At 73.5% G+C, this 54,237-nt stretch carries 59 protein-coding genes (2 of these 59 cut by a window edge); 34 read left to right on the plus strand and 25 right to left on the minus strand.

Annotated features, from left to right (window positions below; genetic code table 11):
* Together ABD979_RS04065 and ABD979_RS04070 are read right to left on the minus strand one after the other, a co-directional pair.
* Positions 1-181: the beginning of a hypothetical protein gene (locus tag ABD979_RS04065; protein ID WP_345506162.1), read on the minus strand. It extends 533 nt beyond the left edge of the window; only the first 181 of its 714 coding nucleotides appear in the window; it begins with the start codon at positions 179-181; the stop codon falls past the left edge of the window.
* Complete coding sequence (locus ABD979_RS04070) at positions 178-471, minus strand: DUF1905 domain-containing protein (protein ID WP_345506163.1); 294 nt, start codon at positions 469-471, stop codon at positions 178-180. The genes ABD979_RS04065 and ABD979_RS04070 overlap by 4 nt, the downstream gene beginning before the upstream one ends.
* Positions 472-549: 78 nt before the next feature.
* Between ABD979_RS04070 and ABD979_RS04075 the strand changes: the two genes are divergently transcribed.
* A complete protein-coding gene (locus tag ABD979_RS04075; RefSeq protein WP_345506164.1) occupies positions 550-1,272 on the plus strand; it encodes a LemA family protein in 723 nt (240 codons plus the stop codon).
* Between the two features lie 33 nt (positions 1,273-1,305).
* Here ABD979_RS04075 and ABD979_RS04080 read toward each other — a convergent pair whose 3' ends face one another.
* Positions 1,306-2,031 carry a DedA family protein gene (locus tag ABD979_RS04080; RefSeq protein WP_345506165.1) on the minus strand — a complete coding sequence of 242 codons (726 nt, stop codon included), beginning with the start codon at positions 2,029-2,031 and terminating at the stop codon, positions 1,306-1,308.
* Between the two features lie 156 nt (positions 2,032-2,187).
* Here ABD979_RS04080 and ABD979_RS04085 point away from each other — a divergent pair, with 156 nt between their 5' ends.
* From ABD979_RS04085 to ABD979_RS04100, 4 genes are read left to right on the plus strand one after another with little or no spacing between them, the layout of a single operon-like run.
* Positions 2,188-3,066 (plus strand): ABC transporter substrate-binding protein, encoded by an 879-nt coding sequence (locus tag ABD979_RS04085; protein ID WP_345506166.1) that lies wholly within the window; start codon positions 2,188-2,190, stop codon positions 3,064-3,066.
* A complete protein-coding gene (locus tag ABD979_RS04090; protein ID WP_345506167.1) occupies positions 3,063-3,917 on the plus strand; it encodes an amino acid ABC transporter permease in 855 nt (284 codons plus the stop codon). The genes ABD979_RS04085 and ABD979_RS04090 overlap by 4 nt, the downstream gene beginning before the upstream one ends.
* Positions 3,914-4,657 (plus strand): amino acid ABC transporter ATP-binding protein, encoded by a 744-nt coding sequence (locus tag ABD979_RS04095; RefSeq protein WP_345506168.1) that lies wholly within the window; start codon positions 3,914-3,916, stop codon positions 4,655-4,657. Before ABD979_RS04090 ends, ABD979_RS04095 begins: the two co-directional genes overlap by 4 nt.
* A gap of 53 nt (positions 4,658-4,710) precedes the next feature.
* Complete coding sequence (locus tag ABD979_RS04100) at positions 4,711-5,328, plus strand: TrmH family RNA methyltransferase (protein ID WP_345506169.1); 618 nt, start codon at positions 4,711-4,713, stop codon at positions 5,326-5,328.
* Positions 5,329-5,421: 93 nt separating this feature from the next.
* Here the strand turns inward: ABD979_RS04100 and ABD979_RS04105 are convergent, their stop codons facing one another.
* The gene (locus ABD979_RS04105; protein WP_345506170.1) at positions 5,422-6,021 is read right to left on the minus strand and encodes a maleylpyruvate isomerase family mycothiol-dependent enzyme; all 600 of its coding nucleotides are present in this window, start codon (positions 6,019-6,021) and stop codon (positions 5,422-5,424) included.
* Positions 6,022-6,075: 54 nt separating this feature from the next.
* On the opposite strand from ABD979_RS04105, the gene ABD979_RS04110 reads away from it, so the two are divergent.
* Complete coding sequence (locus ABD979_RS04110) at positions 6,076-6,525, plus strand: MarR family winged helix-turn-helix transcriptional regulator (RefSeq protein ID WP_345506171.1); 450 nt, start codon at positions 6,076-6,078, stop codon at positions 6,523-6,525.
* Here the strand turns inward: ABD979_RS04110 and ABD979_RS04115 are convergent.
* A complete protein-coding gene (locus ABD979_RS04115; RefSeq protein WP_345506172.1) occupies positions 6,522-6,986 on the minus strand; it encodes an NUDIX domain-containing protein in 465 nt (154 codons plus the stop codon). The two genes, ABD979_RS04110 and ABD979_RS04115, sit on opposite strands and share 4 nt — an antisense overlap.
* A 114-nt stretch (positions 6,987-7,100) precedes the next feature.
* On the opposite strand from ABD979_RS04115, the gene ABD979_RS04120 reads away from it, so the two are divergent.
* Positions 7,101-7,487 (plus strand): hypothetical protein, encoded by a 387-nt coding sequence (locus tag ABD979_RS04120; RefSeq protein ID WP_345506173.1) that lies wholly within the window; start codon positions 7,101-7,103, stop codon positions 7,485-7,487.
* Between the two features lie 65 nt (positions 7,488-7,552).
* Here ABD979_RS04120 and ABD979_RS04125 read toward each other — a convergent pair whose 3' ends face one another.
* Entirely contained in the window at positions 7,553-8,161 is a 609-nt protein-coding gene (locus tag ABD979_RS04125; protein ID WP_345506174.1) for a LysE family translocator, read from the minus strand.
* An 84-nt stretch (positions 8,162-8,245) separates the two neighbouring features.
* Here ABD979_RS04125 and ABD979_RS04130 point away from each other — a divergent pair, with 84 nt between their 5' ends.
* The gene (locus tag ABD979_RS04130; protein ID WP_345506175.1) at positions 8,246-9,172 is read left to right on the plus strand and encodes a LysR family transcriptional regulator; all 927 of its coding nucleotides are present in this window, start codon (positions 8,246-8,248) and stop codon (positions 9,170-9,172) included.
* 44 nt (positions 9,173-9,216) lie between these two features.
* On the opposite strand, the gene ABD979_RS04135 is transcribed toward ABD979_RS04130, so the two are convergent.
* Positions 9,217-10,374, minus strand: coding sequence for a citrate/2-methylcitrate synthase (locus ABD979_RS04135; protein ID WP_345506176.1), 1,158 nt, complete (start codon positions 10,372-10,374; stop codon positions 9,217-9,219).
* 101 nt (positions 10,375-10,475) lie between these two features.
* Between ABD979_RS04135 and ABD979_RS04140 the strand changes: the two genes are divergently transcribed.
* The gene (locus tag ABD979_RS04140; RefSeq protein ID WP_345506177.1) at positions 10,476-11,639 is read left to right on the plus strand and encodes a citrate/2-methylcitrate synthase; all 1,164 of its coding nucleotides are present in this window, start codon (positions 10,476-10,478) and stop codon (positions 11,637-11,639) included.
* A gap of 213 nt (positions 11,640-11,852) precedes the next feature.
* Here the strand turns inward: ABD979_RS04140 and ABD979_RS04145 are convergent, their stop codons facing one another.
* Genes ABD979_RS04145 through ABD979_RS04160 form a run of 4 tightly spaced genes read right to left on the minus strand, consistent with a single transcriptional unit; the run spans position 11,853 to position 16,209 of the window.
* Positions 11,853-13,082 (minus strand): ABC transporter permease, encoded by a 1,230-nt coding sequence (locus ABD979_RS04145; RefSeq protein WP_345506178.1) that lies wholly within the window; start codon positions 13,080-13,082, stop codon positions 11,853-11,855.
* Positions 13,079-14,029: an ABC transporter ATP-binding protein gene (locus ABD979_RS04150; protein ID WP_345506179.1), complete on the minus strand. Its 951-nt coding sequence runs from the start codon at positions 14,027-14,029 to the stop codon at positions 13,079-13,081. The genes ABD979_RS04145 and ABD979_RS04150 overlap by 4 nt, the downstream gene beginning before the upstream one ends.
* 36 nt (positions 14,030-14,065) lie before the next feature.
* Positions 14,066-14,812: a response regulator gene (locus tag ABD979_RS04155; RefSeq protein WP_345506180.1), complete on the minus strand. Its 747-nt coding sequence runs from the start codon at positions 14,810-14,812 to the stop codon at positions 14,066-14,068.
* Entirely contained in the window at positions 14,809-16,209 is a 1,401-nt protein-coding gene (locus tag ABD979_RS04160; protein ID WP_345506181.1) for a sensor histidine kinase, read from the minus strand. Before ABD979_RS04160 ends, ABD979_RS04155 begins: the two co-directional genes overlap by 4 nt.
* A gap of 72 nt (positions 16,210-16,281) precedes the next feature.
* Here ABD979_RS04160 and ABD979_RS04165 point away from each other — a divergent pair, with 72 nt between their 5' ends.
* Positions 16,282-17,409 carry a M24 family metallopeptidase gene (locus ABD979_RS04165; protein WP_345506182.1) on the plus strand — a complete coding sequence of 376 codons (1,128 nt, stop codon included), beginning with the start codon at positions 16,282-16,284 and terminating at the stop codon, positions 17,407-17,409.
* A 32-nt stretch (positions 17,410-17,441) separates the two neighbouring features.
* On the opposite strand, the gene ABD979_RS04170 is transcribed toward ABD979_RS04165, so the two are convergent.
* Positions 17,442-18,854, minus strand: a complete 1,413-nt coding sequence (locus ABD979_RS04170; protein WP_345506183.1) for an NAD(P)/FAD-dependent oxidoreductase — start codon at positions 18,852-18,854, stop codon at positions 17,442-17,444.
* Positions 18,855-18,888: 34 nt separating this feature from the next.
* On the opposite strand from ABD979_RS04170, the gene ABD979_RS04175 reads away from it, so the two are divergent.
* Positions 18,889-19,728, plus strand: coding sequence for a GNAT family N-acetyltransferase (locus tag ABD979_RS04175; RefSeq protein WP_345506184.1), 840 nt, complete (start codon positions 18,889-18,891; stop codon positions 19,726-19,728).
* Here ABD979_RS04175 and ABD979_RS04180 read toward each other — a convergent pair.
* Positions 19,715-20,389 (minus strand): hypothetical protein, encoded by a 675-nt coding sequence (locus ABD979_RS04180; protein WP_345506185.1) that lies wholly within the window; start codon positions 20,387-20,389, stop codon positions 19,715-19,717. The two genes, ABD979_RS04175 and ABD979_RS04180, sit on opposite strands and share 14 nt — an antisense overlap.
* Before the next feature lie 192 nt (positions 20,390-20,581).
* On the opposite strand from ABD979_RS04180, the gene fbaA reads away from it, so the two are divergent.
* The 4 genes from fbaA (at position 20,582) to ABD979_RS04200 (ending at position 25,839) form a co-directional block, all read left to right on the plus strand.
* Entirely contained in the window at positions 20,582-21,610 is a 1,029-nt protein-coding gene (gene fbaA / locus ABD979_RS04185) for a class II fructose-bisphosphate aldolase (protein ID WP_345506186.1), read from the plus strand.
* A complete protein-coding gene (locus ABD979_RS04190) occupies positions 21,607-22,014 on the plus strand; it encodes a DUF3151 domain-containing protein (RefSeq protein WP_345506342.1) in 408 nt (135 codons plus the stop codon). Before fbaA ends, ABD979_RS04190 begins: the two co-directional genes overlap by 4 nt.
* A gap of 16 nt (positions 22,015-22,030) precedes the next feature.
* The gene (locus ABD979_RS04195) at positions 22,031-22,834 is read left to right on the plus strand and encodes a Cof-type HAD-IIB family hydrolase (RefSeq protein ID WP_345506187.1); all 804 of its coding nucleotides are present in this window, start codon (positions 22,031-22,033) and stop codon (positions 22,832-22,834) included.
* Between the two features lie 83 nt (positions 22,835-22,917).
* Positions 22,918-25,839 (plus strand): AfsR/SARP family transcriptional regulator, encoded by a 2,922-nt coding sequence (locus ABD979_RS04200; protein WP_345506188.1) that lies wholly within the window; start codon positions 22,918-22,920, stop codon positions 25,837-25,839.
* A 48-nt stretch (positions 25,840-25,887) separates the two neighbouring features.
* Here ABD979_RS04200 and ABD979_RS04205 read toward each other — a convergent pair whose 3' ends face one another.
* Positions 25,888-26,496: a hypothetical protein gene (locus ABD979_RS04205; protein WP_345506189.1), complete on the minus strand. Its 609-nt coding sequence runs from the start codon at positions 26,494-26,496 to the stop codon at positions 25,888-25,890.
* Between the two features lie 166 nt (positions 26,497-26,662).
* Between ABD979_RS04205 and ABD979_RS04210 the strand changes: the two genes are divergently transcribed.
* Together ABD979_RS04210 and lysS are read left to right on the plus strand one after the other, a co-directional pair.
* Entirely contained in the window at positions 26,663-27,976 is a 1,314-nt protein-coding gene (locus ABD979_RS04210) for an adenylosuccinate synthase (protein ID WP_345506190.1), read from the plus strand.
* A gap of 14 nt (positions 27,977-27,990) precedes the next feature.
* Entirely contained in the window at positions 27,991-29,775 is a 1,785-nt protein-coding gene (gene lysS, locus ABD979_RS04215) for a lysine--tRNA ligase (RefSeq protein ID WP_345506191.1), read from the plus strand.
* A gap of 78 nt (positions 29,776-29,853) precedes the next feature.
* Here lysS and ABD979_RS04220 read toward each other — a convergent pair whose 3' ends face one another.
* Positions 29,854-30,531 carry a M4 family metallopeptidase gene (locus tag ABD979_RS04220; protein WP_345506192.1) on the minus strand — a complete coding sequence of 226 codons (678 nt, stop codon included), beginning with the start codon at positions 30,529-30,531 and terminating at the stop codon, positions 29,854-29,856.
* Here ABD979_RS04220 and ABD979_RS04225 point away from each other — a divergent pair.
* On the plus strand, positions 30,476-31,021 hold the full coding sequence (locus ABD979_RS04225; RefSeq protein WP_345506193.1) for an adenosine deaminase family protein: 546 nt from the start codon (positions 30,476-30,478) through the stop codon (positions 31,019-31,021). The genes ABD979_RS04220 and ABD979_RS04225 overlap by 56 nt on opposite strands.
* A gap of 848 nt (positions 31,022-31,869) precedes the next feature.
* Here ABD979_RS04225 and ABD979_RS04230 read toward each other — a convergent pair.
* Entirely contained in the window at positions 31,870-34,191 is a 2,322-nt protein-coding gene (locus ABD979_RS04230) for a HelD family protein (RefSeq protein WP_345506194.1), read from the minus strand.
* A 59-nt stretch (positions 34,192-34,250) separates the two neighbouring features.
* On the opposite strand from ABD979_RS04230, the gene ABD979_RS04235 reads away from it, so the two are divergent.
* The 3 genes from ABD979_RS04235 to ABD979_RS04245 are packed head-to-tail and all read left to right on the plus strand — an operon-like array spanning position 34,251 to position 37,067.
* Positions 34,251-34,880: a GNAT family N-acetyltransferase gene (locus ABD979_RS04235; RefSeq protein WP_345506195.1), complete on the plus strand. Its 630-nt coding sequence runs from the start codon at positions 34,251-34,253 to the stop codon at positions 34,878-34,880.
* 10 nt (positions 34,881-34,890) lie between these two features.
* Complete coding sequence (purD, locus tag ABD979_RS04240) at positions 34,891-36,177, plus strand: phosphoribosylamine--glycine ligase (RefSeq protein WP_345506196.1); 1,287 nt, start codon at positions 34,891-34,893, stop codon at positions 36,175-36,177.
* Positions 36,174-37,067, plus strand: a complete 894-nt coding sequence (locus ABD979_RS04245; RefSeq protein ID WP_345506197.1) for a phosphoribosylaminoimidazolesuccinocarboxamide synthase — start codon at positions 36,174-36,176, stop codon at positions 37,065-37,067. The genes purD and ABD979_RS04245 overlap by 4 nt, the downstream gene beginning before the upstream one ends.
* On the opposite strand, the gene ABD979_RS04250 is transcribed toward ABD979_RS04245, so the two are convergent.
* Positions 37,048-37,200, minus strand: coding sequence for a hypothetical protein (locus ABD979_RS04250; RefSeq protein WP_345506198.1), 153 nt, complete (start codon positions 37,198-37,200; stop codon positions 37,048-37,050). The two genes, ABD979_RS04245 and ABD979_RS04250, sit on opposite strands and share 20 nt — an antisense overlap.
* On the opposite strand from ABD979_RS04250, the gene ABD979_RS04255 reads away from it, so the two are divergent.
* From ABD979_RS04255 to purL, 4 genes are all read left to right on the plus strand, one after another.
* Entirely contained in the window at positions 37,199-37,828 is a 630-nt protein-coding gene (locus tag ABD979_RS04255) for an LURP-one-related family protein (protein WP_345506199.1), read from the plus strand. The two genes, ABD979_RS04250 and ABD979_RS04255, sit on opposite strands and share 2 nt — an antisense overlap.
* A gap of 116 nt (positions 37,829-37,944) precedes the next feature.
* Entirely contained in the window at positions 37,945-38,226 is a 282-nt protein-coding gene (gene purS / locus ABD979_RS04260) for a phosphoribosylformylglycinamidine synthase subunit PurS (RefSeq protein WP_345506200.1), read from the plus strand.
* Positions 38,223-38,918 carry a phosphoribosylformylglycinamidine synthase subunit PurQ gene (gene purQ / locus ABD979_RS04265; RefSeq protein ID WP_345506201.1) on the plus strand — a complete coding sequence of 232 codons (696 nt, stop codon included), beginning with the start codon at positions 38,223-38,225 and terminating at the stop codon, positions 38,916-38,918. The genes purS and purQ overlap by 4 nt, the downstream gene beginning before the upstream one ends.
* Positions 38,915-41,233 (plus strand): phosphoribosylformylglycinamidine synthase subunit PurL, encoded by a 2,319-nt coding sequence (purL, locus tag ABD979_RS04270; protein ID WP_345506202.1) that lies wholly within the window; start codon positions 38,915-38,917, stop codon positions 41,231-41,233. Before purQ ends, purL begins: the two co-directional genes overlap by 4 nt.
* Before the next feature lie 94 nt (positions 41,234-41,327).
* Here the strand turns inward: purL and ABD979_RS04275 are convergent, their stop codons facing one another.
* Genes ABD979_RS04275 through ABD979_RS04290 form a run of 4 tightly spaced genes read right to left on the minus strand, consistent with a single transcriptional unit; the run spans position 41,328 to position 44,249 of the window.
* Positions 41,328-42,344 (minus strand): LLM class flavin-dependent oxidoreductase, encoded by a 1,017-nt coding sequence (locus ABD979_RS04275; protein WP_345506203.1) that lies wholly within the window; start codon positions 42,342-42,344, stop codon positions 41,328-41,330.
* On the minus strand, positions 42,341-42,610 hold the full coding sequence (locus tag ABD979_RS04280; protein ID WP_345506204.1) for a hypothetical protein: 270 nt from the start codon (positions 42,608-42,610) through the stop codon (positions 42,341-42,343). The genes ABD979_RS04275 and ABD979_RS04280 overlap by 4 nt, the downstream gene beginning before the upstream one ends.
* Positions 42,611-42,657: 47 nt before the next feature.
* Positions 42,658-43,461, minus strand: a complete 804-nt coding sequence (locus ABD979_RS04285) for a spermidine synthase (protein ID WP_345506205.1) — start codon at positions 43,459-43,461, stop codon at positions 42,658-42,660.
* A complete protein-coding gene (locus tag ABD979_RS04290; RefSeq protein WP_345506206.1) occupies positions 43,458-44,249 on the minus strand; it encodes a hypothetical protein in 792 nt (263 codons plus the stop codon). Before ABD979_RS04290 ends, ABD979_RS04285 begins: the two co-directional genes overlap by 4 nt.
* 22 nt (positions 44,250-44,271) lie before the next feature.
* Here ABD979_RS04290 and ABD979_RS04295 point away from each other — a divergent pair, with 22 nt between their 5' ends.
* From ABD979_RS04295 to purF, 6 genes are read left to right on the plus strand one after another with little or no spacing between them, the layout of a single operon-like run.
* Complete coding sequence (locus ABD979_RS04295; protein ID WP_345506207.1) at positions 44,272-45,162, plus strand: LLM class flavin-dependent oxidoreductase; 891 nt, start codon at positions 44,272-44,274, stop codon at positions 45,160-45,162.
* Between the two features lie 50 nt (positions 45,163-45,212).
* On the plus strand, positions 45,213-45,593 hold the full coding sequence (locus tag ABD979_RS04300) for a sterol carrier family protein (protein ID WP_345506208.1): 381 nt from the start codon (positions 45,213-45,215) through the stop codon (positions 45,591-45,593).
* 2 nt (positions 45,594-45,595) lie between these two features.
* Positions 45,596-45,838, plus strand: a complete 243-nt coding sequence (locus ABD979_RS04305) for a hypothetical protein (protein WP_345506343.1) — start codon at positions 45,596-45,598, stop codon at positions 45,836-45,838.
* Complete coding sequence (locus ABD979_RS04310; RefSeq protein WP_345506209.1) at positions 45,835-47,049, plus strand: CaiB/BaiF CoA transferase family protein; 1,215 nt, start codon at positions 45,835-45,837, stop codon at positions 47,047-47,049. Before ABD979_RS04305 ends, ABD979_RS04310 begins: the two co-directional genes overlap by 4 nt.
* Positions 47,046-47,606 (plus strand): RNA 2',3'-cyclic phosphodiesterase, encoded by a 561-nt coding sequence (gene thpR, locus ABD979_RS04315; protein ID WP_345506210.1) that lies wholly within the window; start codon positions 47,046-47,048, stop codon positions 47,604-47,606. The genes ABD979_RS04310 and thpR overlap by 4 nt, the downstream gene beginning before the upstream one ends.
* 52 nt (positions 47,607-47,658) lie before the next feature.
* A complete protein-coding gene (purF, locus tag ABD979_RS04320; RefSeq protein WP_345506211.1) occupies positions 47,659-49,221 on the plus strand; it encodes an amidophosphoribosyltransferase in 1,563 nt (520 codons plus the stop codon).
* 43 nt (positions 49,222-49,264) lie between these two features.
* Here purF and ABD979_RS04325 read toward each other — a convergent pair whose 3' ends face one another.
* Entirely contained in the window at positions 49,265-50,113 is an 849-nt protein-coding gene (locus tag ABD979_RS04325; RefSeq protein WP_345506212.1) for a hypothetical protein, read from the minus strand.
* Between the two features lie 179 nt (positions 50,114-50,292).
* Here ABD979_RS04325 and purM point away from each other — a divergent pair, with 179 nt between their 5' ends.
* On the plus strand, positions 50,293-51,423 hold the full coding sequence (gene purM / locus ABD979_RS04330) for a phosphoribosylformylglycinamidine cyclo-ligase (protein ID WP_345506213.1): 1,131 nt from the start codon (positions 50,293-50,295) through the stop codon (positions 51,421-51,423).
* Between the two features lie 217 nt (positions 51,424-51,640).
* On the opposite strand, the gene ABD979_RS04335 is transcribed toward purM, so the two are convergent.
* Positions 51,641-51,832: a DUF3073 domain-containing protein gene (locus ABD979_RS04335; protein WP_345506214.1), complete on the minus strand. Its 192-nt coding sequence runs from the start codon at positions 51,830-51,832 to the stop codon at positions 51,641-51,643.
* 520 nt (positions 51,833-52,352) lie between these two features.
* On the opposite strand from ABD979_RS04335, the gene ABD979_RS04340 reads away from it, so the two are divergent.
* Both ABD979_RS04340 and ABD979_RS04345 read left to right on the plus strand, forming a co-directional pair.
* Complete coding sequence (locus ABD979_RS04340; protein ID WP_045191048.1) at positions 52,353-52,544, plus strand: BldC family transcriptional regulator; 192 nt, start codon at positions 52,353-52,355, stop codon at positions 52,542-52,544.
* A 148-nt stretch (positions 52,545-52,692) separates the two neighbouring features.
* Positions 52,693-53,175, plus strand: a complete 483-nt coding sequence (locus ABD979_RS04345; RefSeq protein WP_345506215.1) for a VOC family protein — start codon at positions 52,693-52,695, stop codon at positions 53,173-53,175.
* Here the strand turns inward: ABD979_RS04345 and ABD979_RS04350 are convergent.
* Positions 53,172-53,828, minus strand: coding sequence for a nucleotidyltransferase domain-containing protein (locus tag ABD979_RS04350; RefSeq protein WP_345506216.1), 657 nt, complete (start codon positions 53,826-53,828; stop codon positions 53,172-53,174). The genes ABD979_RS04345 and ABD979_RS04350 overlap by 4 nt on opposite strands.
* Before the next feature lie 29 nt (positions 53,829-53,857).
* Positions 53,858-54,237, minus strand: partial view of a PucR family transcriptional regulator gene (locus ABD979_RS04355; RefSeq protein ID WP_345506217.1) — the 3' portion only. 1,288 nt of this gene lie beyond the right edge of the window; the window shows 380 of its 1,668 coding nt (coding positions 1,289-1,668); its start codon lies beyond the right edge, outside the window — the gene reads right to left on this strand; the stop codon is at positions 53,858-53,860.

Raw genomic sequence — 54,237 nt, forward strand, 5'->3', positions numbered from 1 at the left:
CGCGGAACTCCAGCAGGCAGGTGATCCACGCACGGCCGACGTGGTGCCGGCGCACCTCGCGCGTGCCCGCCCCGTCGTGGAGGCGGCCGCGGTTGCCCATCAGCGTCCCCCGTCCCGACGAGGCGACGACCTCGCCGAAGGGGTCGACCCGGTTGGGGGCGGGGCCGGGGCGCCCGGTCACTCGAGCACCTCGAGGACGACGTCGGCGGGGTCTCCCTCGTCCAGGTCCTCGGCCACGCGCACCGACCTCTTGACCGGCAGGACGTAGGCACCCCGGGTGGCGTCGGGGAAGACCGACGTCGTCCACGACGTGCCGCCGACGGTGGCACGCACGCGCACGGACCCGAAGCCGCGTGGCGGGCGCGGGACCTCGCGGATGCGGGCGGAGGCGTCGGCGTCGACCGTGACGAAGAACCACTCGGCCCGGGCCTCCCAGCGCCACAGCTCGGCCGTGAAACGGAGCGTCCTCATGCGCCCACGCTAGGGCCGGGTGCCGACACCACCGCACTAGGATCGGCTCACTGACCGCCTGCTCCCGGGAGAAACCCCATGATCATCGTCTGGATCCTGCTCGGCCTCGTCGTGCTGCTCGCCGTCGTGGGCGTCATCTCCTACAACGGCCTCATCGGCCTGCGCAACAAGGTCGAGGAGGGCTGGCGCCAGATCGACGTCGAGCTGAAGCGCCGCCACGACCTCATCCCCAACCTCGTCGAGACCGTCAAGGGCTACGCGTCCCACGAGCGCGGCACGCTGGAGGAGGTCATGGCGGCCCGCTCCGCCGCGATGTCGGGCGCGCCGACGCCGGCCGCCGCCGCGCAGGCGGAGGGCCAGCTGAGCCAGGCCCTCGGCCGGCTCATGGCCGTCGCCGAGGCCTACCCCGACCTCAAGGCCAACCAGAACTTCCTCGCCCTCCAGCAGGAGCTGACGAGCACCGAGGACCGCATCGCGAGCTCGCGCCGCTACTACAACGCGCTCGTGCGCGACCTCAACACGAAGGTCGAGAGCGTGCCCTCGAACATCGTGGCCAACGTGGCCGGCGTCAAGCGGGCCGAGTACTTCGAGACCCCGGCCGTCGAGGCCGCCGCCCCGACGATCTCGTTCGGGGGCGCCGCCGGCGGTGGCGCGGGCGGCGTGTCGGCCTCGACCCAGCCGGGCGCGCTCGGCGGGCCGTCGACCCAGCCCGGCGCGGCTCCCGGGGCCCTGCCGCAGGCGCAGGCACCCGGAGCGGGGGCGCCCGACCCGACCCGCGACGCGGGCACGCCGAACGCCTGAGGTCGCCGCCGGCATCCGGCCGCGGTGGCGGGCTCAGCTCGAGCGGTCGGGGCCCGTCGCGCTCTCGGCGATGTCGGAGGCCGCCTCGCCCACCTCGGCCGCGACGGCCTTGGCGCGCTGGCGGTGCTGCACGAACTCGATGACCATGGGCACCAGCGACACCGCGACGATGAGCAGGATCGCGACCTCGAGCTTGTCCGTGATCCACGGGAACGCCTGCCCGAGGAAGTAGCCGAGCAGGGTGATGCCGGCCGCCCACAGCACGGCGCCCACGGCGCTCCACGTGAAGAAGCGACGCCGTTCCATGCGGCTCACGCCGGCCACCACGGTGATGAAGGTGCGCACGATCGGCACGAACCGGCCGATGACGAGGGCCTTGTTGCCGTGCTGGTCGAAGAAGGCGGTCGTCTGGTCGAAGTACTTCTTCTTGAGCACCCGGCCGTCGCGCGCGTAGAGCGGCGTGCCGATGGCCCGGCCGATCTCGTAGCCGACGACGTTGCCGAGGAAGGCCGCCGCGCAGAGCGCGAGGACCGCGACGGCGAGGTTGACGTGCACCTGCCCGGTCGCGACGAAGAGGCCCACGGCGAAGAGCAGCGAGTCGCCCGGCAGGATCGGGAAGAGCAGCCCGCACTCGATGAAGACGATGGCGACGGCGATCCAGAAGAAGGCGCCGCCGTACTGCTCGAGGAGGTACGTGGGGTCCATCCACTGCGGGCCGAGGGCGGGCGCGACGGCCGGCAGGGCGGCGAGAGCGTGCATGGGTCACAGGGTATGCCGTGTGCCCGGGCGTGCCTGAATCCCCGCTGTCGCGACGCTGTGGGTGCGGCCGGCGCCCGGATCGCGGAACGGGCCGGACCGCACACGCCCCGCTCGTAGACTCGGCACGTCGCCATCCGCTTGTCCGCAGGAGCCCCCATGCCCCGTCCCCGCCCCGCCCTCGCCGTCGCCAGCGTGCTGGCGGTCGCCGCCCTCGCCGCGTGCGGGTCGTCCACCCCCGAGCCCGGCGCGTCGGCCCCGGCCGGGACGTCGGGCACGGCCGGTGCCGACGCCTGCGCCAAGGGGTCGCTGACGCTCGTGAAGCCGGGCACGCTGACGGTCGGCACCGACAAGCCGGCCTACGAGCCGTGGTTCAGCGGTGACGACCCGAGCAACGGCAAGGGCTACGAGTCCGCGGTCGCCTACGCGATCGCCGACGAGCTGGGGTTCGCCAAGGGCGAGGTCACGTGGGCCGTCGTGCCGTTCAACACCGCGATCTCCCCGGCGCCCAAGGACTTCGACCTCGACCTCAACCAGATCTCGATCTCCGACGACCGCCGCAAGGCCGTCGACTTCAGCTCGGGCTACTACGACGTGCGCCAGGCGGTCGTCACCTACACGGGCAGCCCGATCGACGGGAAGACCACCGTGGCCGACCTCAAGGGCGCCAACCTCGGCGCGCAGGTCGGCACCACGTCGTACAAGGCCATCACCGACCAGGTGCAGCCGAGCAACGACCCGAAGGTCTTCGACACCAACGACGTCGCCGTGCAGGCCCTGAAGAACAAGCAGATCGACGGCATCGTCGTCGACGTCCCGACGGCCTTCTACATGACCGCGGCCCAGCTCGACGACGGCGTCATCGTCGGCCAGCTGCCCGCCGCGGGCACGCCGGAGCAGTTCGGCGCGGTGCTCGACAAGGGCTCGGCCCTGACGCCGTGCGTCACCAAGGCGGTCGACGCGCTCCGGGCCGACGGCACGCTCGAGAAGCTCCAGCAGCAGTACCTCGCCAACGCGGGCGCCCCCGAGCTGAAGTGAGCGAGCGCACCTGGTCTCCCTCGGCCGTCGAGCTCGAGCGCCGCGACTTCCGACGCGCACGCACGGTGCGGTCGGCGGCGCTGTCGGCCGTCAGCACGGTCGTCGTCCTCGGCGTGCTCGCCTGGCTCATCACGCACTCGGCGGGCTGGCCGCGGGTGCAGGAGACGTTCTTCAGCTGGGACAAGGCGGTCGACTCGTTCCCGGCCGTGCTCAAGGGCCTGTGGCTCAACATCCGGCTCATGCTCATCTGCGGCGTCTCGATCCTCGTGCTCGGGCTGACCCTCGCGATCATGCGGACCCTGCGGGGGCCGATCTTCTTCCCCCTGCGCCTGCTCGCGACGGTCTACGTCGACCTCTTCCGCGGCCTGCCGCTGCTGCTCCTGCTGCTCCTGCTCGGGCTCGGCGTGCCGGCGCTGCGCCTGCCCAACGTGCCCATCGAGCTGGCCTTCTGGGGAGCCGTCGCGATCGTGCTGTCCTACTCCGCCTACGTCGCGGAGGTGTTCCGCGCCGGCATCGAGTCGGTGCACCCGTCGCAGCGGGCGGCCTCGCGCGCCCTCGGCCTCTCGAGCGGCCAGACGCTGCGCCACGTCGTGCTGCCGCAGGCCGTGCGCCGGGTCACCCCGCCGCTCATGAACGACTTCGTCTCGCTCCAGAAGGACTCGGGCCTCATCGCCGTGCTCGGGGCCGTCGACGCGATCCAGGCGGCACGCATCGAGACCGCGAGCGACTTCAACTACACGCCCTACGTCGTCGCGGGCGTGCTCTTCCTCTGTCTGACGATCCCGATGGCGCGCCTCACCGACCACGTGGCGAGGCGGCAGGGCTGGCACGGGTCGGGAGGCACGCTGTGAACGGGGACACGTCGCTGCTCTCGGTGCGCGGCCTGCGCAAGAGCTTCGGCGAGAACGTCGTGCTCGACGACGTCACCCTCGACGTCGCGGCGGGGGAGTGCGTCGTGCTCATCGGCGCCTCGGGCTCCGGCAAGTCGACGCTGCTGCGCTGCATCAACCTCCTCGAGCAGGTGGACGACGGCGTCATCACCCTCGCGGGCCTCGACATCACCGACCCGAGGGTCGACGCGGACGAGGTGCGCTCGCGCACCGGCATCGTCTTCCAGGCCTACAACCTCTTCCCGCACCTCTCGGTGCTCGACAACGTGACGCTCGCCCCGCGCCGCGTGCACAGGGTCGCGCGCGCCGAGGCCGAGAGCCGGGCCATGGCGATGCTCGAGCGGGTCGGCCTCGCCGAGAAGGCGCGCGCCCGCCCCGACGACCTGTCGGGCGGCCAGCAGCAGCGCGTCGCCATCGCGCGCGCCATGGTCAACTCACCGCAGCTGCTGCTGCTCGACGAGGTGACGAGCGCGCTCGACCCGGAGCTCGTCGGTGAGGTGCTCGACCTGCTCCGCGAGCTGCGCGAGGAGGGCATGACGATGATCCTCTCGACGCACGAGATGGGCTTCGCCCGCAACGTCGCCGACACCGTCTGCTTCCTCGACGGCGGCCGCGTGCTCGAGCAGGGGCCGCCCGCCGAGGTGCTCGGCGCGCCGCGCGAGGTCCGCACCCGGCAGTTCCTCTCGCGGCTCGTCTCGTGAGTCGGGGCGAGGACGCGACGACCCGACGGGGTGGGCGGGCGACCGACGGGGACGTGGCAGCGCCGGAGGTCGGCGTCGGCCCGTGGGAGGGGCCGTGGCCGGACGGGGACCACTGGGACCCGGAGCTGCTCGCGGAGGGCGACCGCCGCAACGTCGTGGACGACTACCGCTACTGGCGTCACGACGCGATCGTCGCCGACCTCGACGCGCACCGGCACGACTTCCACGTCGCGGTCGAGAACTGGGGCCATGACTTCAACATCGGCTCGGTCATCCGCACCGCGAACGCCATGGGGGCCAAGGCGTTCCACATCGTCGGCAAGCGGCGGTGGAACCGGCGCGGAGCCATGGTGACGGACCGCTACCAGCACGAGCACCACCACCCGGATGCCGCCTCGCTCGCCGCCTGGGCCCGCGGGGAGGGGGTGACCCTGCTCGGGGTCGACAACCTGCCGGGTTCGGTGCCGCTCGAGACCTTCGACCTGCCGCGACGCTGCGTGCTCGTCTTCGGGCAGGAGGGTCCCGGGCTCTCCGAGCCGATGCGGGCCGAGTGCGCCGGGGTGCTGCACATCGAGCAGTTCGGCTCGACGCGCTCGATCAACGCCGGGGCGGCGGCGGCCATCGCCATGCACGCCTGGGTGCGCCGCCACGTCTTCGACCAGCAGCCGTAGGGTCGGGGGCCGGCTGGTCCGGGCCCGGGCGGGGCCGGGCGGGGCGGGGTGGGGCGGGGTGGTCCGGCATCCGGCAACGGTGGCGCTCGTGCGTCAGGCGGGGGAGCTCGGCCCGCGGGGAAGCGGGAGGCGCCCGGTCAGGGTCAGCAGGTGGTCGCCCATCGGCGCGGGCACCTCGCGGCCGGCACCGAAGGTCCAGTCGGTGTCGGTCGCCACGAGGTGGACGGCGCTCGGTGGCTTCCAGCGTCGGAGCGGAGCCGGGGTGGTGAGCAGGCGGTCTGCGGCGGCCGCCGCCGCGTCGGGCGGGATCGGGTGGTCGATGCCGAGAGGGCGGGCGACGTCCTGGTTGTGCACGAGGATGTCGAGAAGCGGCTCGAGGTCGCTGATGAAGGCGACGCGTCGCCGCGAGCCGAGGAAGCCGCGCAGCGTGGCCACGATCTCCTCGTGGCCGAGCGGACTGCGCCGAGCCGTGTCACGCACGAAGACGTCGTACCGCAGGCCCGCGCGAAGGGCCGGCCACGCCAGGTCCCGCACGCGGGCCTGGGCGAAGGTCAGGTGGGCGCCGACGTCGCGCACGGACCACGCAGCGCACAGGCTCGGGTGCTCCCAGTCGGCGGCGGGGAGCGACTCCAGGAGGTCGGCCAGCCAGGCCCGTTCCGAGTCGATGTGCTGCCACACGGCGTCACTGTCCATGGGAGGTCACCTCTCCGCCGCCAACTAGACAGGTTTCCTGTCTAAAGTGACACCATGGAAGGTCGACGTCAACAGCGAGAGCTCGGCGTCCTGCTCTTCGTCGCCTCCCGGGCCCTGGAGCAGCGGGCGTTCGACGCCGTCGTCGCCGCCGGCAGCACCGACATCACGCCCGCCCAGGCGCGGATCGCGGCGCGCATCGGCCCGCACGGATCGCGGGTCTCCGACCTCGCCGAGCAGGCCCGGGTCACCAAGCAGAGCGCGGCATCGCTCGTCGAGCAGCTCGAGGAGGCCGGGTACGTCGAACGGGTGCCCGATCCCACCGACGGGCGCGCCCGGCTCGTTCGCCTGACCCCGCGGCTGCGACGGGTCGCCGAGGTGGCGGACGCCGAGGTCGAACGGGTGCTCGCCGAGTGGGCGGACCACGTGGGGCAGGACCGTCTGCAGCAGCTGCACGAGATCCTGCGCGACCTCCGCGGGGTCACCGACCCGTGGTGGAAGCCCTAGGGAGGCGGCCGCGGGGGGCGCGGAGCCCGGCATACGGCGGCGGTGGAGACCGAGCCTCGGGGACGACGCCCGCGCACGGCTGCCACGAGCGCGGCACGCACGGCCTCGTGCGCCGGGGGAGGGAGGTCATCGAGCTCGAACCACCGGAGCTCGTCGTGCTCCTCGGGGGCGAGGTTCGTCGGCGTCCCCTCCCACTCGGGCACGAGCCAGGCGCTCAGCCGGGCCGGCGCCTTCGAGGTGCCGACGGCGAGCCGGCACAGGTGGGACGCCGAGCCGGCCGCCACCTGCACGCCGAGCTCCTCGCGCAGCTCCCGCGCCAGCGTCTCCAGCTCCGGCTCGCCGGGCTCCGCCACGCCGCCCGGCAGCTCCCAGACGGCGGGGTGCGCCTCCTTGTGCCGGCTCCGGAACGCGAGCAGCACCTGTCGGTCACGCACCAGGGCGCCGACCACGACGTCGATCATGGGGCCATCACAGCAGCCGGCACCGACGGTGGCGTCCGTTCCTGCCGCTCCCGGTCGACCGGCCGATCGCGCCTCGCGCCCCGCGGGCCGCACCGTGCAGGGTTTGATGGAGGCATGAGCGCAGCACCGACCGCGGCGCCGACCGGGGTGCCCGCCGCGACCCTGACCGTCGTCTCGAACCTGCTGCTCGGCATCGACGTGGTGGTCGACGCGGTCAACCCGGTCCCCGAGGCCCGCGCGGGGTGGCGCGCTGCCGCCGCTCGTGGTGGGGCGGCGCTGCTGCAGGTCGAGACGTGGCTGCCGGACGCGGACGAGCACCGGCGCCGCGTCGAGTCACGGACGCCCGACATGCCGGGACAGCTGGTCCCGTCGTGGGACGAGGTCGCGCGCCAGCCGTGGGCGTTGTGGGACGAGGTCCGCGACGGTCCCCGGGCGCTCGTCGCGACGGAGGACTCGGGTGCCGCGCTGGCTGCGGTGACGGCGCTCTCGCCCGGGGCCTGACCCCGCGGAGCCGGCGGTCGTGCGGGGTGCGCTCGGGGCGCCGCCCCCGACGTCCCCGCGAGCGCTCACAGTCCGCACGCGACGCCGACCCCGACGCCGATGAGGACGAGACCACTCGTGTAGCCGACGGCCTTCTGGGCCCGGGGGCGGGTGACGAACGCGCGGCCGCGGGAGACGAGCGTGACGAAGACGAGGTACCAGGCCGCGGTGACGCAGGCCCACACGAGACCGAGACCCAGGGTGGGGAGCAGCGCGCTGCTGCCGGCGAACGTGGGCAGCAGCGAGATCGCGAAGACGCCGGCCTTGGGGTTGCCGAGGTTCGTCGCGAGTCCCCAGCCGTAGGCGGTCCGAAAACGCGGCGGCCGCGACGCGTCGTCGGCAGGGGCGGCGACCGCCCCCCGTCGGGTCGCGGCGAGGGTGCGCACCCCCAGGGCGGCCAGCAGGAGGCCGCCGGCGATGAGGAGCGCCCGGTAGACGGCGGGGACGGCCACCACGGCGGCGGACATCCCGACGCCGGCGGCGACGGACCACACGACGAGTCCGGTGGCGGTGCCGAGGATGGTCGGCACCGCCGCCCGCCGGCCGCCGGTGAGGGTCTGGCGGAGCATGAGCGCCTGGCCCACGCCGGGGAGCATCGCGAGGAGCCAGGTGGTGGCGATGAAGCTGAGGAGCACGGGCCCTCCTTCGGGTTGCCCCTGTAGCGTCGTGCGTCGCCGACCTGTTGAGAAGTAACAGCATCTTTGGTTGCCTTAAGAATCATGAAGGCCGAGTTCGCTGACCAGCTCGTCCTGCTCTTCCTCATCGAGGAGCTCGGGAGCCTGACCGCTGCCGGTGAGGCACTCGGCCTCACGGCCCCTGCGGTGTCCCAGAGGCTGGCTCGGATCGAGCGCGCGTGGGGGGCCCAGCTGGTCGTGCGTGGGCCACGAGGAGCGGAGCTGACGACAGCGGCTTCGGCACTGGCAGAGCACGGTCGGCGCATCGACCGTGAGGTGCAGGATGCGCGCGCGTCCTTCCCCGCGTATCGGCAGGGCCTGCTCCGACGACTGCGGGTGGGCGCGTTCCAGGCCGCCGCGCTGCACCTGCTGCCGCCGGCGATGACGGCGCTGCGCCACCGGGAGCCGGACGTCGACCTGTCGGTGGTCGACATCAGCTCCGACGAGGCGGTCGACCTGGTGGTCCGGGGCGAGCTCGACCTCGCCGTGCTGGCCTCGTGGGACACGGCGCCGACCGTGCCACCGGGGCTGTCGCTGTCGGCGCTGCTGGAGGACCCGATGGTGGTCGCGTTCGCCGACGACCACCGGCTCGCCGCGTCGACACGGTCGATCGACCTCTCGTCGCTCCGCGACGAGGCCTGGGTGGTCATCAGGGGTGGCTCGGCGGCCCGGGCACAGTTCGACCGGCTCACCGACGAGGCGGGGTTCGAGCCCCGGATCCGCTTCGAGACGGAGTCCTACGACGTCGCCCAGGCACTGGTCGCCACCGGCTACGGCGTCGCGCTGGTCTCGAGGATGGCGCGCCGGTCGGACCCACAGCTGGCCTTCCGGCCGGTGCGGCACCGCCGAGCCCGCCGCACGGTGCACACGCTGCGTCGGACGGAGGGTTCGCCCGGCGGCGATGTGCGGGGGACGGGGCTCGCGGTGGCCTTCGAGGGTCTGCTGCGATCGGCGGCGGCCGACCTCGCGTGACCACGGAGCGAGGGCACGAGCTCTCGGCGGTTCCCTCCCGTGCGTCAGCCCTGCGGGTCGCGGCCGCGCCAGCGCAGCGGCTGCTCGGCGTACTCCTCGACGACGTGCGCGGCGACGCCGACCGAGCGGCCCACCTGGAAGACGACCTCCCCCGCCTCCGCGGGCAGCTGCAGGGCGTGCAGCACCGCGGCGCTCGCGAGATCGATGTTGGGCAGCTCGCCGGTGCGGTCGGCGACGAGCTCGGCGAGGTCCTCCACGCGGCGCCGCAGCCGCGTCGTCCCCCGTCGCCGCCACAGGGCGGCGAGCACGACCTCGGCCCGAGGGTCACCCTCGGAGTAGCGGAAGTGCCCGAACCCGGGCACGCCACCGTGCTCCCGGAGCGCCCTGGCCACGAGGGCCCCGGGCTCGACACCCTCGTCGAGGAGCCCGTGGGCCGCCACGGGTGCCGCGCCGTGCAGCGGGCCGGACATCGCCGCATACGCGGCGCAGAGGCAGTCGGGCAGACCGGCCCGGGTCGAGGCGGCGACGCGGGCTGCCACGGTCGAGGCGGTCAGGCCGTGGTCGAGCAGCGCGACGAGCAGGACCCGCAGCGTGGCGACGTCCCCGCGGTCCGACGAGGAGCCACCCAGCGCCTCCAGGGTGAGGACCGCGAGGTCCCGGTCCGCCCGTCCACCGCAGGCGAGGGCGAGGGCGGAGCGGAGCGTGGGCAGCGCCGCCTCGCGCACGCGGTCGGGGTCGGTGTCGGAGGCGAACGGGTCCGCTGCGGCCACGAGCTGCACGGCGACCGGCATCCGGCGTCGGAGCGGGAGCCGGGAGAGGTCGGTGGCGACCTCGGGTGAGCGGACCGAGAACCGTTGCTCGCCAGTCGAACCCAGCACGATTGCCGCGGCGGCGTCGAGTGAGGGGAGCGCGACGACGTCGCCGAGCGGTCGGTCCCGGTAGAAGAGCTCGCCGTCCAGGTGGCTGCTCACCGCCGTCGCGATGCTCCGGAAGCGCAGCACGGGCGGTGGGCTCCCCGGGGGGCGCGTGGCCGACGCCATCGCGTCGATCTCGCCCCGGTCGAAGAGGCTCTCCTGCTGCCCGGGCCGGCGCTCGCTGTGGAGCAGCCCGCGACTGACGTAGGCGTAGAGGGTGGCCCGCTTGACGCCGAGGCGCTGGGCGGCCTCGGTCGTCGTGATCCAGGCAGAGGGGCTGGCGGCCATGGAGTCTCCGGTGCCGGTCGGTTGGGACGTTGACGCGATCAACATTGACGATGTTGATCAACATCTCGGACAGTGACGAGTGAACCCGAGAGGAGCTCCACATGTCCACTGCCACCAGCGACTTCATCAGCGTCCCACCCGGACTGGCCCGGGTCGTCGTGACCGACACCGAGCTCGGCGACGTCCGCGGCGACGAAGGCTTCTTCCACTACCGCCAGTACTCCGCCACCGAGCTGGCCGAGCGCGTCGGCTTCGAGGAGGCGGCGCACCTGCTCGTCCACGGCCACCTCCCGAGGTCGGGCGAGCTCACCGCCTTCAGCGCCGAGCTCGGACGGCTGCGGGTGCTCCCGCCCGCGCTCGCCGACCTCCTGCCGGCGATCTGCGCGACGAGCCGCGACCCGCTCCAGGTGCTGCGCACCACCCTCTCGGCGTGGGGTGGCGTGGCCGGGCTGCGACCGCTCTACGACGGCGACGAGGGGGAGCGGCTCGCGGCCGCCCTGGCGGCGGTCGCCGTGACCCCGACGATCCTCGCCGCCGCGCACCGCCTGCACGCCGGCCTCGAGCCGGTGGCGGCGGACCCGGGTCTCGCCCACACCGTCGACTACCTCCGGATGGTCACCGGGCGACTGCCGTCCGAACGAGACGCGCGCGCCGTCGAGCAGTACCTCGTGGCCACGATGGACCACGGCTTCAACGCGTCGACGTTCACCGCGCGCGTCGTCGCGAGCACGGGCGCCGACCTCGCCGCGTGCCTCGTGGCGGCGATCGGGTCGTTCTCGGGACCCCGCCACGGTGGCGCCCCCAGCCGCGCGCTCGAGGCGCTCGACGACATCGGCACCCTCGACCGGGCCGACGCCTGGGTGCGCGACCGGGTCGCCCGGGGTGAGCGCATCATGGGCTTCGGTCACGCCGTCTACCGCACCCGCGACCCGCGCTCCGAGATGCTCAAGACGACGGCCCGCGGGTGGGACGACCCGCTCGTCGAGCTGGCGACCGGCGTCGAGGCCGCCGTCGAGCGCGCTCTCGCCGAGCTGAAGCCGGGCCGCGAGCTGCACGCGAACGTCGAGTTCTACGCCGGCGTCGTCATGAAGCTCGCCGGGCTCGACCCGGCCATGTTCACCCCGACCTTCTGCGTGGCGCGCGTGGTCGGCTGGGCCGCGAACGTCCTCGAGCAGAGCCGCGACCCGAAGATCATCCGGCCCGCCGCGCGCTACGTCGGGCCGCCGCCGCCCCAGCCGGTGCCCGAGTCCGCCGCCAGGCGCTGAGCGGACCCTCGGCGGACGCCGAGCGAGGCTCGACACGCGGAGCGGGCCCCGCCAGCGCCGGCGGGACCCGCTCGACGCGGTCCGGAGCGAACGCGGCCGAAGGGAGTGGACGGACGCGCGTTGCCCCACCCGACCACCGTAGGTCGGGTGGGGCAACGCGCCGTCCGGGCGTCGGTCAGGACTCGACAGGCGGGCGTCAAGGATTCGTCCCGGTCAGTCGGCGGTCCGCATGGCCTGCTTCCACGAGAGACGGCCGCGGGTCTGCATGAGCGATCGGCGGTAGACCTTCTCGCCGAGCACGACGGTGCCGGCGGAGAACGCCGCCATGAGCAGCAGTGCCACGACGGGCTCCCACCAGGCTGCCTCGCCGGCGATGATGCGGCCCGGCATCGCGACGACCGAGACGATGGGCACGAAGGAGGCGATCTTGAGGCCGACGCCGCTCAGCGCGAAGCTCGCGAAGTAGACGAGCATGAGCACCGTCGTCATCGGCGACGTCGTGGACTGCAGGTCCTCGGTGCGCGAGGCGAGGGCGCCCGCCACGGCGAAGAGGCAGGCCAGCGCGAAGAAGCCGACGGCGAAGAAGAGGACGAACCAGATCACCGCGGTCGAGAGGGTCGGCAGCAGCGACGACCACTCCGTGAACGAGACCGCGATGAGTCCAACTCCGGAGAACAGCACCACCTGGGCGAGCGCGATGAGCGCGTTGCCGACGACCTTGCCGGCGAGCAGTGCGCGCAGCGGGATCGCCGTCGCGATGATCTCGACGAGCCGCGACTGCTTCTCCTCGACGACGCTCGCCGCGATCTGCTGGCCGAACATCAGCGCCCCCATGAAGAAGAGCAGTGCGAAGGCGAAGGTCGCGGCCTGCACGAAGCCCCGGTTCGTCGTCTGGCCGTCGAAACGGTCGGTCGTCAGAGTCGCGCCGCGCTCGAGCGCCTCGACCGTGGTGCCGGCCGTGGCCGCGTTGCGGTCGAGCGCCGCGTCGCGCACGGCGCCCTCGAGCGGGGTCTGCAGCGACAGCGAGACGTCGTCGCCGGAGGTGAGGGCCCAGCCGGATGCCGTCTGGTGCAGCCACGCGTCGACGTCGCCGGCCTCGACCGCGGCGCGCGCCGCGTCCTCACCGGCCACGGTGCTCGGGGTGATGACGACCTTGTCGCTGTCGGCCCGGGCCGCCGCGGCCGCCTGGTCGACGAGCCGGCTGCCCTCCGAGGTGGAGACGGCGACGGTGTAGGTCGACGTCTTGCCCGCCTGCCACGCCGAGAACGCCGCGAACCCGGCGATGAAGACGAGGGTGAAGAGCGTGGAGAAGAGGAACGTGCGGTTCGTGACCCGCACGACGATCTCGCGGACGGCGACGACGAGCCAGGGCCTCCCGGCGTGCCGGTCGTCGGTGCCCACGGCCTGGGCGGGGGGCGGGGTCGGGTGCTGCGTGGTGGTCATGCCGTCACCTCACGGTAGATCTGGGCCAGGGAAGGTCGCTGCGGCGAGAACTCGTGGACCTCGCCGCGGCGCAGGGCCTCCTCGAGCAGCGCCCGGCCGGCGCCGGGCTCGACGACCTCGATGAGCGCCGTGTGCCCGTCGACGTCGACGGCGTGCACGCCGGTGATCCCGCGCACCCAGCCGGCGTCGCCCGAGAGGACGAGGCGGTGGCGCGAGACCGAGGTGGCCCGCAGCTCGTCGGGGGTGCCGGCGGCGACGACGCGGCCCGTGGCGAGCACGACGAGCCGCTCGCAGAGCCGTTCGACGAGGTCGAGCTGGTGGGAGGAGAAGAGCACCGGCACGCCGTGCGCCGTGTGCTCCCGGAGCAGGTCGGCCATGTTGTCGACGGCCGCGGGGTCGAGCCCGCTGAACGGCTCGTCGAGCACGAGCGCGCGGGGTTCGCCCATGAGCGCGGCGATGATCTGGACGCGCTGCTGGTTGCCGAGCGAGAGCTTCTCGACGTGGTCCTTGGCGCGCTCGGCGAGGCCGAGCCGCTCGAGGTGCGTCGTCACCGACGACCGAGCCGCCGACGCGCTGAGCCCGCGGAGGCGACCGAGGTAGACGAGCTGGTCGAGCACGCCCTGCTTGGGGTAGAGGCCACGCTCCTCGGGCATGTAGCCGAAGCGTCGCCGGTCGAGGGCGGTGATCGGGCGGCCGCCCCAGAGCACCTCGCCCGCGGTGGGGGAGAGGACGCCCATGAGCATGCGCATCGTCGTCGTCTTGCCGGCGCCGTTGCCGCCGACGAAGCCGGTCAGCTGGCCGGCGGTGACGGTGAAGCTGACGTCGTCGACGGCGCGGATCTCCCCGAACGAACGGGTGAGGTGGCGCAGCTCGATGTCCGACGTGGCCCGTTGCCGCGCGGCGGGTCTCGTGAGGGTGGTCGTGGCGGTGTCCCCGGAAGTGCTCATGGCCTCCACGCTAGGTCGGCCGGGGGCGGGCGGGGATCAGCCCGTCGGGTGATCTCCCGGCTCCCCCCGGAGGATGAGCCCGGCCTCGTAGGCGAGCACGACCGCCTGCACCCGGTCGCGCAGGTGGAGCTTGGCGAAGACGTTCGACAGGTGCGTCTTGACCGTCGCCTCGCCGACGAAGAGCGCGGCGGCGATCTCGGCGTTCGACAGGCCGCGGCCGACGAGGACCAGCACCTCGAGCTCCCGGGGTGTCAGGTCGTCGAGGCGCGGGTCGCGGCTCGGGTCGCGGCGCGGGTCGCGGCTCGGGGCCGCACCGGGTTCCGCCTCCCGCGTGGCGCCCGGAGCGGTTCCCGGTGCGCCGGTGGCCATCTGCTCGATGACCCGCCGGGTCACCTCGGGGGCGAGCAGCGCGTGGCCGCCGGCCACCGTGCGCACCGCCTCGATGAGGTGGTCGGCGTCGGCGTTCTTGAGCAGGAAGCCGCTCGCGCCGGCCGACAGCCCGGCGAAGACGTAGTCGTCGCGGTCGAAGGTCGTGAGGATGACGACGCGGGCCTGGCCGTCGGCGACGATGCGCCGCGTCGCCTCGATGCCGTCCATGACCGGCATCTGCACGTCCATGAGCACGACGTCGGGGCGCAGCTCGCGGGTGAGGCGCACCGCCTCGGCGCCGTCACCGGCCTGGCCGACCACCTCGAGGTCGTCCTCCACCGACAGGATGAGCGAGAAGCCGGAGCGGACGAGCAGCTGGTCGTCGACGAGCAGGACCCGGGTGGGGGTGGTCACGACGCCTCCTCGGGCAACGGCATACGGACGCGGACACGGTAGCCGCCCGTGACGCGGGGACCGATCTCACTGACGCCGCCGTGCGTCGCGAGGCGCTCGCGCACGCCGAGCAGGCCGAGCCCGGTGCCCGAGGTGCCGGAGCGGGGACGCCCGCCGTCGAGCACCTCCACCTCGGCGTAGCCGTGCGCGAAGCCCGGCTCCCCGCGGCGGTCGACGCGCACGACGACGGTCGCAGCCGAGGCCGTCGAGTGGCGGCGCACGTTGGCCAGGGCCTCCTGGACGGTGCGGTAGAGCGAGAGGCCGAGCGGCGCCGGCACGGCGACCAGCGCGCCGGGGGCGTCCTCGACGACGCGGCACTCGACGTGCAGCCCGTGCGCGCAGGCCTCCTCGGCGAGGGCGGGCACGTCGGCGAGCACCGGCTCCGGCGCGCGTGAGCGGCCGCCCCGGCCCGGGTCGCCGGCGGTCGACGGATCCGTGTCGTCGGCGTCCTCGGCGCGCAAGGTGCCGAGCAGGCCGCGCATCTGGGCGACGGCGTCGCGCGAGGAGGTCTCGACCGAGCGCAGGGCACCCTCGGCGGCCTCGACGTCGCGGCGCATCACCCGCCGGGCGGCCGCGGCCTGGATGCCGATGACCGAGACGTGGTGGGCGACGACGTCGTGCAGCTCCCGTGCGATCCGGAGCCGCTCCTCGACGACGGCCTGCCGACGCAGGCTCGTGGCCTGGGCGTCGATCGTCAGCGCCTGCGCCGTCAGGCGGTCGCGCCGGAGCGCCGACCACCACGCGGCCTGGCCCCCGACGATGGCACCGCCGAAGTAGAAGACGTTGATGAGCAGGCTGTAGACGACGTAGGCGGCGGACGGGCTGAAGAGGCCCTGCCGCGGCAACGGCTCGCCGTTGTGGCTCAGGGCCTGCTCGACGCCGCTGCCGACCGCGAACTGCCACGTCAGCCACCCGAACATCAGCAGCACGATGCCGATGACGACGCCGATCATGGAGCGGCGGTCGGTGGCCCAGGCCACGCCGGTGAAGATCGCGACGAAGTAGACGACCTGCATCGGCACCGAGGAGGCGACGCCCGGCATGACGAGGCCGACGGCGAAGAAGTGGAGCGAGAGCCCCGCCGCGACGGCGAGCGGCCAGCGCCGCCGCCAGACCAGGGGCACCGTGCCCGCGAGCACGGCGACGTGCGGCCAGACCCACGAGTCCTGGAACGAGCCGAGCGCGTCGATGCTGCGGAGCAGCTCCACCCCGACCGAGCCGGTGACGAGGAAGGCGAGGGCGAGCCACGTGTCGGTGCGCCGGGTGCGGGCCGGGTCGGCCGCGCGGCGCTCCCACTCGGTGTCGACGCCGAAGTACCCCTGCACCCGCGCCACGAGGGCAGTCCACCGGCCGTCCATGCGCCCAGCCTAGGCAGGGGCGGGTCGCGGCGGGCTCCCCCTCCGGGTGGAGGTGCGCGGTACGTTCGGCGCATGGGTGTTGCTTCCTCCGTCCTCGACGTCTCCACGATGCGATCCCGGCTCGACCGGCTGCGTCGCCACGCCACCGACGCGGGGGTCGCCGCGACCGTCGTGTCACCGGGGTCCGACCTGCGCTACCTCACCGGCATCGCCGGGTCGTCGTTCGAGCGGCTCACGGCCCTGGTCGTGCCGAGCGACGCCGCCGTGGCGCCCGTCCTCGTCTCGCCCGAGCTCGAGTTCGCCGGTCTCGGGCACGTGCCGCTGGGCGAGCTCGGCGTCGAGGTGCGCACGTGGGTCGACGGTGAGGACCCGTACGCCCTCGCCCTCGGCGGGGTGCCGGTCGGTCCGGTCGCCGTCTCCGACATGACGCCGGCCCTGCACCTGCTGCGCCTCCGCGACGCTGGAGCGCGCGAGCAGCAGCTCGCCGGGCCCGTGCTGCGCGAGCTGCGGATGCGCAAGGACGCCACCGAGCTCGCCGAGCTGCGCGCCGCGGGCGCCGCCATCGACCGCGTGCACGCGCGCGTCGGCGAGTGGCTCCGAGCCGGGCGCACCGAGGCCGAGGTCGGGGCCGACATCGCCGCCGCGATCGTCGAGGAGGGCCACGCGCAGGCCGACTTCGTCATCGTCGGGTCCGGTCCCCACGGGGCGAGCCCGCACCACGCCGTGAGCGACCGCGTCATCGAGACCGGTGACGTCGTCGTCGTCGACATCGGCGGACCGCTGCCCTCGGGCTACGGCTCGGACTCCACGCGCACGTATGCCGTCGGGTCGCCGCGTGAGCCCGACGTGGCGGTCGCCTACGCCGCCCTGCAGGCCGCGCAGGCGGCGTCCGTCGCCGCGGTGCGCCCGGGGGTGACGTGCGAGGCCATCGACCGGGCCGGGCGCGACGTGCTCGCCGAGGCCGGGCTCGCCGAGCGCTTCATCCACCGCACCGGCCACGGCATCGGCCTCGACGGCCACGAGGAGCCCTACATCGTCACGGGCAACGACCTGCCGGTCGAGCCCGGGATGACCTTCAGCATCGAGCCCGGCGTCTACCTGACCGGTCGGTGGGGCGCCCGCATCGAGGACATCGTCGCCGTGACGGAGGACGGCGTCGAGCGCTTCAACACCCGTCCGACCGACCTCGTGGTCCTCTAGCCGCTCCTGCGCGCCCGCACGTCCGGGGCCGGTCAGGAGTCGAAGCCGACGCCGATGCGGTCGAGGGCCTTGAGCCACAGGTTGCGTCGGCCGGTGCGGTCCTCGGCGGCGAGCGACGAGCGCGTGGCCCGCACGGCGGCATACCGGATCGGCTCGGGCGGGAACGGGATCGGCTTGCGCCGCACCATCTCGAGGCGGGTGCGCTCGGTGTCGCGGCCGTCGACGAGGTCGAGGGCGACGGCCGCGCCGAAGCGCGTGGAGGCGACGCCCAGCCCGGTGTAGCCGACGGCATACGCCATGCGCCCGCCGAGGGCGGTCCCGAAGACCGGCGTGAAGCGCGAGGTCGTGTCGATGACGCCGGCCCACCGGTGCGTGAACCGGATGCCCTCGAGCTGCGGGAAGATGTCGAGGAAGTGGTCGGCGAGCAGGCCGTGCGAGGCGTCGGACTGCTCGAGCGCGGGGTCGATGCGACCGGGGAAGTGGTAGTTCGCGTCGTAGCCGCCGAAGAGCACGCGGTCGTCGAGCGTCCTTCGGTAGTAGTGGAACTGGTTGCCGGCGTCGGTGAGGCCCTCACGTCCCCTCCAGCCGACGGCGTCGAGCTGCGCCGGGGTGAGCGGCTCGGTCATGAGCACGTGGTCGTAGACGGGGAGCACCCACGCGCTGAACCGGCGCAGCACGCCCTGCGCGGCGTTGGTGCCGATGACGACCCGCCGGGCGTGGATGGAGCCGCGGTCGAGCCGCACCCGCACGCCGGCGCCCTCGACCTCGAATCCCGTTGCGCGAGTGTGCTCGTGGAGCCGCACGCCCAGAGACTCGGCCGCGCGCGCCAGACCCCAGACGAGTCGGGCGGGGTCGACGAGGGCGACGCCGGGGTCGAAAATGCCGGCGAGGTAGCGCGGGGAGTCGACGCGCGCCCGGGCCTGCGCCGCGTCGAGCAGCTCGACCGGCGCGCCGTGCGCCCGGTGCAGCTCGAAGGCCTCGCGCACCGTCGGCACCTGGTGCTCGCTGAGGGCGAGGGTGAGCTCGCCCGGCCGATGGAAGTCCGCGTCGACGCCGTATGCCGTCAGTGACCTCTCGAGGCCTGCCATGTTCTCGTCCGCGAGCCGTTCGAGCGTGCTCGTCTCGGTGGGCCAGCAGGCGAGCCCCTGGGCGAGGCCGTGCGTCAGCGAGGCGTCGACGAAGCCGCCGTTGCGTCCGGAGGCGCCGTCACCGAGCCGGTCGGCCTCGACGACGACGACGTCGCGGGAGGGGTCGGCCTCCTTGGCCTGGATCGCGGCCCACAGTCCGGTGAAGCCGGCGCCGACGACGAGCAGGTCGGTGCGGGGCGCCGCGCCGGTGAGCGGAGCGCGCGGATCGGGGCGCTCGGGGCGGTCGGTCCAGAAGGGGACGGTCCGGGCGCCGTCGAGCGCCGCGGCGGCGCGGGGCGAGAGCGGGGAAAGAGGCATGACGAAAGGGATTCGACCATGCTTGGCTGGCCCTGTGAAGCCCCCTTCGTTCCAGCACGATGCCGCCGCACCGGAGCCGGCCGAGCTCCTCCGCACCTTCCACGACGAGACCCGGGCCCCCGTGCCGCTCGGCACGGCCGAGCGGCCGATCGAGCTCGACGGGCCGGTGCGCAAGCACTACGACCTCGACCCGTCGGGCCACTTCGCGATGGTCGAGAGCCCGGACGGCCTCGGCGACGACCCCGACGGGCTCATCGCGCGGGTGCGCGACTTCTTCGCCGACCGCGGGCAGCGCGTCGAGTGGAAGACCTACGACTACGACGGTCCGGCGGACCTCGGAGCGCGCCTCGCCGCGGCCGGGTTCGTGCGGGAGGACGACGAGGCGCTCGTCCTCGGCGCCGCCGAGCCCCTCGCGCAGCAGGAGCTCGCCCTCCCCGACGGCGTCGTCGTGCGGGCCGCCGACTGCTTCGAGGACTTCGCGCGGATGCGGACGATGTCCGAGACGGTGTGGGGCGAGACCCACGCCTGGGTGACCGACTCGCTCTACCCCGACTGGGTGGCCAGGCCGGAGTCGATGGACGTCGTCGTCGTCGAGGAGTCCCGCGAGGGGCCCGTGCTGTGCGCCGCCCGCGGCGAGTACGACGCGAGCAGCTTCGTCGGGCTCTGGGGCGGCTCGACCCTGCCGGGGTGGCGCGGCCGCGGCCTCTACCGCGCCACCCTGCTCCACCGGGCCCGCCTCGGGATCGAGCGGGGCAAGCGCCACGTCCGTGTCGATGCCTCGCCCGACTCCGAGCCGATCCTCACCCGCCTCGGTCTGCGCCGGGTCGCGACGACGACGCCCTACGTCTTCGTGCCGGACGTCAGGAGCGCGTGAACACGGCCTGGTGCGACGACAGCTGCCCCTCGACGACGTCGCTGCGCTCGTCGGCGATGCGGATCGACCCGACCCTGCCGCGTACGGCGGCGGTCCGGGAGGTGTCGGTCGTTCGCACGGTGACCTTCGTGCCGTCGTCCTCCACCCACGAGTCGACGTGGACGTCCCGGTCGACGGGGCGCAGCCCGCGGAAGGTCAGGTCGACGGGCATCCGCACTGCCGGTGCGGCTCCGTAGACGTCCGTCGCCCGCGCCGTCCCGGTCAGGTGGGCGGCGGCGGTGCCGCGGAACGTCGCGACGGCGCCGGGGATCTCGAGCTCGCGGGCCCCGCGGAAGGTGCACGGTCCCGGCGTCGGCCCCTCCTCGTCGACGACGAAGATCTCGGGCGGCAGGACCCCGGTCGGGCAGCGCCAGTCCTCGATGCGCGCGGACACGTCGTCGGTGCCCGGGGTCGATGCGTCGTCGCCGACGGAGACGACGCCGCGGTGCACGTTGCCGCCGAAGAGCCCGGGCACGGCTCCGCGGTCGACCCACGAGACGTAGGCGTTCTTCGCGAGGTAGTCGTCCCGGGGACCGCCGGCGTGCGCGGCGGAGCTCGCGGCGAGCAGTGGCAGGACGGCGGCGGCGGCCGCGGTGACGGTGCGGACGGCGAGGTGACGCATGGTGATTCCCCTGTTCGGTCGGTGCGCCGAGCGTTGTCGTCGACGTACCACCTAGACCGTGGCGGGGGCCGGAAGGTTGTCACGATCGGCGGGGGGATCCCCAGTGCGCGGACAGACCGTGTGCGGCCCACGGCATACGTGGCAGGATTCACGGCGGATCGTGAACCCGCTCATTCGACAGCAGGAGTTGCAATGCCCATCGCCACCCCCGAGGTGTATGCCGACATGCTCGACCGCGCGAAGGCCGGCTCCTTCGCGTACCCCGCCATCAACGTCTCGAGCTCGCAGACGCTGAACGCCGCGCTCAAGGGCTTCGCCGACGCGGGCTCCGACGGCATCATCCAGGTCTCGACGGGCGGCGCGGACTACCTCTCCGGCCCGAGCATCAAGAACATGGTGAGCGGCTCGCTCGCCTTCGCGGCCTACGCGCACGAGGTGGCCAAGAACTACCCCGTCAACATCGCGCTGCACACCGACCACTGCCCCAAGGACAAGCTCGACGGCTTCGTGCGCCCGCTCCTCGCGGCGAGCACCGAGCGCGTCCAGGCCGGCGGCACCCCGTGGTTCCAGTCGCACATGTGGGACGGCTCGGCCGTGCCGCTCGACGAGAACCTCTCGATCGCGCAGGAGCTGCTCGCCCTCGCCAAGGCCGCGAACGTCATCCTCGAGATCGAGGTCGGCGTCGTCGGCGGCGAGGAGGACGGCGTCGCCCACGAGATCAACGACAAGCTCTACTCGACCCCCGCCGACGCGATCGCCACCGTCAAGGCGCTCGGCGCGGGCGAGAACGGGCGCTACCTCACGGCCCTCACCTTCGGCAACGTGCACGGCGTCTACAAGCCCGGCAACGTCAAGCTGCGTCCCGAGGTGCTCCTCGAGGCCCAGAAGGCGGCCGCTGCCGAGCTCGGCCTCTCGGACGACGCGCGCCCCTTCGACCTCGTCTTCCACGGCGGCTCGGGCTCGCTGCCCGAGGAGATCTCGGCGGCCGTCGACCACGGCGTCGTCAAGATGAACGTCGACACCGACACGCAGTACGCCTTCACGCGCTCGATCGCCGGCTGGATGATCGGCAACTACGACGGCGTGCTCAAGGTCGACGGCGAGGTCGGCAACAAGAAGCTGTACGACCCGCGCGCCTGGGGCAAGGCGGCCGAGGAGGCCATGGCGGTCCGCATCGTCGAGGCGTGCAGCGCCCTTCGCTCGGCGGGCACCCACCAGTGAGCGACAACCTGCTCGGCATCCCCGAGACCCGGCTCCCGGCCGACCCGGCCGCTGAGAAGCTCGACGCGGGAGTCGATCCCGTGCAGGTGGCCGCGGCCCACCCCTCGAGCTCGCTCGCGTGGGCCGTCCTCGCCGAGGACGCGCTCGCCGACGGCGACCGTGACGTCGAGGCGTACGCGTACGCCCGCACCGGCTACCACCGCGCCCTCGACAGCCTCCGCAAGGCGGGCTGGCGCGGGCAGGGCCCGGTCCCGTGGTCGCACGAGCCCAACCGCGGCTTCCTCCGGGCGCTGGCGGCGCTCGCCCGCTCAGCCCGCGCCATCGGCGAGAGCGACGAGGAGGCGCGCTGCACGCAGTTCCTGCGGGACAGCTCGCCCGAGGCCGCGCGCGAGCTCGGGCTCTGAGGACCCCGCCGCGGGCATGACGCTCTTCTGCTCCGACGTCGACGGCACGCTGCTCGACCACCGTCGCACCCTCTCCGACCGCACCGTCGCCGCCATCCGCGCGGTGCGGTCGGCGGGGCACACGTTCGTGCTCTGCAGCTCGCGGATGCCGGCCTCGCTCGAGGGGCTCGAGCGGCTCTGCGGCGTCGACCCGACCCCGCTCATCGCCTACAACGGCGGTCTCGTGCTCCGCGCCGACCGCAGCGTCGTCACCGACGTGCCCATCGCGCCCGACGACGCCCGCGAGGCGTATGCCGTGTGCTCGCGGCTCGACCTCCACGCGAGCTTCTTCGCCGGTGACGACTGGCACCCGTGGGGTCCCGACCGCTGGACGGAGCGTGAGGCGACGATCACCGCCGTCGAACCCAACTCGGTCTCGGTACACGACTACGTCGCGACCGGCCGGGTCGACACGCATCCGCCGCACAAGGTCATGGCGATGGGCGACCCCGCCCTCGTCGACGACCTCGAGGTGGCCCTCGCCGGGCGGCCCGGTCTCGTCACCTACCGGTCGAAGGACACCTACCTCGAGATCGCCAACGCCGCCTGCTCCAAGGGCGGCGGGCTGCGGGCGCTGGCCGCCGAGCTCGGCGTCGACCTGGCCGACACCGTCTTCTTCGGTGACAACCACAACGACGTCTCGGCGTTCGAGGTGGCGGGGACGGCCGTCGCGGTCGCCAACGCCGTCGACCCGGCGCTCGACGCGGCCTCCGTCGTCACGAGCCACCACCGCGAGGACGGCGTCGCCGCCTACCTCGAGGAATGGCTCGCCGCGCACTGACCGGTGCCCGACCCCGACACCTGGTCGACCCCGATGCGGCGAAAGGTCCCCGGCAGCCGGCGCGGTTGGCCACAATCGGTCCCGTGACGGAGGTGCGGCTCCTCGGTCCCGTCCGCGTGGTCGTGAACGGGACCGAGCGCCCGGTGGGGGGCGCCAAGCAGAGTGCGGTGCTCGCCGTGCTCGCGCTCCGGTCGCCCCGGCTCGCCTCGACCGACCAGCTCATCGACGCCGTGTGGGGGAGTGCGCCGCCCGAGAGCGCGCGCACGGCCGTCCAGGTCTACGTGAGCGGGCTGCGCAAGGTCCTGGGCGGCGACGCCGCGCTCATCGAGCGTGACGGTGACGCCTACCGCCTGGTGGGGCCGTCGTTGGCCGTGGACGTCACCGACTTCGAGCGGGGGGTCTCCGAGGGCCGCTCCGCCCTACGCGCCGGCGACCCGGTCCGCGCGGCACGCCTGCTGGACGACGCCCTGTCGCTCTGGCGGGGGTCACCACTCAGCGGTCTCGAGTCTCTCCCCTTCCACGCGGACTCGGGTCGCGCGCTCGACGACACGCGGGTGGCGGCCCTCGTCGACCGCGCGGACGGTCTGCTTCGGTCCGGAGCGCTCGAGGACGCGATCCGGGTGGCCCGGCAGGTGACGATCGAGCGTCCCTTCGAGGAACGGGCGTGGTGCCTCCTGGCGACCGCCCGCTACCACGCGGGGCGGCAGGCCGAGGCGCTCGACACCTGCTCCGAGGTGCGCCGTCGCCTCGGCGACGAGCTCGGCATCGATCCCTCGCCCGAGCTCGCGGCGCTCGAGCTGTCGATCCTCCGACAGGACCTCGAGCCGCCCCTGCCTCCCTCGGCGCCGGCCGAGCGCGGCGCCGTCCCGGATGCAGCCGCGACCGGGCTGCCCGCGCTCCCGGAACCCTTCGTCGGTCGCGACGATCTCGTCGCGGCGGTGGTCGAGCGCCTCGGGACCGCACGGCTGGTGAACCTCGTCGGTCTCGGGGGCATCGGCAAGACCTCCGTGGCGGTGGCCGTCGGGCACCGGTGGTCCGAGTGCGGCCGCCCGGTCGTCTTCTGCGAGCTGGAGTCGGAGAGCGAGCCGTCGGGTGCGCTCGACCGCCTCTGCCGTCAGCTCGGCATCGATCCCGGGGACGATCCCGCTGAGGCCCTCGCCGTCGTCGAGGCCGGCACGGTCGTGGTCCTCGACAACATCGAGCAGGTCGAGGGGCTCGGCGCGGTGCTGGTCGGGATCCTCGAGGTCGGCCGTCTGACGATTCTCGCGACCAGCCGCCGTCCCCTCCGTGTGCGGGACGAGGTGGTCGTGCCCGTGGCGCCGTTGTCGCTCCGGTCGAGTGACGGGCGTCCCTCACCGGCCGCCGAGCTCTTCCTCGAGCGGGTGGGGCGGGTGCGGGCGTCGCTCGACCGCACGGCCGCGATCGAGGCCGGTGAGCGCGTCTGCGCCGCGCTCGACGGCATACCGCTCGCGATCGGCCTGGTGGCGGCGCGTGCCCGCGTGCTCACGGTCGAGCAGATCGCCGCGCGGCTCGAGGCCGGTGGCGACTCCGGCCTCGAGCGGACCCGTCGTCGTGACGGGCCAGCGCGGCAGGCGAGCCTCGCAGCCGTCGTCGTGTCGTCGATCGAGGCGCTCGAGCCGACTGCTCGAGAGCTGTTGCCGCGCGTGGCGGAGCTGGATGGGTGGATGTCGCTCGACCTCGTCGAGACCGTGTTCGGGCCCGCACCCGGCGGATCCGTCATCGACGCCGTCGAGGACCTCGTCGACGCCGGGCTCGCCGACCACGACGACGACGGGCGAGTGCGCCTGCGCCGACCGATCCGCGAGTTCGTTCGGCGCCGCACGGACGGATCGCGACCCGTCGACGCAACCGCGGTCGTGGCCCGGGTGCGCACCTGGGTCGAGGGGCTGACCCCGCCCCTGCTCGACCGGCACGACGATGCGGTCCTTGCCCTCGTGGCACGTGACCAGGACCCCCTCCGCGGCGCCCTGGCACGGGCCAGGGATCTCGAGCTCGCTGACGAGCTGGCGGCCCTCGTCCTGGCGCTGCACCGGTACTGGCTGCTCTCCGGACGGATCACCGAGGCCCGTCGGTGGATCGAGGCGGCCTGCGGACTGGCCGGCTCGGACGGTGTGAACGGGTGGCGCCTCCAGGTCCTGCGAGGCACCTTCGCGGCATACGCCGGGGATCCGGAGGCGGAGGCGATCCTGGCCGCCGCCCTCGATCGCGTCGGAACCGACCCGGACGGCGTCGGGCCCGTCGACCGGGTCCTCGTGAACGGTTGGTGCGTGCGGGCGGCGATCTCGGCGCAACGGGACGCGATCGAGGACGCCACGGCGGCTGCGGCGGCGGCCTCTGCGCTGGCCGCGGCGTCGGCCGACCCGACGCTGCTCAACCTCGCCAACGACATCACCGGCTACGTCGCGGCGTACGCGGGTGACTTCGCCGCCGCGCTCGAGGCCCACCGGGCCGCGCTCGTGACGCTCCGCGGCCGCGGCGACGAGTACGACGTCGTCAACGTCCTCACCTCGATGGTCGACGACCTGGTCGGGCTGGGGCGGGTGGAGGAGGCACTGGCCGTGTCGGAGGAGGCATTCGACCTCGTCGTGCGCCAGGACTCGGTGGCCCTGCGGGCCCAGGTGCTCACCCTGCGCGGACTCGCCCTCGTGTGTGCCGTGCGCCCGGGTGAGGCGCGCGGTTGTCTCCTCGAGGGTCTTCGACTCGGACGTGATCACCTGCCAGACCCCTTCCAGCAGGCGGTGCGGCTGGCGCTGCTGGCCGTGTGTGCGGCCGTCGCGCGCCAGGACCCGACGGCTGCGCGCCTCTGGGGCGCAGCCGAGGGGCTGCTGCGCGACACCCGCATCTCGGTCCGCAGCCAGCTGCCGGCCGGCGTCGTGGCCGAGGTCGACGGTGCGCGGTCCCGGCTCGGACGGGACTTCGAGGTCCGCGCCGAGCTGGGCGGCGCCACGGCCGAACGCGTCATCGACGCCCTCCTCGACCCTTGACGCCGACCGGCCGCTCCCCCGGAGAGCGACCGGTCGCCCCACGATGCCTCAGCGGCGGTTGCCGATCGAGATCGAGCCGTTGTAGACGAGGCATGCCACGTAGTGGCTGTACGTGCAGGCGTAGTCGCTCAACCCCCCGTTGTAGTCGATGGCGCGCTGGCCGAGCCAACGGTTGGAGGAGTCGTACCAGACGAGGCCGGTACGGACGTTGAACCGGCCGCCGGTGGCCGTTGCGCTCTGCTTGTGGTCGCCGAGTCGCGCCTGGGTGGTGCCTGCCGGGAGCCAGTAGTAGGAGCTCCACTGCTCCGTCGAGGTGAACCCGTTCGAGAGGTACCGCGTGATGACGTACGTGATGCCGACCTTCTGCAGCCCGGTCGAGCCGTTCGAGCGCGTGACCAGGGGGCCGGGAACGTGCAGGCCCGCCATCACGACGGAGCCGGGCCCGGGGGTCCAGTAGTCGAAGTGCGTCACCTTGTACGGCGTCACGCCTCCGTACCACCCCGACGCGTTGTAGTACTGCAGGGCCGATGCCCCCGGCGCCTGGAGGATGCCGACGAGCACCGTCAGGACGGCCACGACGAGGCTCGTGAGCGAACGACGCAGGCGAGGCCGGTGGCGGATTGGGGGTGTGGTCGTGGTGTCCGTCGTGGTGTCCATCGTGGGCTCCTTCCGAGAGGTGCTGACGGGGACACCGTCGCGCGAGGCGCTAAAGAAGCGCTTAAGCGCCTCGTGGGGCGCGGGCCGGCCGGCGGGCGCCGTCGGGGCACGCGTCACGAACCGATAACCTTGCGGTTGGCTTCAACCGCAACCGGAAGGCAGACCGATGCCGGCAATCGTGCTCGTCGGAGCGCAGTGGGGTGACGAGGGCAAGGGCAAGGCGACCGACCTGCTCGGCAGCAGCGTCGACTACGTCGTCAAGTTCAACGGCGGCAACAACGCCGGCCACACCGTCGTCATCGAGAAGGACGGCAAGCGCGAGAAGTACGCGCTGCACCTGCTGCCCTCCGGCATCCTCAGCCCCAACTGCGTGCCGGTCATCGGCAACGGCGTCGTCATCGACCTCTCCGTGCTCTTCGAGGAGCTCGACGGCCTCGACGCGCGCGGCGTCGACACGAGCAAGCTGCTCGTCAGCGCCAACGCGCACGTCATCCCGAGCTACAACCGCACCATCGACAAGGTGACCGAGCGCTTCCTCGGCAAGCGCCGCATCGGCACGACCGGCCGCGGCATCGGACCGACGTACGCCGACAAGATGAACCGCGTCGGCATCCGCATCCAGGACCTCTACGACGAGGGCATCCTGCGCCAGAAGGTCGAGGCGGCGCTCTCGCTGAAGAACCAGCTGCTCGCCAAGATCTACAACACCCGCGGGGCCGAGGTCGACGAGGTCGTCGAGGAGCTGCTGTCGTATGCCGCCCGCCTCGCCCCCATGGTCGCCGACACGAGCCTCGTGCTGAGCCAGGCGCTCGACCGCGGTGAGACGGTGCTCTTCGAGGCCGGCCAGGCGACCCTGCTCGACGTCGACCACGGCACCTACCCCTACGTCACCTCGAGCAACGCCGTCGCCGCCGGCGCCTGCACCGGCTCGGGCGTGCCCCCGACGCGCATCGACTCCGTCATCGCGATCCTCAAGGCCTACACGACGCGCGTCGGTGAGGGCCCGTTCCCGACCGAGCTGCACGACGACAACGGCGAGTTCCTCCGCAAGACGGGCGCCGAGTACGGCACGACGACCGGCCGTCCGCGTCGCTGCGGCTGGATGGACACCGTCGTCGGCCGCTACGCCACGCGCATCAACGGCGTCACCGACTTCGTCATCACCAAGCTCGACGTCCTCACCGGGCTGCCCAAGGTGCCGGTCTGCGTCGCCTACGACGTGGGCGGCGTGCGGCACGACGAGATGCCGGTCAACCAGACCGACTTCCACCACGCGACCCCGATCTACGAGGAGCTCGACGGGTGGTGGGAGGACATCACGGCCTGCCGCACCTTCGAGGAGCTGCCGGCCAACGCCCAGGCCTACGTGCTGCGCGTCGAGGAGCTCATCGGTGCCCGCGTCTCCGCGATCGGCGTCGGCCCGGGACGCGACGAGATCATCGAGCGCTTCCCGCTCAACCCCCAGGCCGACGTCGTCTGATGCGTGAGGAAGCCATGACTGAAGAGGTCGCCCCGCTCGACTGGGTCACGCGTCTGGCCGACGAGGTCGTCGCCGAGGCCCAGCAGCGCAACCCCGGCGAGACGATCGTCTGCGCCTCGGGCATCAGCCCGTCGGGCCCGATCCACCTCGGCAACTTCCGGGAGCTCATCACGCCGCACCTCGTCGCCGACGAGATCAAGCGGCGCGGGATCGCCTGCGAGCACATCCTCAGCTGGGACGACTTCGACCGCTTCCGCCGCGTGCCGAAGAACCTTGCGGGAGTTGACGACTCGTGGGAGCAGTACATCGGTATGCCGCTCACCGCCGTGCCGCCGCCCGCCGGCTCGCCGCACTCGAGCTGGGCGGAGCACTTCAAGGCGCCGCTGATCGAGGCCATGGCCGCCACCGGCATCGAGGTGCGCCAGATCAGCCAGACCGAGCAGTACCGCGCGGGGGTCTACCGCGACCAGGTCATCCTCGCGATGCGCGAGCGCTTCGCCATCGACAAGGTGCTCGACCAGTACCGCACGCTAGAGGCCGCCGACGCGGCCCGCCAGAAGGCGACCGGCAAGGGCAAGGGCGGCCAGCAGCAGCAGCAGAAGGCGGCCAAGCTGACCGAGGAGCAGGCCGCGGCCGCCACCGAGGCCGAGCGCGGCTCGGGCGCCGCGTCCGAGGACGACGGCAGCGAGGGCAAGGCCGGCTACTACCCCTACAAGCCCTTCTGCAGCGCGTGCGGCACCGACTTCACGACCGTCACGGCCTACGACGACGACAGCCACGCCCTCACCTACGCCTGCACGAGGTGCGGCCACACCGAGACCGTCGACCTCGACACCTTCACGAACGGCAAGCTCGTGTGGAAGGTCGACTGGCCGATGCGCTGGGCGCACGAGCACGTGCTCTTCGAGCCCTCCGGCGTCGACCACCAGAGCCCCGGCAGCAGCTACGTCGTCGGCAAGGACCTCGCGCCGGTCTTCGGCTGGGAGCGGCCCGTCGGTCCGATGTACGCCTTCGTCGGCATCGCCGGCATGGCGAAGATGAGCTCGAGCAAGGGCGGCGTGCCGATCCCGACCGACGCGCTCGAGGTCATGGAGGCGCCGGTGCTGCGCTGGCTCTACGCCCGCCGACGGCCCAACCAGAGCTTCGACGTCGCCTTCGGCCCCGAGCTGCAGCGCCTCTACGACGAGTGGGATGCGTTGAACCGCAAGGTCGCCGACGGTTCGGCGCAGGCCGGTGACCTCGCCGCGCACCTGCGCGCGACGTCCACCGCGGCCGGTCCGCTGCCCGCGACGCCTCGCCCGATGCCGTTCCGTACCATCGCCTCGGTCATCGACGTGACCCAGGGCGACGAGGAGCAGGCCGTGCGCATCCTCGGCGAGCTCGAGCCCGACCGCCCCGTCGAGTCGACCGACGACCTGCGCCCCCGGCTCGACTGCGCGGAGCGCTGGATGCTCGGCTACGTGCCGGCCGAGGACCGCACCGTCGTGCGGGCCGAGCCCGACGCCGAGCTGCTCGGCAGCCTCGACGACACCGAGAGGGAGGCCCTGCGGCTGCTCGCCGACGGCCTCGACCGCCACTGGTCGCTCGACGGCCTGACCCACCTCGTCTATGGCGTGCCGAAGGTCCAGCGCGGCATCGACCCCGACGCGAAGGTCAAGGACCCCGAGCTCTCGGCCGCGCAGCGCGCCTTCTTCGTGCTCGTCTACCGGCTGCTCGTCGGCAAGGACACCGGGCCGCGGCTGCCCACGCTGCTCCTCGCCGTCGGCGCCGACCGCGTGCGCACGCTCATCGGCCACTGAGCGAAGCTCGCAGGGTCTGGACGGAGGTGCCCACTCGACGGAAGTCGAGTGGGCACCTCCGTGCGTCAGGCCCGTGGGTCAGTTGACACCGACGGCAGACCAGGCGGTGGCCGTGGCGTCGTACTGCGTGCTGCCGGCGCCGTAGAGGTCCTTGGCTGCCGAGAGCATCCCGGCGCGCGCACCGGCGTAGTTCGTCGACGAGGTCCAGTACGTCGTCAGGGCGCGGTACCAGATCGCGGCGGCCGCGGCGCGGCCGATGCCGGTCACCGACGACCCGTTGCACGTCGGGCTGTTGTAGCTGACGCCGTTCAGGGTCTTCGCGCCGCTGCCCTCGGACAGCAGGTAGAAGAGGTGGTTGCCGACGCCGGAGGAGTAGTGGACGTCGAGCGTCCCGACGCTCTTGGTCCAGCAGTTCGCCGAGGCGCCGTCCTTGCTGGGCTGGTCCATGTAGCGCAGCGGCTTGCCGGCGCCGATGGCGAAGCGCTCACCGATGAGGTAGTCGCCCGGGTCGCCGGTCGTGGCGGCCGTGAACTCGACCATGGTGCCCATGACGTCGGACGTGGACTCGTTGAGGCCGCCGGACTCACGGCGGTAGGCGAGGCCGGCCGTGGCCGACGTGACGCCGTGGGTCATCTCGTGGCCGGCCACGTCGAGCGACACGAGGGGGCCGTAGCTGACGCCGTCCCCGTCGCCGTAGCGCATGCAGAAGCAGGTGTCGCTCCACGAGGCGTTGACCCAGTTGGTGCCGACGTGCACGAGGCTGCGGGGCGTCGTGGCCGTCGGCCTGGCCGGCGCCGAGGCGGCCAACCCGCCCGGCCGGTTCGCGGAGCCGCTGGCCCGCGCGGCCGCCGGTGGGCTGCCGGTCGTGCCGCACTGCGGCGAGGGCACCGGCGCGGCCGGGGTGCGGGCGGCGCTCGCCCTCGACCCCGTCCGGCTGTGCCACGGCGTCGGGGCGCAGGACGACCCGGCCCTGGTCGAGCAGCTCCGCGAGCGCGGCGTCTGCGTCGACATGGCGCCGTCGTCCAACGTCGCGCTCGGCATCGTGCCCGACCTCGCGAGCCACCCGCTGCCCGTGCTGCTGCGGGCCGGGGTCGACGTCACGCTGAGCACCGACATCCCCGGCTTCGTCGGCATCGGCCTCGTCGACGAGCTGGTTCGCTGCGCGGCCGCCTGGTCGCTCACCGACGCCGAGGTCGACCGCCTGCTCGAGACCTCGCTGCGTCGCAGCCTCCAGCCCACCGGCTGACCGCGCCGGGCGGCATACGGCCTCGGCGTGCCGACGGACCGCCACGAACCGCGGCGGCAGCGCGCGGTAATCAGAGCTGCGGTTCTTGGTGCGGCGGCGGCAGCTGCGCCGCGCCGTCGCAAGCGGGACGGTGGTGCGACTGCGGCGCGGCCGCTACGGCCTGCCGAGCCTGCTCGCGGCGCGGACGACCGCCGAGGCACTCTGCGCGACGGCCTCGCACCTGACCGCGGCGCTGCACTGGGGCTGGGCCGTCAAGCACGAGCCGGAGCTGCCGCAGCTGACGTTCCCGCGCGGGCGCGAGCTCCGGCCCGCGGCGCACGGTGGTCGGGGTGCTGCGCCACGCCGACCCCAGGGCGGCCAACCCCTTCGAGTCGGTGCTGCGCGCGCAGTGCCTCCGGGTCGCCGAGCTGCACGTGACGCCGCAGCACGTCGTCGCCGGCGAGGACTTCCACGCCCGGGTGGACCTCGCGGACCCCGAGCTGGGCACCGTCGTCGAAGCCGAGGGCTTCGAGAACCACGGCACCCGCGCGGCGCCCGCTGAGCGTGCGTTGACCTCGTCCGCGCGCAGCTTCGTGGCGGTCCGTCGGGACGGCCGGGCGGACACGGCGCGGACATGGGAGCGGGTGAGGGGCGAGATGCAGGGGGGGTGCATCTCGTCCCTCACCCGGTGCGGCGTCCACGCCTGGGGGACGGGACTGTGTGTGCCGTTTCGCCAAGGGTCTCGAGGGGGATGTGGAGACGGCGGGGAGGGTGTGTTCGCGCTCCTTGGCGATAGGTCAATGATCACCCCGCCGTGGGCTCAGCGGGAGAGTTCCCTCATTTGTTGAACAACTCTTTACCTTCGCGCCTCACGACAGCACGGTCATCCGGTGCGCAGCACGGGTCAGGGCGACGTAGAGCACGCGGATGCCGCCCGGCGACTCGCGGGTGATCTCGTCCGGGTCGACGACGACCGTGGCGTCGTACTCCAGGCCCTTGGTCGACATCGGGTCGATGACCTGCACGCGCCCCTCACCGGAGCCCGAGACCGGCCCCAGCCGCTCGGCGTGGGCGGCGGGCGCGATGACGGCGATCGCCCCCTCGACCTGGCCGAGCAGGGCGCCGACGGCCTCGCGCACCGTGGCGAGCGGGTCGTCGCCGAGCGGGGCCAGCACCGGCTGCACCCCGGTCTCGCGCACGGCCTGGGGGATGTCGGCGTCGGGCACCTCGCGGCGCACGACCTCGGCCGCGTGGTCGAAGATCTCGCGCGCGTTGCGGTAGTTCGTGTCCATGTGGAAGCGCTGGCGCGCCTGCGAGCCGAAGGCCTCCTCGCGCGCGGCGGCGGCCTCGGCGGCGTCCGGCCACGACGCCTGGGCGGCGTCGCCGACGACGGTCCACGAGGCGTGCCGCCCGCGGCGGCCGATCATCCGCCACTGCATGGGGGAGAGGTCCTGCGCCTCGTCGACGAGGACGTGGGCGTACTCGTCGGTGCGGTCGATGCGACCGGCGAGGAGCCGCTCGCGCGGCTCCGTCGGGGCGACGGCGCTCGAGCTGTCGCGGGCGGCGCTGCGCACGGGCTGCACCTCGGTGACGCCGTAGGAGCTGAGGTCCTCGAGCTCCTCGATCTCGTAGAAACCGCGCTCCTCCTGCTCGGCCTCCTGCACCGGGCCCACGCGCGCCGAGAGGTCGTCGATGAGCGCGACGTCGGCCACCGACCACGAGCCGGTCGCGAGGGCGTGGGCGAAGGACGCCGCGAGCGGGCCGACCTCCTCGTCGCGGAGGGTGCCGCGCGCGTGCCGGCGCACGAGGGCGGGGTCGGCGAGCCAGAGGAGCACCTCGCGGGGGTCGACCTGCGGCCACCACGCCTGCATGAACGCCTCGACGTCGAGGTGGTCCTCCCACCGGTCGAGGAACTCGGCCTTGGCCTCCCGGTCGCCGCTGACGCCCAGGGTGGCCCACGCGGCCTCACCGAGCGCCGCCTGGGCCGCACCGGTGGCGGTGTTGCGCTGGTGCTGGCGCAGCACCTGCGAGCGCACCCGGTCGAGGTCGCGGGCCTCGAGCCGCACGGGCCTCCCGGCCACCATGGCCCGGAACTCCGTGGGGGCGTCGGGCACCCGGCCGCGGGCAGCTGCACCGAGGAGGGTCCGGATGCGGGTCGAGCCCTTGGTGCGGGCGACCGCGGGGGAGTCGTGCCGCTCGGTGTGCACGACGTCGAGGACGTCGCCGAGGGCCCGGAGCACGACGCTCTCCTCGCCGAGCGAGGGCAGCACGCGCTCGATGTAGGCCGTGTAGGCCCCCGACGGGCCGATGACGAGGATGCCGCCGGACTCGAAGCGCCGCCGGTCGGAGTAGAGCAGGTAGGCCGCGCGGTGCAGGGCGACGACCGTCTTGCCCGTGCCGGGGCCGCCGGTGATCTCGGTGACGCCGCGCGCGCTCGCCCGGATCGCCTCGTCCTGGTGCGCCTGGATCGTCGCGACGATGTCGCGCATGCGCTCGCCGCGGCTGCGCGTCAGGGCCGCCATGAGCGCGCCGTCGCCGACGACGACGAGGTCGTCGGGGGCCTCGGGCACCATGAGGTCGTCCTCGACCCCGATGACGGTCGTGCCCCGGCTGCGGAGCACGCGGCGGCGGAGCACGCCCATCGGCTGGGTGGGCGTCGCGCGGTAGAAGGCCGACGCCGCCGGGGCGCGCCAGTCGATGACGAGTGGCTCGTAGTCGTCGTCGCGCACGCCGAGACGCCCGATGTAGCGGACCTCGCGGTCGTCGCTCGTCGTCGTGGGCCGGTGCCCGTTGCCCGAGGCGGCGGTGCCGGCGGCGACGTCGGCCCGCAGCATGGCGTGGTCGATGTCGAGGCGGCCGAAGACGAGCCCCTCGTACTGGGTGTCGAGCGCCGTGCGCCGCTTCGCGGCGTGGAACATCAGGGCGTCGCGCTCGAAGAGCCCGGCCCCCTCGGCGTCGCCGATCTCGACGAGCCGGCCGAACTCGGTGCGCGCCAGGCCCTCGGCCTGCACGGTGTCGGCGCGCAGGCCGGCCTTGGCCAGCTCCTCGTGCACCCGGTCGACGTGGGCCTGCTCGACGGCGATCTCGCGGGCGAGCTCCTCCGGGCCGCCCGGTGCCGGCACCGGCGTGATGTCGCGCGGACCGGGCGTCGTGGTCCGCTGGGACGATGCGTTCGACATGCTCACTGACATCCAAGGACTCGAGGGGGAGCCGCAGGCGGCGCGGGAACCAACGAGTCTACTGTCATGACATGGCACCGCAGGCCCCAACGCCACCCTCCGGCGCGCCGCTCGTCGGAAGGGTCGTCCGCCTCGAGCCCACCGTGCCCGACGACGCGCCCGGACTCTTCGCCGTCTACTCCGACCCCCGCTGCTACGAGCACGGATTCGAGATGATGCGGCCGCACCGGTCGGTGGCCGACACCGAGGAGCTCGTGGCGCTCGCGGTGGCCGCGCGCGCGGCGGGGCGCACGGCATACACGATGCGGCTCGTCGCGGACGGCCCGCTCGGCCCGGCGGGCACGGTCGTGGGGTCGAGCTCACTCGGTGACGTCGACGTCGTGCGGGAGCACGTGCACCTCGGGTGGACGATGATCGGCTCGCGCTGGTGGGGCACGCAGGTCAACCCGGAGAGCAAGCTGCTGCTCCTCGCGCACGCCTTCGACGACTGCGGCTTCGGGCGGGTCAAGATCCAGACCGACGTGCGCAACGCGCGGTCGCGCGCGGCGATCGAGCGCCTCGGCGCGACCTTCGAGGGCATCACCCGACGGGACGTGCGCCGTGCCGACGGGTCGTGGCGCGACAGCGCCGTGCACTCGATCCTCGTCGACGAGTGGCCCACGGTCCGGGCGGGCCTGCTGGCGCGGGTGGCGGCCCCCTAGGCTGGTCGCCGTGAAGGTCCTCGTGCTCGGTTCCGGTGCCCGTGAACACGCTCTCGTCAAGGCCGTCGCGGCGGACCCGGAGGTCGACGCCGTCATCGCGGCTCCCGGCAACCCCGGCATCGACGCGACCGCGCTGTGCGTGGCGGTCGACATCAACGACGGCGACGCGGTGGTCTCCGTCGCCCGTGAGTACGACGTCGACCTCGTCGTCGTCGGTCCCGAGGCGCCCCTCGTCGCCGGTGTCGCGGACGTATGCCGGTCGGCCGGGTTCGCCGTCTTCGGCCCGTCCGCCGCGGCCGCCCGCCTCGAGGGCAGCAAGTCCTTCGCCAAGGAGGTCATGGCCGCCGCCGACGTGCCGACCGCGCTCGCCCACGTCTGCACGAGCCTCGACCAGGTCGAGGCGGCCCTGGACGCGCTCGGTGCCCCCCACGTCGTCAAGGACGACGGGCTCGCCGCCGGCAAGGGAGTCGTCGTCACCGACTCGCGCGACGCGGCCCTCGAGCACGCTCGCGCCTGCCTCGCCAAGCCCGACGGCCGCCTCGTCGTCGAGGAGTTCCTCGACGGGCCGGAGGTCTCGGTCTTCTGCCTCAGCGACGGCGAGACCGTCGTCGCGCTCGCGCCGGCCCAGGACTTCAAGCGGGTCGGTGACGACGACGCCGGGCCGAACACCGGCGGGATGGGCGCCTACTCGCCGCTCGACTGGGCGCCGGACGGCCTGGCCGACGACGTCGTGCGCCGCGTCGCGCAACCCACGATCGACGAGATGCGCCGCCGCGGCACGCCGTTCGTCGGCACGCTCTACGTCGGTCTCGCCCTGACCTCCCGCGGCCCGCGCGTCATCGAGTTCAACGCCCGCTTCGGCGACCCCGACGGCCAGGCCACGCTGGCCCGGCTCGAGACGCCGTTCGCCCAGCTGCTCCTCGCGGCGGCCACCGGCGGCCTCGGCGAGTTCGGCCCGCTCCGCTGGTCGCCCGACCACGCGGTCGTCGTCGTCGTCGCGTCGGCGGGCTACCCGGCGTCGCCGCACACCGGCGACCCCATCACCGGCCTCGACGCCGCCGCCGAGGTGCCCGGCGTCGTCGTGCTCCACGCCGGCACCGCCCTCGACGCGGAGGGCGCGCTCGTGTCGGCGGGTGGCCGCGTGCTCGACGTCGTGGCCGTCGCGCCCTCGCTCGCCGAGGCCCGGCGGGCGGCCTACGACGCCGTCGACGTCATCGAGCTCGACGGCTCGCACCACCGCACCGACATCGCCCTGCGCGCCGAACGCGGCGACCTCGAGATGGGAGGAGCGCGATGAGCGCGCTCGACCTGCCCGGCTACACCCACGTCTACTCCGGCAAGGTGCGCGACCTCTACGCGCCGCTCGACGCCGACGGGCAGGTGGTCGACGACCAGCTGCTCCTCGTCGCCTCGAACCGGCTGTCGGCCTACGACGAGATGCTGTCGCCCGAGATCCCCGACAAGGGGGCCGTGCTGACCCGCCTCTCGCTGTGGTGGTTCGACCAGCTCGCCGACCTCGTGCCCAACCACGTCGTCTCGACCGACGTGCCCGACGCCGTTTCCGGGCGCGCGGTGCTCGTGCGCAAGCTGCAGATGCTCAAGGTCGAGGCCATCGCCCGCGCCTACCTCACCGGCGGCGGACTGGAGGAGTACCGCGCCAAGGGCTCGGTCTCGGGTGTCGCGCTGCCGGAGGGTCTCGTCGACGGCTCGAAGCTGCCCGAGCCCGTCTTCACCCCGACGACCAAGGCCCCGGTCGGTGAGCACGACCTGCCCATGGCGCCCGACGAGGTGGCGGCCGAGCTCGGAGCCGAGGTCGCGGCCGAGGTGTCGCGCCTCACCCGCGCGATCCTCGCGCGCGGCAACGAGATCGCGGCCGCCCGCGGCATCCTCATCGCCGACACGAAGGTCGAGTTCGGCGTCGCGCCCGACGGCTCCGGCGGCCTCGTGCTCGCCGACGAGGTGCTGACGCCCGACTCGTCGCGCTTCTGGCCGGCCGAGCTCTGGGAGCCCGGGCACCCGCAGCCCTCCTACGACAAGCAGTTCGTCCGCGACTGGCTCACCTCGGCCGAGTCGGGCTGGGACCGCACGGCCGGCGGCCCGCCGCCCGAGCTGCCCGCCCACGTCGTCGAGGCCACCCGGGCCAAGTACGTCGAGGCCTACGAGCGCCTCACCGGCGAGCGCTTCTAGCCCACCCCGAGGCCGCGCAGACCTCGTCCGCGGCCTGCTCGAGGGCGGGCAGGACCGCGAGGTCGTCGGGGCCGGCAGGGCGCACGAGGTGGGTCACGGCACGAGCCTGCCACCCGGCATACGCTGTCGGCATGACCGAGCCCGTCGCCGACGCCACCCCTGACGCCCCCGCCGAGCGCTACCTGCTGCGGCAGAAGCTGACCCTCATGGTCAACCGCTACGACATCGTGCGCGTCGACGACGCCGGCCGCGAGCTCGGCCTGCTCTGCTTCGCCGAGCAGAAGCGGATGGCGGCCAAGGAGCAGGTCACCTTCTTCACCGACGCCGCGAAGACCCACCCGCTCTTCGGCTTCAAGGCGCGCAAGCGGCTCGACCTCGGCTCCGGCTACGACGTCACCGACAGCCAGGGCCAGCCGATCGGCTGGTTCAAGAAGCAGTTCGGCGCCTCACTCCTCAACTCGACGTGGACGCTCGGCCTGCCGGACGGGCGCGAGTTCGTCGGCCGCGAGCGCAACGCGAAGGTGGCGGTGGCGCGTCGGCTCTGGGAGGTGCTGCCGATCGTCAGCGAGCTCCCCGGACCGTTCCTCTTCCACTTCGACTTCGCGGGGGAGGACGGCCGGATCGCCCTCAGCTCGACGAAGAAGGCCGGCCTCAAGGACGTCTACCACGTGGAGCTGCCCGCCCTCGCCGACGGCAGCGCGATCGACTGGCGGGTCGGCTTGGCGATGGCCGTCGCGCTCGACGCCCTCCAGTCGCGCTGAGCCGGCCGGGCCGGTCGGTCGAGACGCGGTCCGCCGCGTGCGCGCTGGCGGATAGACTCGTGGCCGTCCTCCCGGACGTCGCCCCCACCCCCGCGAGCGCAGGAGAACCACCACTGATGGGAAGCATCGTCGTCGACGTCATGCTCAAGCCCGAGATCCTCGACCCGCAGGGACAGGCCGTCGGTGGCGCCCTGCCGCGGCTCGGGTTCTCCGGATTCACCGACGTCCGCCAGGGCAAGCGCTTCGTGCTGACCGTCGACGGAGACGTCACGGACGAGCACCTCGCCGCGGCCCGCGAGGCCGCCGAGAAGCTGCTCAGCAACCCGGTCATCGAGGACGTCGTCTCGGTGCGGGTCCTCGAGCAGGACTCCGAGCAGGACGAGGACGCCGAGCAGTGAGGATCGGCGTCGTCACGTTCCCCGGCTCCCTCGACGACCGTGACGCGGCCCGCGCCGTGCGGGAGTGCGGCGGCGAGGCCGTCGCGTTGTGGCACGGCGACGCCGACCTCAAGGGCGTCGACGCGGTCATCCTCCCCGGCGGGTTCTCCTACGGCGACTACCTGCGCTGCGGCGCCATCGCGCGCTTCGCGCCGGTCATGGACGCGCTCGTGCCGGCCGCGCAGGGCGGCCTGCCGGTGCTCGGCATCTGCAACGGCTTCCAGGTCCTCACCGAGAGCCACCTGCTGCCCGGCGCGCTGATCCGCAACGACCACCGCAAGTTCAACTGCGTCGACCAGCGGCTCGTCGTCGAGAACGCCTCGACCGCCTGGACCGCCGACTTCGAGGCCGGCCAGGAGATCACGATCGTCCTGAAGAACGGCGAGGGCGGCTACGTCGCCGACGAGCGCACCCTCGACGAGCTCGAGGGGGAGGGCCGCGTCGTCTTCCGCTACGTGCCGGACGCGCAGGGCCGCAACCCGAACGGCTCCTACCGGCACATCGCCGGCATCACGAACGAGCGCGGCAACGTCGTGGGGCTCATGCCCCACCCCGAGCACGCGGTCGAGGCGGGCTACGGCCCGAGCCTCGACGGTCGCGGCTTCTTCACCTCGATCATCCGCCAGACCCTCGAGAGCGCAGCCACCGCATGACCGACACCCAGACCGCCCAGCCCGCTCCCGCGGCGCCCGTCCTCGACACCGTCGAGCACGCGAGCGCCACCCCCGAGGTCGAGCAGCCCTGGGCCGAGCTCGGCCTCAAGGAGGACGAGTACGCGAGCATCCGCGAGATCATCGGGCGCCGCCCGACCATCGCCGAGCTCGCGATGTACTCCGTCATGTGGAGCGAGCACTGCTCCTACAAGTCGAGCAAGGTGCACTTCAAGCTCTGGGGTGAGAACACCACCGACGAGATGCGCGAGAAGCTCCTCGTCGGCATCGGGGAGAACGCCGGCGTCGTCGACATCGGCGACGGCTGGGCCGTCACCTTCAAGGTCGAGTCGCACAACCACCCGAGCTACGTCGAGCCCTACCAGGGCGCCGCGACGGGCGTCGGCGGCATCATCCGCGACATCATGTCGATGGGCGCGCGCCCCATCGCCGTCATGGACCCGCTCCGCTTCGGCAACCTCCACCACCCCGACACCCAGCGCGTGCTGCCGGGTGTCGTCGCCGGTGTCGGTGGCTACGGCAACTGCATCGGCCTGCCCAACATCGGCGGCGAGGTCGTCTTCGACGACTGCTACCAGGGCAACCCGCTCGTCAACGCGCTCTGCGTCGGCGCGATGCGCGTCGAGGACATCCACCTCGCCAAGGCCTCGGGCGTCGGCAACAAGGTGATCCTCTTCGGCGCCAAGACCGGCGGCGACGGCATCGGCGGCGTCTCGGTGCTCGCCTCGGAGACCTTCGACGAGGGTGGCCCGACGAAGCGCCCGGCCGTGCAGGTCGGCGACCCCTTCGCCGAGAAGGTGCTCATCGAGTGCTGCCTCGACCTCTACGCGGCCGGCGTCGTCGACGGCATCCAGGACCTCGGCGGGGCCGGGCTCTCCTGTGCCACCAGCGAGCTCGCCTCCAACGGTGACGGCGGCATGCAGGTCGAGCTCGACCTCGTGCCGCTGCGCGACGCGAGCCTGCAGCCGCAGGAGATCCTCATGTCGGAGTCGCAGGAACGCATGATGGCGGTCGTCGAGCCGAAGCACCTCGAGCAGTTCATGGCGATCACCGACAAGTGGGACGTCGAGGCGACCGTCATCGGTGAGGTCACCGACGGCGAGCACCTCGTCATCACGTGGCACGGCGAGACCATCGTCGACGTGCCGCCGCGCTCGGTCGCCCACGAGGGGCCCACGTACGAGCGCCCACTCGAGCGGCCGGCCTACCTCGACGGGCTGAACGCCGCGGGCACGGCCGCGCTGGCCAAGCCGCAGACGGGCGAGGAGATCCGGGCCCAGCTGCTCACGCTCATCGGCTCGCCGAACCTCTGCGACAAGTCGTGGATCACCGACCAGTACGACCGCTACGTCCTCGGCAACACGGCGCTCGCCCAGCCCGACGACGCCGGCGTCGTGCGCGTCGACGAGGAGACCGGCCGCGGCGTCGCGATCTCGGCCGACTGCAACGGCCGCTTCGCCAAGCTCGACCCGTATGCCGGTGCGCAGCTCGCGCTCGCCGAGGCCTACCGCAACGTCGCCACCGCCGGTGCAGCGCCGCTCGCGGTCACGGACTGCCTCAACTTCGGCTCGCCGGAGGACCCGGGCGTCATGTGGCAGTTCCGCGAGGCGATCCGCGGCATCGCCGAGGGGTGCAAGTTCCTCGGCATCCCCGTCACCGGGGGCAACGTCTCGTTCTACAACCAGACCGGTGACGTCGCCATCCACCCGACGCCCGTCATCGGCGTGCTCGGTGTCATGGACGACGTGGCGAAGCGCTCGGCCACGGGCTTCCGCAGCGACGACGCGCACGTCTACCTGCTCGGCACGACGCGTGACGAGCTCGACGGCTCCGAGTGGGCGCACGTCGTGCACAAGCACCTCGGCGGCCACCCGCCGAAGGTCGACCTCGCAGCCGAGCAGGCGCTCGGTCGGGTGCTCGTCGCGGCCGCCGGCACGGGCCTCGTCGAGGCGGCGCACGACCTCTCCGAGGGTGGTCTCGCCGTCGCCCTCGCGGAGGCCTGCATGCGCCACGGTGTCGGCGTGACGATCGACGGGCTCGACCGCGTGGGCGTCGACGACGAGGGCAACCCGCTCGACGCGTTCACGGCGCTCTTCTCCGAGTCGAGCGCCCGCGCGCTCGTGGCGGTGCCCTCGGGCCGTGCGTCGGAGTTCGAGGCGCTGCTCGGCGACGTGCCGCACGTGCGCATCGGCGTCACCGGTGGCCGCGACCTCGAGGTCCCTGGCCTCTTCGCGCTCTCGGTGGCCGAGCTGAAGTCGGCCCACTCGTTCACGCTGCCGGCGGTCTTCGGCGGCTGAGCGCCCCGAATCGCCTCGACGGCAGAGACGTTCGACGAGACGCACACGACGAGACCCCGCCCGGTGACCGGGCGGGGTCTCGTCGTCCCGTGGCTCAGCGCCAGCCGAGTGCGGGCGCCACGTGCGTCAGGACGCTCTCGATGACGTGCGCGTTGTAGTCGACCCCAAGCTGGTTCGGCACGGTGAGCAGCAGGGTGTCGGCGGCCGCGACGGCCGAGTCCTCCGCGAGCGCTCGGACGAGCTCGTCGGGCTCGCCGGCATACGACCGGCCGAAGCGCGCCAGCCCGCCGTCGATGTGACCGACCTGGTCACGGCTCGCGGTCTCGCGCAGGAAGAGCTGCCGGTCGAGGTCGCTGACGAGGGGGAAGATGCTGCGGCTCACCGAGACCCGCGGCTCGCGCTCGTGCCCGGCGGCGACCCAGGCGTCGCGGAACATCTGGATCTGCTCGGCCTGCAGCTCGTGGAAGGGCACCCCGGTGTCCTCGGTCAGCAGCGTCGAGCTCATCAGGTTCATGCCCTGCTGCGCCGTCCACTCGGCCGTCGCGCGCGAACCGGCGCCCCACCAGATGCGGTCGCGCAGCCCGGGCGACTGGGGCTCGACGGGCAGCAGGCCGGGCGGGTTCGGGAACATCGGCCGCGGGTTGGGCTCGGCGAAGCCCTCGCCCTCGATCACCTCGAGGAAGCGGGCCGTGTGCTCGCGCGCCATGGCGGCGTGGTCGCCGTCGACGGGCTCGTGGCCGAAGTACCGGAAGCCGTCGATGACCTGCTCGGGTGACCCGCGGCTGATGCCGAGCTGCAGGCGGCGCCCGGAGATGAGGTCGGCGGCGCCGGCGTCCTCGGCCATGTAGAGCGGGTTCTCGTAGCGCATGTCGATGACGCCCGTGCCGATCTCGATGCGGCTCGTGCGCGCCCCGACGGCCGCGAGGAGCGGGAACGGCGCGGCGAGCTGCCGTGCGAAGTGGTGCACGCGGAAGTAGGCACCGTCGGCGCCGAGCTCCTCGGCGGCCACGGCGAGGTCGATGGACTGGAGCAGCGCGTCACCGGCGGAGCGGGTCTGCGAGTGCGGCGACGGCGTCCAGTGCCCGAAGGAGAGAAACCCGATGTTCTTCACAGGCCGTGCAACACCGGGCGGGCGCGATCCCTTCCGGTGCGTCGTGTCCGGGCGAGCCCGCCGACGACGACGTTCGCGGCGCCGTAGAGCACGAGGACCGCCGCGCCGACCCAGCCGAGGGCGCGCCAGGCCGGCGCCCAGCTGCCCAGCGAGTCCATGCCGAGCGTGCCGCCGAACGCCCAGTAGAGGCTGGGCAGCGCGTGCGCGAGGGCGACCACGGCAGCCGCGAGCAGGAGCCGCTCACCCGTCGTGCCCGGTCGGTCCATGGGCGGGACGGTAGCGAAGCGGCTCGGTCGGCGGGCCGCACCCGGCGTCAGCGCGCGCGCCACCTGCCGGCCTCGGGCGGTGGGGGACTCGGCTCGCCGTCCGCGCCGAAGGCCCTGGCCCCGGCCAGCAGCCGCGTCAGGGCCGCGCCGTGCCGCAGCCCGGTCGGCAGGTTGGCGCGGGCGACGTCCCGCTGCAGCGCGTCGACCGACAGGGGCTCCGCGCTCGCCACGAGCACGGAGTTGCCGAAGCGTCGTCCCTTGAGCACCTCGTGGGTCGCGAGCAGGGCGACGTGGGGGAGCGACTGTGCCACGGTCGCGACCACCCTTGCCACCCAACGCATCCCGGGCTCGTCAGCGAGGTTCCAGAGCGCCAGCCCCTGCGGTCTGAGCACCCGGGCGACCCCGCTCACGTATGCCGTCCCGACGAGCTCGCCGGGCACGCGCCCTCCCGCGTAGGCGTCGGTGACGACGGCGTCGGCGGAGTCGTCCTTGAGCGCGGCCACCCCGGTGAGGCCGTTGACGGGCCGCACGCGGATCCGGTGGCGTCGGGGGAGCGGCACCTCGGCGCGCACGAGGTCGGTGAGGGCGGCATCCGGCTCGAGGACAATCTGCGGGGAACCCGGGCGGGTGGCCTCGACCCACCGGGGCAGCGTGAGCCCCGCGCCGCCGACGTGCGTCACCCCGAGCGGTCCGGCGGGCAGCGTGTCGAGCGCGAGGGCCAGGTGCTGGACGTACTCGAAGACGAGCAGCGTCGGGTCGTCGGGCTGCACGTGCGACTGGGGCGAGCCGTCCATGTGCACGGTGACGCCGCCGCGCTCGTCCCACTCGAGGGAGACGTGGTCGGCGCTCACTCGAGCACCTGGACGAGGGTGCGCTCCTCGCCGTACCGGGTGAAGCCGGCCCTCCGCAGGATCGGTGACGACGTCTCGACGACGCCGTGGGTCAGCGCCAGTGTCGCCCCGGCCGCGCGGGCATGGGCCAGACGGGCGCGCAGCACGGCGCGGTAGGCGCCACGGCCACGCAGGGTGCTGCGCGTCCCCCCGCCCCAGAGACGGCACACGCCGTCGACGAGGCCGTAGCCGCCGGTGCTGGCGGCGCGGCCGTCGACGTAGGCCACCCAACGCCCGACGGAACCGTCGGTGAGTCCGCGCCGCACCTCGGCCAGCGCCGTCGCGACCTGCTCGTCGGCCGGCTCACCACCCCCGAAGGCGTCGTTGCCGACGACGATGGCGTCGCGGGTCGTCGCCTCGTCCGTGACCGGTCGCACCTCGACGTCGTCGGGCACGGCGAGGTCGGGGAGGTCGCCGTCCAGCGGGAGGGCGAGCACGTCCATCCGGTCCACGACCTGCGCGCCCCGGCGCAGCAGCTCCGGTTCGAGGCCCCGGGGCCGGGTGAACTCCGACAGCCGCCACCAGATCCGGTCCCGGCCCCACCCCCGCGCGACCGTCGTGATCTCGTCGACGAGCTCGTCGGGGGCCCGCTCGGAGCCGAAGACGCGAGCCGAGGTCGGGGTGATGAAGTAGTCGGGAAAGGCGACGACGAGGTACTCGTCGTTCTGCACGTGGGGGGCTCCCTCAGGCACCCAGGCCCACACGTTGGAGGCGGCCAGCACCGACTCGGCGTCCCAGGTCGTCGTCACCCCGACAGGTTACGGTTCAGCCATGCGATTCGGTCTGGCCATCCTGCCCGAGCACTCCTGGCGCGCGGCCGAGCCGATGTGGCGCGAGGCCGAGCGGATGGGCTTCGACCACGCGTGGACGTTCGACCACGTCGTGTGGGGAGGCCTGCCCGACTCGCCGTGGTTCGGCGCGGTGCCCACGCTCGCCGCCGCGGCCGCGGTCACCGAGCGCATCGGGCTCGGCACCTTCGTGTCGTCGCCCAACAACCACCACCCGGTGCAGTTCATGCGCGAGGTGCTCTCGCTCGACGACATCTCGGGCGGTCGCTTCCTCCTCGGCATCGGCACGGGCGGCGACCTCGACGCGCGGATCACCGGCGACGACCTGCCCCTGCGCGACCGGGTGGCCCGGTTCCACGAGTTCACCGACCTGCTCGACCGGCTGCTGAGCGACGACCACGTCGACGCCGAGGGCCGCTTCTACGCCGCCCGCGACGTGCGCACCCTGCCCGGGCCCGTCCGTGGCGGCGACACCGGCAACCGCGTGCCGCTCGTCATCGCCGCCAACGGCCCCAAGGCGATCCGGCTCGCCGTCGACCGCGGTGACGCGTGGATGACCTACGGCGGCACGGCCGACACCGACGAGGACTGGTGGCAGCTCGTGGCGGGCCACGCGCGCCGCGTCGACGACGCGCTGGAGGCGACGGGGCGCGACGGCACCAGCTTCGCCCGCTACCTCAACCTCGACTCGGCGCCGACCTTCTCGCTGACGAGCCCCGCCGCCTTCGAGCACGCGGTCGGACGGGCCCGCGAGCTCGGCTTCACCGACGTCATCACGCACTGGCCGCGCCCGACCGACCCCTACCGCGGCACGCGCGACGTGCTCGACGCCGTCGTCGCCGACGTCCTCCCGCGCTGGCGCACGCCCGCCTGAGCCGCCGGTGCGGCGGACGTCCCGTCGGTGCGCGCGGCTACCCTGCCCGTATGCCGCCACGTCGCCGAACGCCCGTCGCCGAGGGGCACGCCGCCCTCACGGCCTGCCGCGACTCCGGGTGGGCTGCCGACCGGCGCACGACGGCGACCGCCGTGCGCTACACCCTCGAGGAGCTCGCGACCGTGGCCCCGGGGCGCACCGTCGAGGTCCGGGTGCCACCGCACGGCGCGGTCCAGTGCATCGAGGGACCGGTCCACACCCGCGGCACCCCGCCCAACGTCATCGAGACCGACGCCGCCACCTGGCTCCGCCTGGCCGTGGGCGAGCTGGTCTGGGACGACGCCCTCGCGGCCGCCCGGGTGCGGGCCAGCGGGCAGCGCGCCCACCTCGACGGACTCCTGCCGCTCACCTCGCTTAGGCTGGAGGGGTGACCATGCCCTCGCCGAACCACAGCCCCGAGCGCCCCCGCATCCCGAACTTCAAGCGCTTCCTCGTGACCGGTGCGGTGCTCGGCTTCATCGTCGGCGCCGTCATCTCGCTCCTCGGCGACGAGGTGCAGGGCTACACGACCACGACGGGTGCCCTCTACATCGGCGCCCTCGGTGCCTTCGTCGGCACCGGCCTGGCCGGGGTGCTCGGCATCGTCCTCGACCGTTCGGGTCGCGACCGGCCGTGACCGCCGAAGCGGCGGGCGGCACGTCCGCCGGGCCGACCGGGCCGACCGGGCCGACCGGGCCGACCGGGCCGACCGGGCCGCTCGCTGGGCTGCGCGTCGTCGAGCTCGCCGGCCTCGGGCCGGCGCCGTTCGCGGCGATGCTGCTCGCCGACCTCGGGGCCGACGTCGTGCGCATCGACCGGCCGGGCGAGCCGTCGCTGCCCGTACCGCTGCCGCCGGAGGCCGACCTGCTTCGCCGTGGACGCCCGTCCGTGTGCCTCGACCTCAAGCATCCCGACGGCCTCTCGACCGCACTCGCCCTCGTCGATCGGGCCGACGTGCTCGTCGAGGGCTACCGTCCCGGCGTCGCCGAGCGGCTCGGCCTCGGGCCCGACGTGTGCCTCGCCCGCCGTCCGGCCCTCGTCTACGGGCGGATGACGGGGTGGGGGCAGGACGGCCCGCTCGCGCAGGCGGCCGGCCACGACATCGGCTACGTCGCGGTGACCGGTGCGCTGCACGCCATCGGCCGCGCCGGCGGCCCGCCGCAGGTGCCGGTCAACCTCGTCGGCGACTTCGGCGGGGGAGCACTCTACCTCGTCGTCGGCGTCCTCGCCGCGCTGCACGAGGCGCGCGCGAGCGGCCGGGGCCAGGTGGTCGACGCCGCGATCGTCGACGGCACGTGCCACCTGTCGGCGCTCGTGACGAGCCTCGTCGCGGCCGGGCTGTGGTCAGACCGGCGCGGCACGAACCTGCTCGACACCGGCGCCCCGTTCTACGACGTCTACGAGACGAGCGACGGCGGCTGGCTCGCCGTCGGCCCCCTCGAGCCGGCCTTCTACGCCGAGCTGCTCCGGCTGCTCGACCTCACCGACCGCGCGCCCGACCGCCTCGACCCCCGCTGCTGGCCGCAGCTGCGGGCCCTGTTCGCCGAGACCTTCCGCAGCCGCACCCGCGCGGCGTGGACCGCCGTCTTCGAGGGCACCGACGCCTGCGTCGAGCCGGTGCTGAGCTATGCCGAGGCCCCGGCCCACCCGCACCTCGCGGCGCGCGGCACCTACGTCGAGCACCACGGCACCGTCCAGCCGGCCCCCGCGCCGCGGTTCTCCCGCACGCCCGCCGCTCTCGGGTCGCCGCCCACGGCCCCGGGGGCCGGCACCCGGGCAGCGCTGTCCGCGTGGGGGATCGACGACGTCGACGCCCTCATCGCCTCCGGCGCGGCCGTCCAGCCGTGAGGCTCTTCGTCGCCGTCCTCCCGCCCGACGAGGTGCTCGACGACCTCGAGGCGCACGTCGAGCCACGGCGTGACGCCGGCCCGGAGATCCGCTGGACCGACCGGCAGCAGTGGCACGTGACGCTCGCCTTCCTCGGCGCCGTGCCCGAGGCGCGCGTCGAGCCGCTGACCGACGCCCTCGCCGAGGCGGCCGCGCGCCGCGACCCGCTCGTGCTGCGCCTCGCCGGTGCGGGGGCCTTCCCCGGCCCGGACGCCGCCCGGGTGCTCTGGGCGGGCGTCGAGCAGCTGCGCGGTGACCTCGGGGCCGCGGCGGCCGGCATACGGCGGGCGGCGAGTGCGGCAGGGGCGAGCCCGGACGGCACGCGCTTCCGCGCGCACGTGACCCTGGGGCGCTTCCACCGGCCGACCGAGGCGACCCGCTGGATCCGCGCGCTCGACGCGTGGGAGGGCCCGGCGTGGCAGGTCGGGGCGCTCGCGCTCGTCGAGTCGCACCTCGGGCAGGGCCGGGAGCGACGGCCGCGCCACGAGGTGCTCGCCGAGCTGCCGCTGCGCCCGTGAGGCGCCCCGGGCACGGTCGGGCCAGCCCGGCCGCGTGTGCGACACTGGCGGCGTGGCACGTGGCGACGGGCGGTTGAACCATGACCTCATCCCCGGTGAGAAGGGCCCGCAGGACGCCTGCGGGGTCTTCGGCGTCTGGGCTCCCGGGGAGGACGTCGCCAAGCTGACGTACTTCGGGCTCTATGCGCTGCAGCACCGCGGCCAGGAGTCGGCCGGCATCGCGACCGGCGACGGCGAGAAGATCCTCGTCTACAAGGACATGGGGCTCGTCTCGCAGGTCTTCGACGAGACCGCGCTCAGCTCGCTCCGCGGCCACATCGCCATCGGCCACACGCGCTACTCCACGACCGGCGGCTCGACGTGGGAGAACGCCCAGCCGACGCTCGGCGGCACCGGTCGCAGCACGATCGCGCTCGCGCACAACGGCAACCTCATCAACACGGTCGAGCTCAAGGCCCTCGTCGACGAGCACTTCGACGGCGGCCGCATCACCGGCGAGCTCGCGCGCGGCAACACCTCCGACACCGCGCTCGTCACGACGCTGCTCTCCTCCGACGAGGACCGCACCCTGGAGCAGGCTGCCCTCGACCTGCTGCCGAAGCTGCGCGGCGCGTTCTCCTTCGTCTTCATGGACGAGACGAGCCTGTATGCGGCCCGTGACCCCTGGGGGGTGCGTCCCCTCGCGCTCGGCCGCCTCGAGCGCGGCTGGGTCGTCGCCTCCGAGACCGCGGCGCTGCAGACGATCGGCGCGGCCGTGATCCGCGAGGTCGAGCCCGGCGAGCTCATCGTCATCGACGAGGACGGCCTGCGCTCCCACAAGTTCGCGACGCCCCAGCCCAAGGGGTGCGTCTTCGAGTACGTCTACCTCGCCCGGCCCGACGCCGTCATCCGCGGCCGGGTCGTGCACGAGGCCCGCGTCGAGATGGGCCGCGTGCTCGCACGTGAGCACCCCGTCGACGCCGACCTCGTCATCGGCGTGCCCGAGTCGGGCGTGCCCGCGGCCGTGGGGTACTCGCAGGAGAGCGGCATCCCGTTCGGGCAGGGCTTCGTCAAGAACGCCTACGTCGGGCGCACCTTCATCCAGCCGTCGCAGACGCTGCGCCAGCTCGGCATCCGGCTCAAGCTCAACCCGCTCGAGCACACGATCCGCGGCAAGCGCCTCGTCGTCGTCGACGACACCATCGTGCGCGGCAACACCCAGCGCGCGCAGATCCGCATGCTCCGCGAGGCGGGAGCGGCCGAGATCCACGTGCGCATCTCGGCGCCGCCCGTACAGTGGCCCTGCTTCTACGGCATCGACTTCGCCACGCGCGCCGAGCTCATCGCGTCGGGCCTCGGCGTCGAGGAGATCCGTGCCTCGATCGGCGCCGACTCGCTCGGCTACATCTCCGAGGAGGGGATGATCGGCGCGACGAACCAGCCCGCCGACGAGCTCTGCGCGGCCTGCTTCACCGGCCGCTACCCGATCGAGCTGCCCGAGGACGGCCGCATCGGCAAGCACGTGCTCGAGACCCTCCCGCTCACGGTCCGCACCGGCCACGACCGCTCCGTCGACGTCGACGGCGTCAGCCTCGGTGTCGCCGTGGGCGGCGAGAACGCCCTCCGCCACCCCTGACCGGAGCCCCCTTCTCCGACTGCCGGTTCGATGTATCCCACGGTCACCCGTGACCGTGGGATACATCGAACCGGCAGCGGTGCGAGGTGTGCGCCGTCTGACGCAGGTTGTCGAGCATCACGTGGACGCCCTCCCGGTGCTGGGCCCCGTCGACCTCCACGACGAGATCGCAACAGGACCAACCCACGTCGAGGTAGAGGCGACCGCGGGGACCCTGCCTCACGACCTGGCGGCATGGCTCCGGGATGCCTCGTGCGCGGCACAGCCGGGCGAAGTCGAGCTCACCCAGCGACTGCACGCCGAACGCGATGTCGCCGACCACGCCCTTGATGAAGGCTCGGCGAGTGCGGCCCCGGATGCGGCGCTGCTCCGTCGCGAGCAGTCCCGGCGAGGTGAGGCGCTGCTGGACCACCATGAGCAGGACGAGGGCAGCCTGCCGGTCGGACTGCGCCCAGTGCGCCGCCCGGATCGCCGCCACCGCGGGCCGGGTCCGAGGCACTCCGGCCCGGACGAGCTCGCCCTCCACGCGGCGGATGACCTTGTGGATCCGGATGCCGTCGAGCGGGACCGTGTTGTGGTTGTGCTTGGCGGAGACATGGATGCGCTCGTCGTCGAAGGTGCGCAGACCGTCGGCCTGCAGCGCCGTGACGCCGTCGAGCACGGCGATCGACTCGCCGACCTCCCACACGGCGCGCCACCGTTGCGCCACCACGTCGAGCGGCCCGGTGTGCACGGCCACGGTGTGCCGGCCGTGCAGGCGCCAGCGCCCCGACTCGACGGCTCTGCGGACGTGGATCTCCTGAAGGCCGGCGGCGTAGAGCTGACGTCTGGAGGCGACGCCACCCTGGGGCTCGGCGACGAGCCGGGCGGCAGCCAGCCGTTGAAGGTCCATGTGGAGACACTGGCGACCCGGCCCAGGACGGTCACCCGGCACCTGTCGACCTGTGGACGAGCGAGCCGCAGGGCGGAGACCTGTGGACGGCGCCCACTCCGTTCGATGTATCGCACGGTCGGTGCTGACCGCTGGATACATCGAATCGGGGGAGAAGCGGGGGCCGGTAGGGTGTGGGGGTGAGCGATGCCCCCATCACGTATGCGTCCGCCGGTGTCGACGTCGAGGCGGGTGACCGGGCCGTCGAGCTGATGAAGGCCTCGGTGCGCCGGGCCACCCGGCCCGAGGTGCTCGGCGGGCTCGGCGGTTTCGCGGGCATGTTCGACGCCAGCGCCCTGGCCCGCATGACGCGACCGGTCCTCGCCACGAGCACCGACGGCGTCGGCACCAAGGTGGCGATCGCCCAGGCCCTCGACGTGCACGACACCATCGGTTTCGACCTCGTCGGCATGGTCGTCGACGACATCGTCGTGTGCGGCGCCGAACCGCTCTTCATGACCGACTACATCGCGACCGGCAAGGTCGTGCCCGAGCGCATCGCGGCCATCGTCGGCGGCATCGCCCGGGCCTGCGAGGAGGCCGGGGTGGCGCTCGTCGGCGGCGAGACGGCCGAGCACCCGGGCCTGCTCGACCCCGAGGAGTACGACGTGGCGGGCGCGGCGACCGGGGTCGTCGAGCACGCGGCCGTGCTCGGCCCGCACCGCGTGGCCGACGGCGACGTCGTCGTAGCCCTGGCGAGCAGCGGCCTGCACAGCAACGGCTACAGCCTCGTGCGGCGCGTCGTGTCGAGCGCCGGGTGGGCGCTCGACCGGCACGTCGACGACTTCGGCCGCACCCTCGGCGAGGAGCTGCTCGAGCCCACGCGCCTCTACACCCGTCCGCTGCTCGAGATCATCGCCGACGACGGCGTCGACGTGCACGCCCTGAGCCACGTCACCGGCGGCGGGCTGGCCGCCAACCTCGCCCGGGTGCTGCCCACCGGCACCTTCGCCCGGCTCGACCGGTCGAGCTGGACCCCGCCGGCCGTCTTCCGCACCGTGCAGGACCTCGGACGCGTGCCGCAGGCCGACATCGAGCGCACCCTCAACCAGGGGGTCGGCTTCGTCGCCGTCCTGCCCGAGGCGCACGCGGACCGCGCCATCGCGCTCAGCGAGGCCCGCGGCATCCGGGCGTGGCGCCTCGGCGAGGTCACCACCGAGGAGCGGGCGCAGGCCGACGGCCGCATCGCCACAGGGCTCGAGGTCGTCCGCGGCGCCAAGGGCGTCGACGGCGGAGCGGTCCAGGTCGTCGGGGAGCACCCCGTCGGCTGACCGGCCGAGTGGTCCACCCGTCTCGCGCCCACGCCCAGACGTTCCGGTCGTCGTCGCCTCCGAGCGGGTCGGGCCGGCGGCAGCCGGGCAGGCCGACATGAGCCGGAGCACGGATGCCGGTGCGTGGGGCTGATCGGGCAGGTCCCGGGCAGCACCGATCGCGCGCCGGGTGCGAACACCCGACGCACGAGGTGCAGACGGAAGAGGAGGGGCGAGCTCAGCGCTCGCCCGAGGCCCACTTCCCGTATTCGTCGTACTCGTCGTCGACGGCACGTGGCTGGGCGGACGTGTCGCGTTGCGACGGTCCGTGCAGCTCACGCTCCAGCGCGCTCAAGTCCGTGTCAGGTGTGTAGTACTTGAGCTGCCGTGCGACCTTGGTCTGCTTGGCTTTGGCTCGGCCGCGCCCCATGGCGTGACCCCCTCGTGCGTCGTGCCGGGACGGCATCGCTCGTCGAGGAACCTGGTGGCTCTTCGATGTCCGCGTAGCGGCCCCGGGAATGTGTGTGTTCTCGTGGTGCTAACGCTACATGAGTGACGCAAATCCCGCCGCCGGCAGACCCGCGACTCGCCCGGCCCGGGCCTGCAGCGGTGAGGTCGCCGGCCACCAGGTCCGGGAGCGCGCCGGTCGACGCGGGCCGCGACGCCTCCTCGGCGTCTCCCCGAGCGACTCCCCGAGCGACTCCCGAGCGACTCCCGGGCGACTCGTCGAAGGCCTCGGCGACCCCTCGACCACCCTCGGCGACCCTCCCGAGGGCCCTCGTGGCGCGCTCGGCCGCTATACACCACCGAAAAAAAAGTCGCACCGATTTGAGACTTTTCGGTGTTTAACTGCCATTGAGGCGCTCGAGACTTTACCCTTGCTTTACTGAGCCCCGCTTGGGGCGCATGCGTGTCGCTGCACCTAGCGACAGGGTGGTGGGGATATGACAATGACGACTCAGGATCGACACGAGACCGAGAAGCTGCTGACTCCTGCCGAAGTTGCAGCCCTTTTCCGGGTGGACCCGAAGACGGTGACCCGGTGGGCCAAGGCAGGCAAGCTGACTTCGATCCGGACCCTTGGTGGGCACCGGAGGTACCGCGAGTCAGAGGTTCGCGACCTTTTGGGTGGCGGGCACTGAGCAGGACCGTGAGTAGGGGGTAAGCACGGCCGAACAGACGGGGGAGGGCGCCACGCGGTGCCCTCCCCCGACTGCTCCCCGGCCGGGCTGTGTGCTCCCGACCAGCCAGGGGTCGCCGTCGGGGGACGGCGGCTCCTAGGCTGGGTCGATGGAGCTCCCTCCCGACATCACGGCCATCACCCTCGGGGTGCGTGACGTCGCGGCGTCGCGCGCGTTCTACGTCGAGGGCCTCGGCTTCCGGGAGGTGCTGCACCTGCCCGGCGACATCTGCTTCGTGCAGTGCGCCCCGGGCCAGCTGCTCGCGCTCTGGGACGTCGCGGCGATGCCGGGCGAGTACGGCGACGTCGCGCACGGGTCGAGCGCCCCGCCGGCGTCGTTGGGCCACAACACCGCGACGGCCGACGAGGTCGAGAGGCTGTATGCCGCAGCGCTCGCCGCGGGGGCCACGTCGGTGTCCGCCCCGACGACGCGCGAGTGGGGCGGCACGAGTGCGTGCGTCGCCGACCCCGACGGCTTCCGCTGGGACCTCGTGCACAACCCGAACTTCCGCGTCGACCCCGACGGCACCGTGCACCTCGGCGAGGCACCGGACCAGGCGCCGGACCAGGCGCGGGACCAGGCGCGGGACTAGGCCTCCGCCAGGCGCGCCTGCCACGGGTGGCCGTGCGGCAGGGCGTCGACGACGCGTCGGAGCAGCGCCAACTCGGGCGCACCCAGCAGCGGGAGGGCGGCCTCGAGGTCGGCGTCGTCCTTGGGTCGGGGCGCGGCGGCCTTGTGGGCGAGGACGAGCTCGGGGCGGAGGTAGCGCACGCCGTCGCGCTCCCACGTCGCGTCGTCCAGCGGGAGCACGAGCGAGGGGTCGCGCTTGAACTGCCACCGGCCGTCGACGTCCGGGTTGAGCAGGATCTCCCCGCGCCACGGCGCGAGGGCGTGCGCGCGCACCCAGATCTGGCCGGAGTCCCCGGGCACGGCCCGCCCCGGCGGCAGGTGGAGCAGGCCCGAGTCACCGGCCGACCACAGGTGCCAGTCGCGCTCGAGGTGCGCGCGGATCGCCCCGGTGTCACGGCGGAGCACCGACACGTCGATGTCCTCGTGGTGACGGGCGACGCCGGTGAACGCCTCGACGGCCCACCCGCCGGCCACCCACCACGGCACGCCGACCCCGTCCAGCAGGTCACGGACCTCGGCCGGGGTCCACGATCGCTGGGGCCCGTAGACGTGCTGGAACTCCTCGGGCCCGAGCCACTGCTGCCTGCCGGCCGTCTGCGCGTCCTCGTCGCCCACGGCGTCACGCTAGCGCCAGGGCCCGGCCCTCAGTGCCCGAGCGCCCTCAGCTGGAGGCGCAGGGCCAGGCGCGTCTCCGGGTCGTGCAGGTCGAGCTCGACGACCTCCGACAGGCGCTGCAGCCGGTAGCGCAGGGTGTTGGGGTGCACGTGCAGGCGGGCCGCCGCCTCGCGCGGGTCGCCCGGGTGGTCGAGCCAGGCCGCGAGGGTGCGCAGGTATGCCGTGTCGTGGCCGTCGTCGTGCTCGCGCAGCGCGGCGACGGGGCCGAGCAGCTCCTCGGTCCAGATGCCGCCGAGGGCGCGGGCGTTCGTCACGGCCGCCCACGCGTCCTCGACCGTCGTCGTCGCGCCGGCCACCCGCCCGGCCTCGCGCAGCCGCTGCACCTCGACCGCCTCGCGCCGCGACCGGT

Source organism: Terrabacter aeriphilus (assembly GCF_039542985.1).
In the GTDB taxonomy this organism is placed as follows: domain Bacteria; phylum Actinomycetota; class Actinomycetes; order Actinomycetales; family Dermatophilaceae; genus Terrabacter; species Terrabacter aeriphilus.

Excerpts from the sequence above, each read along its gene's own strand:
- ABD979_RS04070 (WP_345506163.1), bottom strand. The coding sequence starts at position 471 with ATGAGGACGCTCCGTTTCACGGCCGAGCTGTGGCGCTGGGAGGCCCGG.
- ABD979_RS04075 (WP_345506164.1), top strand. The coding sequence starts at position 550 with ATGATCATCGTCTGGATCCTGCTCGGCCTCGTCGTGCTGCTCGCCGTC.
- ABD979_RS04080 (WP_345506165.1), bottom strand. The coding sequence starts at position 2,031 with ATGCACGCTCTCGCCGCCCTGCCGGCCGTCGCGCCCGCCCTCGGCCCG.
- ABD979_RS04085 (WP_345506166.1), top strand. The coding sequence starts at position 2,188 with ATGCCCCGTCCCCGCCCCGCCCTCGCCGTCGCCAGCGTGCTGGCGGTC.
- ABD979_RS04105 (WP_345506170.1), bottom strand. The coding sequence starts at position 6,021 with ATGGACAGTGACGCCGTGTGGCAGCACATCGACTCGGAACGGGCCTGG.
- ABD979_RS04110 (WP_345506171.1), top strand. The coding sequence starts at position 6,076 with ATGGAAGGTCGACGTCAACAGCGAGAGCTCGGCGTCCTGCTCTTCGTC.
- ABD979_RS04115 (WP_345506172.1), bottom strand. The coding sequence starts at position 6,986 with ATGATCGACGTCGTGGTCGGCGCCCTGGTGCGTGACCGACAGGTGCTG.
- ABD979_RS04120 (WP_345506173.1), top strand. The coding sequence starts at position 7,101 with ATGAGCGCAGCACCGACCGCGGCGCCGACCGGGGTGCCCGCCGCGACC.
- ABD979_RS04130 (WP_345506175.1), top strand. The coding sequence starts at position 8,246 with ATGAAGGCCGAGTTCGCTGACCAGCTCGTCCTGCTCTTCCTCATCGAG.
- ABD979_RS04135 (WP_345506176.1), bottom strand. The coding sequence starts at position 10,374 with ATGGCCGCCAGCCCCTCTGCCTGGATCACGACGACCGAGGCCGCCCAG.
- ABD979_RS04140 (WP_345506177.1), top strand. The coding sequence starts at position 10,476 with ATGTCCACTGCCACCAGCGACTTCATCAGCGTCCCACCCGGACTGGCC.
- ABD979_RS04145 (WP_345506178.1), bottom strand. The coding sequence starts at position 13,082 with ATGACCACCACGCAGCACCCGACCCCGCCCCCCGCCCAGGCCGTGGGC.
- ABD979_RS04150 (WP_345506179.1), bottom strand. The coding sequence starts at position 14,029 with ATGAGCACTTCCGGGGACACCGCCACGACCACCCTCACGAGACCCGCC.
- ABD979_RS04160 (WP_345506181.1), bottom strand. The coding sequence starts at position 16,209 with ATGGACGGCCGGTGGACTGCCCTCGTGGCGCGGGTGCAGGGGTACTTC.
- ABD979_RS04165 (WP_345506182.1), top strand. The coding sequence starts at position 16,282 with ATGGGTGTTGCTTCCTCCGTCCTCGACGTCTCCACGATGCGATCCCGG.
- ABD979_RS04170 (WP_345506183.1), bottom strand. The coding sequence starts at position 18,854 with ATGCCTCTTTCCCCGCTCTCGCCCCGCGCCGCCGCGGCGCTCGACGGC.
- ABD979_RS04180 (WP_345506185.1), bottom strand. The coding sequence starts at position 20,389 with ATGCGTCACCTCGCCGTCCGCACCGTCACCGCGGCCGCCGCCGCCGTC.
- fbaA (WP_345506186.1), top strand. The coding sequence starts at position 20,582 with ATGCCCATCGCCACCCCCGAGGTGTATGCCGACATGCTCGACCGCGCG.
- ABD979_RS04195 (WP_345506187.1), top strand. The coding sequence starts at position 22,031 with ATGACGCTCTTCTGCTCCGACGTCGACGGCACGCTGCTCGACCACCGT.
- ABD979_RS04205 (WP_345506189.1), bottom strand. The coding sequence starts at position 26,496 with ATGGACACCACGACGGACACCACGACCACACCCCCAATCCGCCACCGG.
- ABD979_RS04210 (WP_345506190.1), top strand. The coding sequence starts at position 26,663 with ATGCCGGCAATCGTGCTCGTCGGAGCGCAGTGGGGTGACGAGGGCAAG.
- lysS (WP_345506191.1), top strand. The coding sequence starts at position 27,991 with ATGACTGAAGAGGTCGCCCCGCTCGACTGGGTCACGCGTCTGGCCGAC.
- ABD979_RS04225 (WP_345506193.1), top strand. The coding sequence starts at position 30,476 with ATGCAGAAGCAGGTGTCGCTCCACGAGGCGTTGACCCAGTTGGTGCCG.
- ABD979_RS04230 (WP_345506194.1), bottom strand. The coding sequence starts at position 34,191 with ATGTCAGTGAGCATGTCGAACGCATCGTCCCAGCGGACCACGACGCCC.
- ABD979_RS04235 (WP_345506195.1), top strand. The coding sequence starts at position 34,251 with ATGGCACCGCAGGCCCCAACGCCACCCTCCGGCGCGCCGCTCGTCGGA.
- ABD979_RS04245 (WP_345506197.1), top strand. The coding sequence starts at position 36,174 with ATGAGCGCGCTCGACCTGCCCGGCTACACCCACGTCTACTCCGGCAAG.
- ABD979_RS04255 (WP_345506199.1), top strand. The coding sequence starts at position 37,199 with ATGACCGAGCCCGTCGCCGACGCCACCCCTGACGCCCCCGCCGAGCGC.
- ABD979_RS04250 (WP_345506198.1), bottom strand. The coding sequence starts at position 37,200 with ATGCCGACAGCGTATGCCGGGTGGCAGGCTCGTGCCGTGACCCACCTC.
- purS (WP_345506200.1), top strand. The coding sequence starts at position 37,945 with ATGGGAAGCATCGTCGTCGACGTCATGCTCAAGCCCGAGATCCTCGAC.
- purL (WP_345506202.1), top strand. The coding sequence starts at position 38,915 with ATGACCGACACCCAGACCGCCCAGCCCGCTCCCGCGGCGCCCGTCCTC.
- ABD979_RS04280 (WP_345506204.1), bottom strand. The coding sequence starts at position 42,610 with ATGGACCGACCGGGCACGACGGGTGAGCGGCTCCTGCTCGCGGCTGCC.
- ABD979_RS04295 (WP_345506207.1), top strand. The coding sequence starts at position 44,272 with ATGCGATTCGGTCTGGCCATCCTGCCCGAGCACTCCTGGCGCGCGGCC.
- ABD979_RS04300 (WP_345506208.1), top strand. The coding sequence starts at position 45,213 with ATGCCGCCACGTCGCCGAACGCCCGTCGCCGAGGGGCACGCCGCCCTC.
- ABD979_RS04305 (WP_345506343.1), top strand. The coding sequence starts at position 45,596 with ATGCCCTCGCCGAACCACAGCCCCGAGCGCCCCCGCATCCCGAACTTC.
- ABD979_RS04325 (WP_345506212.1), bottom strand. The coding sequence starts at position 50,113 with ATGGACCTTCAACGGCTGGCTGCCGCCCGGCTCGTCGCCGAGCCCCAG.
- ABD979_RS04335 (WP_345506214.1), bottom strand. The coding sequence starts at position 51,832 with ATGGGGCGCGGCCGAGCCAAAGCCAAGCAGACCAAGGTCGCACGGCAG.
- ABD979_RS04340 (WP_045191048.1), top strand. The coding sequence starts at position 52,353 with ATGACGACTCAGGATCGACACGAGACCGAGAAGCTGCTGACTCCTGCC.
- ABD979_RS04345 (WP_345506215.1), top strand. The coding sequence starts at position 52,693 with ATGGAGCTCCCTCCCGACATCACGGCCATCACCCTCGGGGTGCGTGAC.